The 57,671-nt window shown below is 39.6% G+C and carries 49 protein-coding genes and 1 pseudogene (2 of these 50 only partly in view); 25 read left to right on the top strand and 25 right to left on the bottom strand.

Annotated features, from left to right (window positions below; translation table 11 throughout):
* Together purH and AC504W_RS27960 are read right to left on the bottom strand one after the other, a co-directional pair.
* Positions 1 to 779: the 5' portion of a bifunctional phosphoribosylaminoimidazolecarboxamide formyltransferase/IMP cyclohydrolase gene (purH, locus tag AC504W_RS27965; RefSeq protein WP_494875531.1), read on the bottom strand. 742 nt of this gene lie to the left of the window's left edge; 779 of the gene's 1,521 nt are visible here — the first part of the coding sequence; its start codon is at positions 777 to 779; its stop codon lies beyond the left edge, outside the window.
* 112 nt (positions 780 to 891) lie between these two features.
* Positions 892 to 1,494 carry a TetR/AcrR family transcriptional regulator gene (locus tag AC504W_RS27960; RefSeq protein ID WP_494875529.1) on the bottom strand — a complete coding sequence of 201 codons (603 nt, stop codon included), beginning with the start codon at positions 1,492 to 1,494 and terminating at the stop codon, positions 892 to 894.
* A gap of 421 nt (positions 1,495 to 1,915) precedes the next feature.
* Here AC504W_RS27960 and AC504W_RS27955 point away from each other — a divergent pair, with 421 nt between their 5' ends.
* The 6 genes from AC504W_RS27955 to AC504W_RS27930 all read left to right on the top strand — a co-directional run bounded on the left by AC504W_RS27955 (position 1,916) and on the right by AC504W_RS27930 (position 8,553).
* Positions 1,916 to 3,106: an ABC exporter membrane fusion protein gene (locus AC504W_RS27955; RefSeq protein ID WP_494875528.1), complete on the top strand. Its 1,191-nt coding sequence runs from the start codon at positions 1,916 to 1,918 to the stop codon at positions 3,104 to 3,106.
* The gene (gene devC, locus AC504W_RS27950; protein ID WP_494875526.1) at positions 3,103 to 4,278 is read left to right on the top strand and encodes an ABC transporter permease DevC; all 1,176 of its coding nucleotides are present in this window, start codon (positions 3,103 to 3,105) and stop codon (positions 4,276 to 4,278) included. The genes AC504W_RS27955 and devC overlap by 4 nt, the downstream gene beginning before the upstream one ends.
* Before the next feature lie 65 nt (positions 4,279 to 4,343).
* Positions 4,344 to 5,051, top strand: coding sequence for a DevA family ABC transporter ATP-binding protein (locus tag AC504W_RS27945; protein WP_494875525.1), 708 nt, complete (start codon positions 4,344 to 4,346; stop codon positions 5,049 to 5,051).
* A gap of 183 nt (positions 5,052 to 5,234) precedes the next feature.
* Positions 5,235 to 6,626 (top strand): cytochrome P450, encoded by a 1,392-nt coding sequence (locus AC504W_RS27940; protein ID WP_494875523.1) that lies wholly within the window; start codon positions 5,235 to 5,237, stop codon positions 6,624 to 6,626.
* Positions 6,627 to 6,676: 50 nt separating this feature from the next.
* A complete protein-coding gene (locus tag AC504W_RS27935; protein WP_494875521.1) occupies positions 6,677 to 7,408 on the top strand; it encodes a 16S rRNA (uracil(1498)-N(3))-methyltransferase in 732 nt (243 codons plus the stop codon).
* 53 nt (positions 7,409 to 7,461) lie between these two features.
* Complete coding sequence (locus tag AC504W_RS27930; RefSeq protein ID WP_494875519.1) at positions 7,462 to 8,553, top strand: tetratricopeptide repeat protein; 1,092 nt, start codon at positions 7,462 to 7,464, stop codon at positions 8,551 to 8,553.
* 4 nt (positions 8,554 to 8,557) lie between these two features.
* Here the strand turns inward: AC504W_RS27930 and AC504W_RS27925 are convergent, their stop codons facing one another.
* Positions 8,558 to 9,019, bottom strand: a complete 462-nt coding sequence (locus tag AC504W_RS27925) for a hypothetical protein (RefSeq protein WP_494875518.1) — start codon at positions 9,017 to 9,019, stop codon at positions 8,558 to 8,560.
* Between the two features lie 396 nt (positions 9,020 to 9,415).
* On the opposite strand from AC504W_RS27925, the gene AC504W_RS27920 reads away from it, so the two are divergent.
* Positions 9,416 to 10,084: an esterase/lipase family protein gene (locus AC504W_RS27920; RefSeq protein WP_494875516.1), complete on the top strand. Its 669-nt coding sequence runs from the start codon at positions 9,416 to 9,418 to the stop codon at positions 10,082 to 10,084.
* A 75-nt stretch (positions 10,085 to 10,159) separates the two neighbouring features.
* Here AC504W_RS27920 and AC504W_RS27915 read toward each other — a convergent pair whose 3' ends face one another.
* Positions 10,160 to 10,591 carry a VOC family protein gene (locus AC504W_RS27915; protein ID WP_494875515.1) on the bottom strand — a complete coding sequence of 144 codons (432 nt, stop codon included), beginning with the start codon at positions 10,589 to 10,591 and terminating at the stop codon, positions 10,160 to 10,162.
* A gap of 523 nt (positions 10,592 to 11,114) precedes the next feature.
* On the opposite strand from AC504W_RS27915, the gene AC504W_RS27910 reads away from it, so the two are divergent.
* The 3 genes from AC504W_RS27910 (at position 11,115) to AC504W_RS27900 (ending at position 15,460) form a co-directional block, all read left to right on the top strand.
* Positions 11,115 to 11,912, top strand: a complete 798-nt coding sequence (locus AC504W_RS27910) for a TIGR00297 family protein (protein WP_494875514.1) — start codon at positions 11,115 to 11,117, stop codon at positions 11,910 to 11,912.
* A gap of 135 nt (positions 11,913 to 12,047) precedes the next feature.
* On the top strand, positions 12,048 to 12,806 hold the full coding sequence (locus AC504W_RS27905; protein WP_494875512.1) for a peptidylprolyl isomerase: 759 nt from the start codon (positions 12,048 to 12,050) through the stop codon (positions 12,804 to 12,806).
* On the top strand, positions 12,755 to 15,460 hold the full coding sequence (locus AC504W_RS27900; RefSeq protein ID WP_494875511.1) for a peptidase domain-containing ABC transporter: 2,706 nt from the start codon (positions 12,755 to 12,757) through the stop codon (positions 15,458 to 15,460). Before AC504W_RS27905 ends, AC504W_RS27900 begins: the two co-directional genes overlap by 52 nt.
* Before the next feature lie 35 nt (positions 15,461 to 15,495).
* Here AC504W_RS27900 and petJ read toward each other — a convergent pair whose 3' ends face one another.
* The 6 genes from petJ to AC504W_RS27870 form a co-directional block, all read right to left on the bottom strand.
* Positions 15,496 to 15,840, bottom strand: a complete 345-nt coding sequence (gene petJ / locus AC504W_RS27895) for a cytochrome c6 PetJ (RefSeq protein WP_494875510.1) — start codon at positions 15,838 to 15,840, stop codon at positions 15,496 to 15,498.
* A 262-nt stretch (positions 15,841 to 16,102) separates the two neighbouring features.
* Positions 16,103 to 16,519 (bottom strand): plastocyanin, encoded by a 417-nt coding sequence (petE, locus tag AC504W_RS27890; protein ID WP_096581916.1) that lies wholly within the window; start codon positions 16,517 to 16,519, stop codon positions 16,103 to 16,105.
* Between the two features lie 346 nt (positions 16,520 to 16,865).
* The gene (gene psbV, locus AC504W_RS27885) at positions 16,866 to 17,357 is read right to left on the bottom strand and encodes a photosystem II cytochrome c-550 (protein WP_096581914.1); all 492 of its coding nucleotides are present in this window, start codon (positions 17,355 to 17,357) and stop codon (positions 16,866 to 16,868) included.
* A 77-nt stretch (positions 17,358 to 17,434) separates the two neighbouring features.
* Entirely contained in the window at positions 17,435 to 17,689 is a 255-nt protein-coding gene (locus AC504W_RS27880) for a hypothetical protein (RefSeq protein ID WP_096581912.1), read from the bottom strand.
* A 155-nt stretch (positions 17,690 to 17,844) separates the two neighbouring features.
* Positions 17,845 to 18,681 carry a carbohydrate ABC transporter permease gene (locus AC504W_RS27875; RefSeq protein ID WP_494875508.1) on the bottom strand — a complete coding sequence of 279 codons (837 nt, stop codon included), beginning with the start codon at positions 18,679 to 18,681 and terminating at the stop codon, positions 17,845 to 17,847.
* A complete protein-coding gene (locus tag AC504W_RS27870) occupies positions 18,678 to 19,571 on the bottom strand; it encodes a carbohydrate ABC transporter permease (RefSeq protein ID WP_494875507.1) in 894 nt (297 codons plus the stop codon). The genes AC504W_RS27875 and AC504W_RS27870 overlap by 4 nt, the downstream gene beginning before the upstream one ends.
* 154 nt (positions 19,572 to 19,725) lie before the next feature.
* Here AC504W_RS27870 and AC504W_RS27865 point away from each other — a divergent pair, with 154 nt between their 5' ends.
* Entirely contained in the window at positions 19,726 to 22,158 is a 2,433-nt protein-coding gene (locus tag AC504W_RS27865; protein WP_494875505.1) for an ATP-binding protein, read from the top strand.
* A gap of 69 nt (positions 22,159 to 22,227) precedes the next feature.
* Here the strand turns inward: AC504W_RS27865 and AC504W_RS27860 are convergent, their stop codons facing one another.
* Positions 22,228 to 23,475, bottom strand: a complete 1,248-nt coding sequence (locus AC504W_RS27860) for an ABC transporter substrate-binding protein (RefSeq protein ID WP_494875503.1) — start codon at positions 23,473 to 23,475, stop codon at positions 22,228 to 22,230.
* Between the two features lie 191 nt (positions 23,476 to 23,666).
* Between AC504W_RS27860 and AC504W_RS27855 the strand changes: the two genes are divergently transcribed.
* The gene (locus tag AC504W_RS27855; protein WP_494875502.1) at positions 23,667 to 25,043 is read left to right on the top strand and encodes an MFS transporter; all 1,377 of its coding nucleotides are present in this window, start codon (positions 23,667 to 23,669) and stop codon (positions 25,041 to 25,043) included.
* A gap of 68 nt (positions 25,044 to 25,111) precedes the next feature.
* Here AC504W_RS27855 and accD read toward each other — a convergent pair whose 3' ends face one another.
* From accD to leuB, 4 genes are all read right to left on the bottom strand, one after another.
* Positions 25,112 to 26,062, bottom strand: a complete 951-nt coding sequence (gene accD, locus AC504W_RS27850) for an acetyl-CoA carboxylase, carboxyltransferase subunit beta (RefSeq protein WP_096581900.1) — start codon at positions 26,060 to 26,062, stop codon at positions 25,112 to 25,114.
* 651 nt (positions 26,063 to 26,713) lie between these two features.
* Positions 26,714 to 27,535 carry a prepilin peptidase gene (locus AC504W_RS27845; RefSeq protein WP_494875500.1) on the bottom strand — a complete coding sequence of 274 codons (822 nt, stop codon included), beginning with the start codon at positions 27,533 to 27,535 and terminating at the stop codon, positions 26,714 to 26,716.
* A gap of 82 nt (positions 27,536 to 27,617) precedes the next feature.
* Complete coding sequence (locus AC504W_RS27840; protein ID WP_096581896.1) at positions 27,618 to 27,878, bottom strand: hypothetical protein; 261 nt, start codon at positions 27,876 to 27,878, stop codon at positions 27,618 to 27,620.
* Positions 27,879 to 27,971: 93 nt separating this feature from the next.
* Positions 27,972 to 29,057, bottom strand: coding sequence for a 3-isopropylmalate dehydrogenase (gene leuB, locus AC504W_RS27835; RefSeq protein ID WP_494875499.1), 1,086 nt, complete (start codon positions 29,055 to 29,057; stop codon positions 27,972 to 27,974).
* 12 nt (positions 29,058 to 29,069) lie between these two features.
* Between leuB and AC504W_RS27830 the strand changes: the two genes are divergently transcribed.
* Complete coding sequence (locus AC504W_RS27830) at positions 29,070 to 29,240, top strand: hypothetical protein (RefSeq protein WP_494879502.1); 171 nt, start codon at positions 29,070 to 29,072, stop codon at positions 29,238 to 29,240.
* Positions 29,241 to 29,418: 178 nt separating this feature from the next.
* On the opposite strand, the gene AC504W_RS27825 is transcribed toward AC504W_RS27830, so the two are convergent.
* A complete protein-coding gene (locus AC504W_RS27825; protein WP_494875497.1) occupies positions 29,419 to 30,027 on the bottom strand; it encodes an EcsC family protein in 609 nt (202 codons plus the stop codon).
* A gap of 295 nt (positions 30,028 to 30,322) precedes the next feature.
* Here AC504W_RS27825 and AC504W_RS27820 point away from each other — a divergent pair, with 295 nt between their 5' ends.
* The 5 genes from AC504W_RS27820 (at position 30,323) to AC504W_RS27800 (ending at position 36,471) form a co-directional block, all read left to right on the top strand.
* Positions 30,323 to 30,496 (top strand): hypothetical protein, encoded by a 174-nt coding sequence (locus AC504W_RS27820; RefSeq protein WP_494875496.1) that lies wholly within the window; start codon positions 30,323 to 30,325, stop codon positions 30,494 to 30,496.
* 190 nt (positions 30,497 to 30,686) lie between these two features.
* Positions 30,687 to 31,553 carry a mechanosensitive ion channel family protein gene (locus tag AC504W_RS27815; RefSeq protein WP_494875494.1) on the top strand — a complete coding sequence of 289 codons (867 nt, stop codon included), beginning with the start codon at positions 30,687 to 30,689 and terminating at the stop codon, positions 31,551 to 31,553.
* Positions 31,554 to 31,796: 243 nt separating this feature from the next.
* A complete protein-coding gene (locus AC504W_RS27810) occupies positions 31,797 to 32,747 on the top strand; it encodes an ABC transporter ATP-binding protein (protein WP_494879500.1) in 951 nt (316 codons plus the stop codon).
* Positions 32,748 to 32,781: 34 nt separating this feature from the next.
* The gene (locus tag AC504W_RS27805) at positions 32,782 to 34,677 is read left to right on the top strand and encodes an ABC transporter permease subunit (protein WP_494875492.1); all 1,896 of its coding nucleotides are present in this window, start codon (positions 32,782 to 32,784) and stop codon (positions 34,675 to 34,677) included.
* Positions 34,678 to 34,755: 78 nt separating this feature from the next.
* On the top strand, positions 34,756 to 36,471 hold the full coding sequence (locus AC504W_RS27800) for a hypothetical protein (protein ID WP_494875491.1): 1,716 nt from the start codon (positions 34,756 to 34,758) through the stop codon (positions 36,469 to 36,471).
* A 93-nt stretch (positions 36,472 to 36,564) separates the two neighbouring features.
* Here the strand turns inward: AC504W_RS27800 and AC504W_RS27795 are convergent, their stop codons facing one another.
* Positions 36,565 to 37,509: a hypothetical protein gene (locus AC504W_RS27795; protein ID WP_494875490.1), complete on the bottom strand. Its 945-nt coding sequence runs from the start codon at positions 37,507 to 37,509 to the stop codon at positions 36,565 to 36,567.
* A 365-nt stretch (positions 37,510 to 37,874) separates the two neighbouring features.
* On the opposite strand from AC504W_RS27795, the gene AC504W_RS27790 reads away from it, so the two are divergent.
* The 4 genes and pseudogenes from AC504W_RS27790 to AC504W_RS27775 all read left to right on the top strand — a co-directional run.
* Positions 37,875 to 38,144 carry a chemotaxis protein CheB gene (locus AC504W_RS27790; protein ID WP_494879499.1) on the top strand — a complete coding sequence of 90 codons (270 nt, stop codon included), beginning with the start codon at positions 37,875 to 37,877 and terminating at the stop codon, positions 38,142 to 38,144.
* Positions 38,131 to 42,099: a CheR family methyltransferase gene (locus AC504W_RS27785; protein ID WP_494879498.1), complete on the top strand. Its 3,969-nt coding sequence runs from the start codon at positions 38,131 to 38,133 to the stop codon at positions 42,097 to 42,099. The genes AC504W_RS27790 and AC504W_RS27785 overlap by 14 nt, the downstream gene beginning before the upstream one ends.
* A gap of 1,178 nt (positions 42,100 to 43,277) precedes the next feature.
* The gene (locus AC504W_RS27780; protein ID WP_494875487.1) at positions 43,278 to 43,850 is read left to right on the top strand and encodes a RidA family protein; all 573 of its coding nucleotides are present in this window, start codon (positions 43,278 to 43,280) and stop codon (positions 43,848 to 43,850) included.
* 212 nt (positions 43,851 to 44,062) lie between these two features.
* Positions 44,063 to 45,013 (top strand): annotated as a pseudogene (locus AC504W_RS27775) (slipin family protein); the annotation flags it as partial.
* Between the two features lie 5 nt (positions 45,014 to 45,018).
* Here the strand turns inward: AC504W_RS27775 and AC504W_RS27770 are convergent.
* From AC504W_RS27770 to AC504W_RS27735, 8 genes are all read right to left on the bottom strand, one after another.
* Complete coding sequence (locus AC504W_RS27770; RefSeq protein ID WP_494875486.1) at positions 45,019 to 45,822, bottom strand: isopentenyl phosphate kinase; 804 nt, start codon at positions 45,820 to 45,822, stop codon at positions 45,019 to 45,021.
* Positions 45,823 to 45,975: 153 nt separating this feature from the next.
* Complete coding sequence (locus AC504W_RS27765; RefSeq protein WP_494875485.1) at positions 45,976 to 46,236, bottom strand: hypothetical protein; 261 nt, start codon at positions 46,234 to 46,236, stop codon at positions 45,976 to 45,978.
* Between the two features lie 468 nt (positions 46,237 to 46,704).
* A complete protein-coding gene (locus AC504W_RS27760) occupies positions 46,705 to 47,124 on the bottom strand; it encodes an endonuclease domain-containing protein (protein ID WP_494879497.1) in 420 nt (139 codons plus the stop codon).
* 145 nt (positions 47,125 to 47,269) lie between these two features.
* Positions 47,270 to 47,983 carry an MAE_28990/MAE_18760 family HEPN-like nuclease gene (locus tag AC504W_RS27755; protein ID WP_494875483.1) on the bottom strand — a complete coding sequence of 238 codons (714 nt, stop codon included), beginning with the start codon at positions 47,981 to 47,983 and terminating at the stop codon, positions 47,270 to 47,272.
* Complete coding sequence (locus tag AC504W_RS27750) at positions 47,980 to 49,074, bottom strand: DUF262 domain-containing protein (protein ID WP_494875482.1); 1,095 nt, start codon at positions 49,072 to 49,074, stop codon at positions 47,980 to 47,982. The genes AC504W_RS27755 and AC504W_RS27750 overlap by 4 nt, the downstream gene beginning before the upstream one ends.
* Positions 49,075 to 49,279: 205 nt before the next feature.
* Positions 49,280 to 51,910 carry a bifunctional aconitate hydratase 2/2-methylisocitrate dehydratase gene (gene acnB, locus AC504W_RS27745; protein ID WP_494875481.1) on the bottom strand — a complete coding sequence of 877 codons (2,631 nt, stop codon included), beginning with the start codon at positions 51,908 to 51,910 and terminating at the stop codon, positions 49,280 to 49,282.
* Between the two features lie 529 nt (positions 51,911 to 52,439).
* Positions 52,440 to 53,045 carry an exopolysaccharide biosynthesis protein gene (locus AC504W_RS27740; protein WP_187308024.1) on the bottom strand — a complete coding sequence of 202 codons (606 nt, stop codon included), beginning with the start codon at positions 53,043 to 53,045 and terminating at the stop codon, positions 52,440 to 52,442.
* A 128-nt stretch (positions 53,046 to 53,173) separates the two neighbouring features.
* Positions 53,174 to 54,094: a lipid kinase gene (locus AC504W_RS27735; protein ID WP_494875480.1), complete on the bottom strand. Its 921-nt coding sequence runs from the start codon at positions 54,092 to 54,094 to the stop codon at positions 53,174 to 53,176.
* 963 nt (positions 54,095 to 55,057) lie between these two features.
* Here AC504W_RS27735 and AC504W_RS27730 point away from each other — a divergent pair.
* The 3 genes in view from AC504W_RS27730 to AC504W_RS27720 are tightly spaced (at most 22 nt apart) and all read left to right on the top strand, a layout consistent with a single transcriptional unit that may run on beyond the window.
* Positions 55,058 to 56,125 (top strand): metal ABC transporter substrate-binding protein, encoded by a 1,068-nt coding sequence (locus AC504W_RS27730; protein ID WP_494875479.1) that lies wholly within the window; start codon positions 55,058 to 55,060, stop codon positions 56,123 to 56,125.
* An 18-nt stretch (positions 56,126 to 56,143) separates the two neighbouring features.
* Entirely contained in the window at positions 56,144 to 56,989 is an 846-nt protein-coding gene (locus AC504W_RS27725; protein WP_494875478.1) for a metal ABC transporter ATP-binding protein, read from the top strand.
* 22 nt (positions 56,990 to 57,011) lie between these two features.
* Positions 57,012 to 57,671, top strand: partial view of a metal ABC transporter permease gene (locus tag AC504W_RS27720; protein ID WP_494875477.1) — the 5' portion only. It continues 198 nt past the right edge of the window; only the first 660 of its 858 coding nucleotides appear in the window; it begins with the start codon at positions 57,012 to 57,014; its stop codon lies off the right edge, out of view.

The following is a 57,671-nucleotide window of genomic DNA, read 5'->3' as shown; positions in this document are numbered from 1 at the left end:
GTGAACTCTGCAATAATTCGCCGCGCTGCTTCTAAGTCAACTAAGTTATTGTAACTGAGTTCCTTACCTTGCAATTTCTTGGCGGCTGCCCAGCCTGTCGGTGTAGCGCCAGTTTGATACCAAGCTGCACTTTGATGGGGGTTCTCACCGTAACGCAGAGATTGTAACTCAGTACCGCTGACTGTATGTTGTTGTGTACCTGCAAGATAAGATGCGATCGCCTGATCATAACTTGCTGTATGTAAAAATCCTTTCAAAGCTGCTTGTTGGCGAAATTCTAAGGAAGCTACTCCGTTATTTTGCCGTAGCTCTTGCAGATATTCATCATACTGTGCTGGGTCACATAAAACCGTCAAATGAGCAAAATTCTTTGATGATGCCCTTAACATCGCCGGGCCACCAATATCAATTTGTTCCACAGCTTCCGCTAAAGTCACCCCTGGTTTAGCAATTGTCTCCTCAAAGGGATAAAGATTCACCACTACCAAATCAATCGGGCGAATTTGGTTATTTTCTAAATCTGTAATATCTTGAGGTACATCCCGGCGTGCCAAAATTCCACCATGAATGCGCGGATGTAGCGTTTTCACCCGTCCACCTAAAATCTCCGGTGAACCTGTGTAATCAGAAACCTTAGTCACGGGTATTCCTGCATCCTTGAGGGCTTTGGCTGTTCCCCCACTGCTGATGATATCAAAGCCAAATTCTTCTACCAAGCTACGGGCTAGGTCAATTAAACCAGTTTTATTAGATACACTCAGCAGTGCTAGACGCGCCATGTCTCAATTCCTCAGATGCGGATGCCAAAGACTCCAATTTTTGCATAACCCTTGGTTCACTTCAAGACTTGATGGCTGATTAAGAGAAAAATTTCATTAGCTGTTGTAGTGTTTATTTAATAATTAGTTTGACTAGCTGATCAACCAGGCGATCGCGTTCCATTGGGACAATATCGCCACTGTGCAGAACATCTCGCAGGATGACGAAATGAATGAGGGTTCCCATAAAGGCTCGTGCTGCAACTTCCGGATCTGGTAGTTCTAGTTCAGGGTGAGAAGCTAGATATTGTGTCATTGCTTCCAGTATCGGTTTTTCAATATTCTGCACAAATGCGCGTGCTAATTCTGGAAAACGCCCTGACTCACCAATAATAATCCGCAAAAATGTCAGAACTTGTGGATCATCGGCAACATTATTCAGCATCTTATTTGCCAATGATTTTAAGAAAGCAGTGACATCTCCTTGTGCAGATTGAAGTTGAGTTGAATTAAAAAGCTCTTTTTTGCAAGCTAATTGCTGCATGAGTCCTGTAAATAAGCTTTCTTTATCAGGAAAGCGCCGATAAATTGTCGCTTTAGAAACACCAGCCGCTACAGCAATTTTATCGATTCTGGCAGCCGCATAGCCGTGTTCTAAAAACTCTTGCATTGCTCCATCTAAAATAGCTTCCGTCTTTTCTGGTGATAAATCGCGCTCAACATTTTTGGATTTCATGACTTATGAGGGACAAACAGATTAACGAATCCCTAACAACACTCACGCAGCGAGAAAACTCTAGGGTTATACAGGGTTTCTATATGAGCAAAAATCTTACACCTTTATACCCCAATACGGTTCAGTTAAGATCCCCCCGCCTACGGCGACCCCCTTAAAAAGGGGGTAATAGAGAGTTTTTAGCCCCCTTTTTAAGGGGGTTGGGGGGATCTTCAGAAGATTAAAACGTTAACTGAACCATATTGACTTATGCCCCTACACCCAGCCTCAACAGACTGTTTTTCTGCGTCAGGTTTCCTAGTAATTCACCTAATTTCTAGTATACCCTTGACACGACGAAACAGTTTCGTTTAATTTCAAATAGACGAAACAAAACAGTTTAGTTTTACGAATTAATATCAAGAAATTAGGGGCTTGCGAAATGCTGCAAAACTTACCAGCCAAAGCTTCTTCAGCTACAGTTCGTCAATGGATAGGGTTAGGTGCGACGGCGCTGATTGTTGCGGGTGGGGTTTCTGCTTATCTACTATCCCAATCGCCATCAAAGCAACAAGTAGAGAATCAAAACGCCGCCATCAGTTCACCGCAAATCACAACAGTGACAGCCTTGGGACGGTTAGAACCCCAGGGAGAAATCATTAAACTGTCAGCACCGACCGCAAATAGCGGTAATCGAGTAGACCAATTGCTAGTGAAACAAGGCGATCGCGTCACCAAAGGACAAGTGATTGCGATTTTAGACAGCCGCGATCGCTTATTCGCTGCTTATCAGCAAGCGCAGGAAGATGTGAAAGTTGCCCAAGCCAAAATGGCAATTACCAAAGCCGGGGCAAAAACGGGCGAAATCAATGCTCAACGTGCGGAAATAGCGCGTCTGGAAGCACAGCGCTTAGGTGATATTGATGCTCAAGCTGCAACCGTCGCGCGGTTAACATCAGAACAAACAAATGCTTTGAGACAGTACAACCGTTATCAATCTTTGTATGAACAGGGTGCAATTTCAGCGTCAGATCGAGACAGCAGACAGTTAGCGTTAGATACCGCACAAAAAAGTTTGCAAGAAGCACAAGCAGTATTAGAACGAATTCAATCAACTAGTCCAGCGCAACTCAATCAAGCCAAAGCTAATTTAGAGCGAATAGCAGAAGTCCGTCCGGTGGATGTGAAACAAAACCAAGCCGAAATTGATCGGGCTGTTGCGGCGATGAAGCAAGCCAAAGCCGAACTTGATCAAGCTTATGTGCGATCGCCCATGAATGGGGAAATTTTAGAAATTCATACCCACGCAGGCGAAGTAGTTGGCAATGATGGCATTGTGGAAATTGGTCAAACTCAGCAGATGTATGCAGTTGCCGAAGTTTATCAAAGCGACATTAGTAAAGTCAAAGTCGGGCAAAAAGTGCGCGTTAGTAGCGATTCTATTCCCGGTGAACTACTCGGAAAAGTAGAACGTATTGATTCTCAAGTCAAACGGCAAAATGTTGTCAACACCGACCCCAGCACCAATATTGATGGCAGAGTAGTGGAAGTGCATATCGCTTTAGATACCGCCTCCAGTAAAAAAGCCGCTAAATTTACCAACTTGCAAATTACAGCCGAAATCGAACAATGATTGCATTTATCGAGCAATTTCAACGACGGACACCCCTGGGATGGCTGCAACTAAGCAAAGAAAAAGGACGGCTTCTCGTTGCATTATCAGGGATTGCTTTTGCTGATGTGCTGATGTTTATGCAGATGGGTTTTCAAAGTGCTTTGTATGATAGCAACACAAAACTCAGCCGCAGCTTGAATGCAGATATTGTGTTAGTCAGTCCCCAAGCCCGAAATACGCAAAATTTAGGGACATTTGCCCGCCGACGTTTGTATCAAGCCAAAGATATTCCCGGAGTCCAAATCACCCAAGCGTTTTATTCCAACACAATTACTTGGAAACATCCAGAAACGCGCAAAGATACATCCATGCAAGTGATCGGTTTTTCTCCAGAACAACCTGCATTAAACTTGCCAGAAGTGAATGAGCAATTAAATAAAGTTAAGCTCCCAGATAGAGTTTTATTCGATCGCAATTCTAGAGGAAATTATCAACAGGCGATCGCGCAAGTTGAGCAAGGAAAAACTGTCACCACGGAAATTGAGCGCCGGACAGTTACCATTAGTGGATTATTTACATTAGGCGCATCTTTTGGTGCTGATGGAATTTTAATTGGCAGTGACCAAACCTTCTTGCATTTTTTCCCTCGCAGAGAAGCCGCCAGCGTCAACTTAGGATTAATTAAGCTCAAACCTGGATATGATTCCCAGCAGGTAGCCAAGGAATTAGCGGCTTATCTTCCCAATGATGTTAAAGTTTTTACACATCAAGAATATATCACCTTTGAAGAAAGTTATTGGCAAAAAGAAAGTCCTATTGGATTTATTTTTGGCTTGGGAACAGGGATGGCATTTGTCGTAGGTGTGGTGATTGTTTATCAGGTACTTTCAACAGATGTTAACAGTCACCTGAAAGAATATGCCACCTTCAAAGCAATGGGATATCGTAATCAATATTTACTCACAGTAGTTTTTGAAGAAGCAATTATTTTGGCATTTTTAGGCTTTATCCCCGGTTTTATTTTACCCATTGGACTTTATCAATTAGCTGCCAATGCCACTGCCCTACCCATTGCCATGAACCTTTCTAGAGCAACGATGGTGTTGATTTTAACGATTATTATGTGTGGCATTTCTGGAGCGATCGCAACTCGTAAACTGCAATCTGCTGACCCGGCTGATATGTTTTAACAAAAGTACTGAGTGTCATTTTTGTCAATCTTTGTGTACCCAATTCTTGACGGCTATTTAATATTATGGTTAACGAACCTGTAATTTCTATTCAAAATCTCAACCATTACTTTGGTAAAGGCCAATTACAAAAACAAGTTTTATTTGATATTAATCTAGAGATTAATACTGGTGAAATTGTAATTATGACAGGGCCTTCTGGTTCTGGCAAAACTACCTTACTCACCTTAATTGGGGGACTGCGTTCGGCTCAAGTTGGTGGGAGTTTGAAAGTTTTAAAACAAGAACTTTGCGGCGCTAATGCAACAGAATTGAATTTAGCCCGCAGACACAACGGCTATATATTTCAAGCACACAACTTACACAATAGCTTAACTGCTGTCCAAAACGTCAGAATGGCTTTAGAATTACATCATCATTTGTCAGTAAAACAGATGCTAGAACGTTCGGCACAAATGCTGGACTTAGTTGGCTTAGGTCATCGTCTGAACTATTATCCTGATGATTTGTCTGGAGGACAAAAACAAAGAGTAGCGATCGCGCGGGCTTTAGTCAACAATCCGCAAATTGTTCTGGCTGACGAACCCACGGCGGCTTTAGATAGTAAATCTGGGCGAGATGTTGTCAATTTGATGCAGACATTAGCCAAAGAACAAGGCTGCACTATCTTACTGGTAACTCACGATAATCGAATTCTGGATATTGCCGATCGCATTGTCTATATGGAAGATGGCAAATTAACTAATAATTCTGTTGTTAGTTTGGCTTCGTGAATTAATTGTTTTATGCAGAGTCGCTCCAGGTGCAGAGAGGATCAGAAGTTTAAGATTTCCATCAATCAAATGACAAAGCTTTTATTTCTACCGACATACTTAAATCCCTCTGTATATTGAAGATTTTTATATTAATAGTGAATTACTCTTCTTGAAGAGATACAAACCTCAAGGATTTTTCCTATGTCTCAAGATGTATTTGAGTTATCAGCACCGCCAGTTAATTCTATTGTTGGTCATCTCCAGCAACTGGGGCAAGATCCGTTAGGATTTCTCAGCCGTTGTCGTGATTATGGTGATATTGTTCCCTTGCAGTTGGGGTTAACATCTGCTTGTTTAGTCACTAACCCCGACTACATAGAAGAAGTTCTCAAAAATCGCACTGATTTTATTAAAAGCCGAGGCTTACGTAGTTTAAAAACTCTCCTAGGAGAAGGTTTATTAACAGCAGAAGGCGAATCTTGGTTTTGGCAGCGTCGTCTTGCTCAACCAGTATTTCACCAAAAGCGAATTAATGTCTATAGCCAAATTATGGTGGATTACACCAACCAGATGCTGCAACGTTGGGGCGATGGTGAAACCCATGATATCCATGCAGATATGATGCGGTTGACTTTAGAAATTGTGATGAAGTGCATATTTAGCGCTGAGGTCGATGGAGGCGAAGCCAAGGTGGTGGCTCATGCACTGGATGTAGCAATGAACTGGTTTGAAAGTAAGCGCAAGCAAAATTTTCTCGTGTGGGAGTGGTTCCCTAGACCAGAAAACATCAGTTATCGTCAGGCTATTGCTCAAATGGATGAAGCTATCTACAAACTGATTCAACAACGGCGCAATAGCAAAGAAAAAACGAATGATTTGTTGACGATGTTAATGGAAGCGAAAGACGAACAAACAGGTCAGCAGATGGATGATAAATTGCTGCGGGATGAAGTCGCTACCTTAATGTTGGCGGGTCATGAAACTACTGCCAATACTTTATCTTGGACGTGGATGCTTTTATCACAAAATCCCGAAGTCCGAGAAAAATTACAATCAGAACTTTGTCAAGTCCTACAAGGAAAGTTACCAACTCTCGAAGACCTAGGAAAGTTAGTTTATACACAGCAAGTAATCAAAGAATCAATGCGCTTATATCCTCCTGTATCTCTGATGGGACGAGAAGCCGCAGTAGATACGCAAATTGGCGATTACGAAATTCCCCAAGGTACATCAATCATGATTAGCCAATGGGTAATGCACCGTCATCCCAAATATTTTGAGAACCCCGAAGTTTTTCAACCAGAACGCTGGACAGAAGAGTTAGAAAAACAACTACCAAAAGGAGTATATATTCCTTTTGGTGATGGGCCAAGAATTTGCATTGGTAAAGGTTTCGCTCAGATGGAAGCGGCTTTATTACTAGCGACGATTGCTCAAAGCTTCCAAATAGATTTAGTGCCAGAACATCCAATTGTACCGCAGCCTTCAATTACGTTACGTCCAGAAAATGGGCTGAAGGTGGAAATTAAGCGAATCCAGTTGAACGCTGCTGAAGATGGGAAAAAACCAGTATCTGGTGCAAACATTGTCTAGTACAGGCAAAAACATTTTTGCCTATTTCCTCTGGACATAAGTAATTTAGCATGGCTCAACTACAAAGAATTGCGATCGCACTTTCTCAATTTCAACAAGACCAAATTTTACTTACATCCCAACAACTACATTATCTCGGACGTGTCTTGCGTTTGCGTGAGGGCGATCGCTTTATTGCAATGGATGGTATGGGTAAATGGTGGTTGGCGCAGCTAACAGGGGAACAAGCTCAGGTTTTAGAATCACTTTCCGTAGAAACAGAACTACCTGTATCAATTACGTTGATAATAGCCTTGCCCAAAGGCAATGGCTTTGATGAAGTTGTCCGCTGCTGTACGGAAATTGGTGTAACTTGTATTGCTCCGGTGATGAGCGATCGCACTCTCCTTCATCCTAGTCCCCAAAAACTCGAACGTTGGCGACGCATCGCCGCGGAAGCCGCTGAACAATCAGAGCGAGCTTTTGTACCGACAATTTTAGAACCAGTGACTTTTATGTCAAGGGTCAATAGTCAAGGGTCAATGGTCAATAGTCAGCAGTATATCTGTGAGGCACGTGGTAATTATCCTCACTTACTTAATTGCTTACCCAAGAACGGAAAAAGGAAAAATGAGCAAGAACTAATTATTGCTACAGGCCCCGAAGGTGGGTGGACAGAAGCAGAAATTGAAAATGCGATCGCATCTGGCTTTCAAGCCGTATCCCTCGGTCGTCGTGTCCTCCGCGCTGTTACTGCACCTATTGTGGCTTTATCCATAGTTACCGCAGCGTATAAAGTATAAATGATATATCTCGCGTCAATCCAAGCAAACGCGGGGATGCAGGGAAATAAATTATGATTGAGCGTGTTGCGATCGCTTTTGACCGTAAAGATTATCACACAGCTGCAAAATTACTCCAACAACTGTTAAAAGAATCACCTGATAATCCTTGGGTGCAATTTTATCTTGGCAGACTTTACGAAGTATCTCATAAACGACAGGATGCTGAGAAAATTTATCGCCAGTTGTTGCGGAGTACCACCAATACCAAAATCGTTACCCAAGCACGTCAAGGCTTGCAACGCCTCCAAGAAGTTGAACAAGAAGAAAGACAACGCGCTATTGCTAAAGCTACAGCCGAGCCTAACAGTAGTGAACCAGGAGTACTCGTACTAGAACCCTTGAATCAGGAGCAAAAGTCTACAGTTGCGGCTAAATTTGCTCAAATTATGCAGCTAGATCCTTATACCGCCAGGCTAATTCTCCCCAGCCGGAGTTGGAAACTCTATCGCTCTGGACAAGTGGGAGCGTTGAAATTCTATGGTGAACAGCTAAAAGCAGCGGGAATTCCTTGTTTTTGGACAACAATCGCCGCAGTTCAACAAATACAAGTTTATCAAGTCGAATATTTTGCGGAATCTGCTCAACAAGCTACTGTTACTTGTCGCAACCAAACTAATCAACTTGGTTCTTTAACTTTTAATTGGTCAGAAGTACAAGCTAGAGTAGTTGGACTATTACCGATTTTTGAGGAAGTTGTCGATATTGATGCGCGTCACAAGCTAGAACGGAAAACTCAAACTCAAGACTATGCTCAGTTTTGTGACTTACACATACCTGGGCGACGCTGCATTCTGCGACTGTCTGATCATAGTTATGATTTCCAACAAGGTGTAGAAATTGCTGCCCAACCTAGTCAAAATACTATCAGAATTAACTGGAATCAAGTACTCAACTGGTTAGAGCAGCATTTACCACAAGTGAAGCTTTGGTCAGATTTCACACCTTTTGCGGAGACGATTTTAGATCAAACAGAAATATTAAACAATATCACACCCCACATACATCTGTTTCGCCGAGAACCGACAAATTGGGATGCTGCTTTTCAGTTGTACAGCGGATTAGTATTTCATAAATGCTCGGCGATCGCTCACAATGAAAATTGAATCACTAAGCTTGGTTAGGAGTTTTAACTTGACTGGCCATGTCTAAGAAAGAACTCATATTAGCGCCTGGACGGCGGCGACCATTGGTAGCAGTAGGCGTTAAATATTTGGGTGCAAATGTTGTTTCGGTTGGTTCTTTCTTCACAGCTACCGCCGCGGGAGCCTTTGCTGGTTCAGCTGGTGCAGCTTTGCCATTTTTAGATGCTTCTACTTTGGCTGCTTTTGGAGCAGCGGCGGGTTTTTTCGCTGGTTCAGGCGCTTTTGCTGTAGCTTTTGTACCATTAGAGGTTGCTGCTGGTGCAGCTTTAGGTGCTGGTGTGGCTTTAGGTGCTGGTGCTGGAGTTACTTCTGCACCACTCTCATCTAATTGTAAGTAGTAGCCCCCATTTTTTTTCTTTTTGCCACCTAATAGGCCTGTGAAGAAGCCTAAAATCCCAGCAATTAAATTTTTGATAAAACCGAACATTAGAATTTCTCCTGCCTTCTATAATTCTGTAAATCTGACCGTAATGTTAAAAATTGCAGCTTAATGCTACATTTTTTTGCGCTGTACTATTACTTTCACTAGCTTTATAGTTTAGTGTTTGAGCAACACTGGAGTAAGACTACAGAGCAAATGTCTTTGATTTTTCAGGCACTTGCCGCCCGTATATATCAAGACTCATTATTAAATTTTACTGTAACTATAAGCAAGATTATGAAAGTTGGCTTAATAAAAATTAACATTTCAGCTTGAGTAAATATATAAATAACTGTGAAGCAAATATCAGATCAAACCAGTGATGTGAGTGTCATAGCTCATTCACAGATAGCAAGATAACTCAGCTAGATTTTTGACAGACTCATGCAAGTGAATCAGCCAATGAACAAAATTAATCAAACGCACAACCCAGTCTTATTAATACACGGTATTGGGGATACAGAAGCAGTATTCCGCAAAATGCAAAATTATTTACAAGATAAGGGTTGGTCTGTGTATGCTCTAAATTTAGTACCTAATAACGGTGATGTGGGTCTGGATGTGTTGGCGCAGCAAGTAGCTGATTATATTAATGTGACCTTTGAACCAGAACAAAAACTAGATATAGTTGGTTTCAGTATGGGCGGAATTGTCAGTCGTTATTATGTCCAACGACTGCAAGGAATTGAGCGCGTACAGCGGTTTATCACCATTTCATCCCCTCATTATGGAACTGTAGTGGCTTATGGTTCTTGGCGGCCAGGTTGTGAACAAATGCGTCCTCACAGTAACTTCCTCAAGGATTTAAACTCTGACGCTGTAATGCTCAAGCAATTGAACTTTACCTCAATTTGGACACCTTATGATTTGATGATTGTGCCAGCAAAAAGTTCGCAAATGCCCATAGGTACAGAAGTAATTATCCCCGCAGCATCGCACCCTTGGATGTTAACCGACTCTAGGAGTTTAGCCGCAGTCGCCACAGCCTTAGCCGAACCAATGCGGAATATTAACCGGAATGACGCACAAAGATTGTCGATGGAGACTGGGCTTAGGGGTGAAAGAGTGTAAGGGGTTTTTGGATACTTAAACTCCTACATCCTTACCCAAAACTTGATTTTGCGTTTTTATATGTAAGTGCTAATTTTAAGAGCGATCGCCAATTTGGGTATACTCATAACTACCAAATATCGCCTCTGGATAGCGGTAATATTTAAACTCCAGCAAATTATAAAAAGGATCTTCTAAAAAGAAAGTCCGATGCTCTAAAGGAGAGCCAACAAAGCGATCCTTCGCTTCTTCCCGAAACAAAAGTTGGTGTACTTGTGCTTTATTTAACAAGTTTTCCCAGTCATTTTCCTGAGTAAAAATTAACCCAAAGTGTCTGGGATATATAGTACGTTGTCTAGTTAAAATTTCTTTGGTAGTGTGTGCTACTAGTTGGTGACCGTAAAGATTGAGAATCAGCGCGTGAGGGTTTTCCCGCCCAGGAATACAGCCCAAACCATCGACATAATAAGCTTTTGTCTGTTGGATATCACTAACCGGAAAAGCCAGATGGAATATAGGTTGACTCATAACTAATGTTTACTAGATTTGTACTATATGTATAGCCAAGGTAATTAAGAAATTAACTCTGTAAGCTGTAACCTGCTATATCTACAATTTATGCGCTAAAAACTTATTTGTGGTTAAGTGCAACACAGTTTTATATTGCTGTCACTTATATGCTGATAGCGATATTTACAGCAGCTTTTAAGGTTATGCGCTACAAAACTAAAAATTAACAACAGAAATTATGCTTCTGATACCATTTCACGAAAAAAAATGATACAAATTTATGGGTTTTTCATTCTTTCCCCCTGCCCCCTGCCCCCTGCGGTCTATTTGTATCAAACTTAAAGTGAAACGGTATGACTCCTGACTTGTTCTAGCTAAAAAATTTGTTCTTTGTCTTGCCTGTTTTTTCTCTCACCACTAGTAAAAGTAAGAGAATCTATGCACTTTTAAAATTAAAGAATGAGAGGTAACATCTAAGGTCGAAAATTGGTTATTCTGTTGATATGCTGCCAATGACAACATTACTTGTGATTCACTGCTAATGTTACCTTTAATTGACTCTGCGAATCCCTGGTTAGTGGGAGTAGGATTAAACGCCATTTTATTGGGTTTAGTTTGGATTGCTCCGAAAAAGCTGCTCACCCCAGCGGGGTTATTTCACGCCTGGATACTGGGTGTACTAGTTTGGGGAACTGTAGGTTGGCAAGGATATCTAGTAGTGGCGTTTTATTTCCTGGTGGGTTCAGGAGTGACGCGCATTGGTATGGCAGAGAAAGAAGCGCAAGGTATAGCCGAAAAACGTTCTGGTGCAAGAGGCCCGGAAAATGTTTGGGGTTCAGCATTAACCGCAGCATTATGTGCTTTGGGTGTAGGAATCATCAATTCGGGATTTATAGTAGCTAATTCCCAGTCTCTAGTTCCCCATCCTGTGTCCCTGCTATTGTTGGGCTATGTAGCGAGTTTTAGCACCAAGCTATCTGACACATCAGCCAGCGAAGTCGGGAAAGCCTATGGTAAAAGTACATTTTTAATTACCACACTGCAACCAGTACCGCGAGGTACAGAAGGCGCAGTTAGTTTAGAAGGAACATTAGCTGGTGTGGTGGCATCGATCGCGATCGCCTGCGTTGGTTGGGCAGTAGGATTGATCGACTCACTGGGGATTTTGTGGTGTATCTTAGCGGCTTTCATTGCAACCAATTTAGAAAGTGTCATTGGAGCCACACTGCAAACTAAATATACTTGGCTGACGAATGAACTAGTCAATATTTTAAATACGTTAATTGGTGCGATCACCGCCATCCTCTTTGCTTGGTTGTGGACAATTGCGATCGGCTAGTTAACTAGTGGAATTTAAACATATTTTTAGGTAACACATTAACAGTGTAGTTGCCATAATTTCCTATGCTGACTCCTGACACAGTTCAGGTAGCCGTCAATTATGAAATTTTAGCTGTTTTTCTTGAGTTAATTCATGGAATCTTTATCATTTCTGTCAATAAATGATCATCCACTCTCAATCACACAGGCAGTAAAATATCTGCAAGCTTCTGGCAAATTATCACAGTTTATTGGCGATATTCTCCGTCAGTATGTGATTGAGCAAGAAATCCAAACTAGAGATGATTTAGATATCAACCCAGCTTTAACAGAACAAGCAGTTATTGACTTTCGGTTAAAAAATCAACTAACTCAACCACAAACTTTTCAAGAATGGTTACAAACAAATGGTACAGATTATGAAACATTTCATTCATCAATTACCTTGGGTTTTAAATTAGAAAAACTCAAAACAGTAGTCACTCAAACTAGCATTCCTGAGTACTTTATTGAAAGAAAAATTTTTTTAGATCGGGTTGTTATCTCTCGCATTATTGTTGAAAGCCAAGAACTTTGTGAAGAACTCAGAACACAAATCGAAGAAGGAGGCAGTTTTGAACAACTAGCCAGAGAATATTCCCTCACAGAAGATCGCATCATGAACGGCATGATGGGAGCAATCAGCCGTGGCACAATGCCAGACACATTACGGGCGGCAATTGATGTTGCCAGTTCTGGGCAATTAGTAGGGCCAGTAGAACTAGAAGGACGTTTTGGTTTGTTTCGCGTAGAACAATTTCTGCCAGCGTCTTTAGAAGATACTCAACTACAACAAGCATTACAAAATGAGTTATTTGAAAAATGGCTAGCAGAGAAAATTCAAAAGCTAACAGTGAAATTACAAATGGGTTAACACCCCTGGATAATGAATCTTTAGAAATCAACGCTATAGCAGAAATACCGTGGAATCAAGGGCCATTATGCTGGCTAAGTAGCGAACAACAAGCAAGATTGCGTCATCAGGTAATTATCCATCGCTACCAATTAGGAGAAAAAATCTGGTCAACGCAAAAACGCGGCTACCAATATTACATAGTCTCAGGGAAAGTCAGACTGAGACAAGAACAAGATAGTCTTGCCCTAGCAGCCTTGCAAACTGGCGACTGGTTCGGTGACCTTTACACAATCGCAGTAGACTGCAAAGCCGTAGCCGCCAGTAAAGAAGTCATTGTCGCCTGTTGGGACAGCGCCCTGTGGAAAGAATTTAGCACTCCCGAAATTGCACAATTCTTCTCTGGTTCCACCGCAGAACCAGCACAAATTAATACTCAAAACCAACCCAGCCTCGAACCACAACAGCCTCTACCAGCCGCCACCGTTAGCCCTCCAGAAACTCAGCAGCCAACTCTACAAGAATTACTCAACCGTACTCCAGACACATCAAATTATCCTTTCATTGCCCACAGCAACACCGCCGCCGCCTGTCTGACAATGGTGGCGCAACAACTAGACAACCCCGTGCAACTCGAATGGGTACAACGACAACTGCGGGGACAAAACTCCAAACAAATTGTTGAAGCTGCGGAAAAACTTGGACTAGTATTGCGGCGACTCCAAATTAGTTGGGACGAATTACCCAAACTTTCATTTCCGGCACTGATGTTATGGCAAAGCGAAACTCAACCCCAACCCAGTTGGGTAGTTGTTTATGCCGTTAAAGGTTCACGCTTAATTATTGCCAACCCCCTAAATTTAGGGCAAATATGTGAGACTCTACCACAATCAATTGTCGAAGATGCCTGGGATGGGCAACTTTGGCAAGTAGAACTGATTAACAAACAAGAAAAATTTAACCTCAGTTGGTTTATTCCGGCTGTTTGGAAATATAAGGGATTATTAGGGGAAGTTCTGCTGGCATCCTTTACACTACAGCTATTCGGCTTAGGTACGCCCCTGATTACCCAGGTCGTGATCGATAAGGTGATGGTGCAGGAAAGTTTGCCTACCCTGGATGTGATGGCGATCGCTTTATTGTTAATTGCTTGCTTTGAGGCGATACTTGGCACTTTGCGCCTATTTATCTTTACCCATACTGCTCGACGCTTAGATTTAAGTTTATCGGCACAGCTATTCCGCCATCTCATGCGCTTGCCTTTAGCTTATTTTGAATCTCGGCGGGTGGGTGATACTGTCGCCCGTGTTCAAGAACTGGAACAAATCAGGCAATTTCTCACAGGTACAGCTTTAACTGTCATCCTTGACAGCATCTTTGCCGTTGTCTATCTGGCATTGATGTTTTACTACAACATCCCTTTAACTTTTGTGGCCTTGGCGGTGTTGCCTTTGTTTGCCATTTTAACGATTTTTGCCACACCAATTTTACGCAACTGGCTGAACGAAACCTTTAACCGCAGTGCCGACAGTCAATCATTTTTGGTCGAAACAATTACAGGCATTCATTCTGTAAAAGCCCATGCAGCTGAACCCGTAGCGCGGGAACGTTGGGAAGGTTTATTTGCCCGATTTATCCGCACTGGTTTCAAAGCCTCAACTACATCTAATATCAGCAGTAATATCGGTGACTTTCTCACCAATTTTTCTACCTTACTAATTCTCTGGGTGGGTGCAAAGTTAGTAATTGGTCAACAACTTACCATTGGTCAATTAGTTGCTTTTCAGATGTTATCGGGACGAGTGACAGAACCACTATTACGTTTGGTACAACTCTGGCAAAATCTGCAACAAGTATTACTATCAGTCGATAGAATTGGTGATATTCTCAACACTGCCCCAGAAGCGGAACTAGGTACAGGATTAGTCTTACCAAGATTAAAAGGGCAAGTGAATTTTGAACAGGTATTTTTCCGTTACCAAGCCCATACTGAACCTGTGTTACGAGGGATTACTTTTGATGTGCAACCAGGACAGTTTGTTGGGATAGTCGGACGTAGTGGCTCAGGTAAAAGTACACTGTCGAAGTTGTTGCAACGGTTGTATCAAATTGAATCGGGACGCATCTTAATTGATGGTTTTGATATTAAGAGTGCAGATTTAGCATCACTGCGGCAACAAATTGGGGTGGTCTTACAAGAGGACTTTTTGTTTAATGGTTCAATTTTAGAAAATATTACTTTGGGCAATCCCAATATTACGGCTGAACAGGTAGTAGAAGCCGCAAGATTGGCTGTAGCTCATGATTTTATCAGTCAATTGCCCTTCGGTTACGAGACAAATGTCGGTGAGCGAGGTACGGCTTTGTCTGGAGGACAGCGACAACGAATTGCTTTGGCACGGTTGTTTTTATCTGATGCTCCGATTTTAATTTTGGATGAGGCGACGAGTGCTTTGGATAGCGAAACTGAACAGCAGGTACTACAAAATCTGCAACGAGTTTCGGCAAATCGCACAGTATTTCTGATTGCTCACCGCTTTGCACCACTCAAGCGCGCTGATTTAATTGTAGTGATGGAGAAAGGTGTAATTGCTGAACGCGGTACTCACACTCAACTTTTACAGCAGAAAGGTTTGTATTGGTCTCTTTATCAGCGTCAACAGGCTAATGTTTAGTTTTGGAAATGAAGGCTAGAAGGATAGTGCTATAATCACCAACCTTGTTCTGCTTGTTGAAAAACATAAGCAGCGACATCCAAAATTTCTTCAGAAGTTAATTTATTTTTGAAGGGAGGCATGGCATTTTTACCATTCTGCACTTGATGAATAATTGCCTGAATGGAGTCAGTGTTATAATCTGCCAAGTATTTTGATAATGCTTCTTTGGCTAAAGTTTTTTCGGCAACCAGAATGTTACCTCCGCCTATGTGACAGGAAGAACAATTGGCGCTGAAGATTTTGGCACCGTTGGATGTTTCGGCAGCTAGTGCTGGATAAGTAAATGTTAATTTGAAGAGGGCGATCGCTAGAAATAAGATTAACAAAAATATTCTCAAGTGATTCTCCAGGCTCCAGCGACTAAATAAATATAGTTTTAATCTATACTTCGACTGCTACATTTTATCAGTTTTACATTTCCATAAAATTAGCGGTGACGAGTTAATCTCTGACATCGCTATGCGCTGTTGAGCATTCTTAGCGGAAATAAGACTCGTCACCGCCATTGTGAGATTTTTTGTATTTGCCAGACTCTGGCATTTGTCAGTTTGTGAATTGTACTGAAGAGCCTAGAAAATATCTAGGTCAACAGTGCTACTTTTACTCAACGGTGATTTTACCAACCATACCTGCACCACGGTGGGGTTCACAGTAGAAGGTGTATTCACCCGCAGGTGCATCGGCTGGGAAAGTGGTTGTGTCTTTTTGACCAGGACTCATTAACAACTGTTTATGAGACAGAGATTTAGCTAAATCTGCACTCTTAGCAGGGTTGAGAGCCGCATCAAAGACAATGTTATGGGGAGGAACTTTGTTGTTTATCCATTCAATTGTATCGCCGGGTTTGATGGACAGCTTTTTGGGTTCAAATACTAGCAACCCTTTATCGCTACCCAGCTTGATTTGGTGGGTTTCAGCAGCAGCTGAAGGTGTAAAAACAGCAAAGCTGCTCACCACTAAAAGAATTGTCAAAACAGCCAGGCTCAAGCGTCGCAGGCTTGCCGCAATCATTTTCATGACTTTCTCCTAACAGAAGGTTTTATTTTCCCTATTTCATTTTAAATAAAATCAACGCCAAAGTTTGACAATATGTCGTAGATCCAATTTTTTTTATTAATTGGGTCATAAATTAATATTCAGTAACTTAGCAATAAGCAATTATTCATCAACTATATTGCACCCAAAAATTTATGGCTCAACTCACAAGAAGGAGAACATTATATCTTGCTTGCTCAAAAATATAGGGATTAGGGACTGGGAATTTTAGATTTGAGATTTTAGATTGCAGACCAATCCAAAATTTTTTCTCAAACCTCAATTCCTAGCATCTAATCCCTCACAGTTCAGCAATTAGGACTGAAGTTTAGTAATAAATTTTGCCACCGCCCCACTTGGTACCGACAACTTTAGGTTGTAGGAGGATGTGACCAGCGATCGCTACTAAATCATCTTCGGTCAGATTACGCATTTCTGTGAAAATATCTGCACTCTTGAGGCTGGGGTGTAATTCAGAGATTTCCTCTTCCCCATCATAAGTAGTGGGATTTTTCATGTAATCTACCAAACCTTCAATGTTGTTCCGGTTGGGTGTAGCCAGTGATAGCGCTTCTGGTTCAAGTCCTACGTTTTGGTTGGTTTTGGTAACACCACCAACATGACATTGAGCGCAAGCGTACTGAAATAAGCGTTTGCCTTCTTTAACTTGTTTGAGGCTAAGAACGACTGTATCACCCTGTTTATTTAATGGCACTGTTCTGATAGCTTCGTCTAGTTCCACAGCTGTAGCATTACCGACCATCAACTGAAATGTCAGTAAAACAGTAACCACAACAACGCCAATTAATCTTCTAAACATTGTTTCCCCTTAAAAATTTTGACGCTCAACACAGCTAAATAATGCGATGCTCAATCTCCATATCGCTAACAGCGGTTCTATGTTATTAAAAATTCGCTCCAGTCCGAAATCGCCCACCAAGTGACTCTGGTATCACTCACCGAGTCGCTAGTACCTTGGTGGTAAATTTCTGACGATGTTTGCGCCATAATTGCTTTTGCATTTTCCAACGCCCAATGAGCCTTTTGGCATTTATAGGCAATTCCCAATTGCTTATACAGAGAAAACACCTTTGCTACAGTCTTACTGTAGTTTATTGCTATCTCTGCGATCGGTAGATCTGCAAAACCCATAATGTTTGTTAACAGACAAATAGAGATTAAGTCGCTGTAATACCAATATCACGTTAGGAGTGCAATTTGTTGCCCAAAATTTGGATGAGGGATCAGGGGATTAGGGGAAGTAACAAATGACAAATGACCATTGACAAATGACCATTGACTAATAACTACCCTTTCCCGCCTGTAAAGGTGGCGCTTTGGATAAAATAGCGGTTGAAGAAAGCATATATACCTAAAGCAGGCAGGGTAAAAACCATAGAAGCCGCCATGATGTAGTTCCAATAGCTAATGTATACACCTTTGAAAGTGTTCAAACCCAAGGGTAAGGTGAACATTTCGGGGTCAAATAAGATGACTACAGGTAGCAAAAAATTATTCCAACTACCCATAAAGACGAAAACGGCTTGGGCTGCTAGGGCTGGTTTTGCTAAAGGTAAGACAATATATCTAAAAATCCCAAAGGTAGTTAAGCCATCTAGTTGTCCTGCTTCTTCTAGTTCTCTAGGGAAGTTGATGAAAAACTGCCGCATCATAAAGATAAAAGTAGCGTTAACCATCCCCGGCACAATCATGCCTTGATAAGAATTTAGCCAACCGATCGCCTTTAAAATCAAAAATGTCGGAATCAAGGTAATTTGTGCTGGTACTGCCAAAACTGCCAAAATCAAAAAGAACCAGAAGTTTTTCCCTACAAACCGCAGTCTAGCCAAGGCATAACCCGCCATTGAATTAAATATTAAGTTTAATAGTGTCACACTGATGGCGATCGCTACACTGTTAAATAACCAGCGCCAAAATAGCGGTTCTTGTAAAAAGATTTGTTTGTAATTATCTAGGGTAAAATTTCGCGGGATGAAATTACTGCCGCTGTTGATAATCTCTGATAATGGTTTAAATGATGCCGACAATGCCCAGAGAAATGGTATTAAGGTAATCACGGCGTAAAACGTCAGCACCAGATATAACAATACTTTGAGCCAAGGAATGCGAGAAATTGTAGTCACATTTTTTCGCCTCCAAATAACCGCCGCTGAATTAAAGTCATAGTAATGATGACTACGGCTAAGAAAAATGCGATCGCCGCTGCATAACCCATCTGTAAATTGCGAAATACCGCTTGGTAAATCAGCAACACCAAAGTCAGCGTCGCATTATTCGGCCCGCCAGTCCCGCCAGAGAAAATATAAGATTGGTCAAATAATTGAAAAGTCCCAATTATCCCGATAGCGACGACAAAAAAAGTGACGGGCTTGAGTAAAGGAATCGTCACGTAAATCAACTGCTGCCAAGTATTTGCCCCATCTAGTTCCGCCGCCTCGTACAATTTTTGGGGGATATCTTGCAACGCCGCTAGATAAATCACCATATAAAACGGCGCAGTTGACCAAATATTCATGATCATGATGCCTTTGAGTGCCACAGATGGATCACCCAACCAGTTATAAGTAGGTAAACCCACCAAAGCTAAACCACCGTTCAGTAGCCCATCCGTGTTATAAATCCACATAAAAATCAGCGTCAGCACCGCCGAAGAAGTTACTGTGGGTAAAAAATAAAGGATGCGCCACCAATTTTTCCCCCGAATCCCAGAATTGAGCGTTACCGCCAAAACTAAAGCCAAAATAGTTTGGCAAGGTACGACAATGGCAACGTATTCCGCCGTATTTTTTAAAGCAATCCAGACGCGTTCATCTTCAACTAAGCGGCTGAAATTGCGAAAGCCGATAAACTCATACTTAATCCCGCCGAGAAGCTGTACTTTGTGTAACGACAGAAAAACGGCGTAGAGAATAGGTAATACAACAAAAGTTCCCAAAATCAGAATCGTGGGTGCGAGAAACAGATATCCAGCCAAATTTTCTGTCAGATTTTGCCGCCTGCTAATTTGGAACATAACTTAACCTCCGCCTAATTCTGCACAACTTAGTTGAAGCGATAGGTAGTGCATGATTATTTATGTTACATCGGAAATTGTGGCGATCGCTTATGTAAGTTAACTGCATATCTCAGTTTGGGAATAATAGATTTGGTTATTGTCAGGAGACAAAATGTCATATACAGCCTACTTAAGCTCTATCAAAAATGAACTGCAAAGAACAGGTAAAGCCAAAAAAATCTTGCGAGTTAAAACCATCATGGAACAGTTTAGTTATCAACGCAGAAGCCAAGCATTCATAGATGATTTTAATACCATTCTTGATAACTTAGGGCTATGTGCTAATCCAGCTTTTGATTTATATGTTCCCTTAGACACCAAAATAGCTATTTCTCTCAAAGGTGTAGAAATTTCTGAAGAATTTTTATCATCTGAAGTAATTTCTCAAAAGCTTAAAGAAACAATTCAAGTCAAACATGATTTCTTTTACTATTTATTTGACTTTGGGTCTGATCAAGAGTACGAACGCTTCCAATCTTGTTTAGATTCAAATCAACCTATGGGGATTTTTCTCATTCCCCAAGATGTAGATTTCTTTTCAGATATTGTCGTCAAAATCTTTAATTACGAGTTGATTAGGAAATTTCAATATCAAGGGTTAACTGAAGTGGCAAGTTCTTCTGTCCGCCAATTTGCCACTAATATCATTGACTCTGATGATGATTGCGAAAATGATAAAGAAAGTTCTATTAAAGGTGCTAATATATTTCATTTCTATCGTTCCACTATGACAAGTGTCATACTTGGAGGTACGGGCTTAGAATTACTAGATTCAGAAAAATTTGATGAGCAATTTGAACATATATCTTTGTCTTTAAACAAATATAACTCTACACAATCTTTCCTTTTGTTTCATTGTCCATCATTATTAGAAATTCAAGCCCAACAAAAAGAAGATAGTTTAGGACATTTAGTCGATACAGTTGCCAGTAAAATCCCTTTTACTTTTACACTGAGATGTAAATATTCTCAGGAAGCTGCTATTGAACAAAAAGAAGAAATCTTAGCTCATTTCCGGCTATTATTAGAACTTCCTTATTACCAAACAGATGAAGATGATGTCTCTCTACTCAATTATTTTTTAGAACTTCAAAAAGCTCAAATCCAAGCTGAATCACAACTACTACTGAAAATCAAACCTGAACATCTATATCATCTGAAGTGGCAGCAAGAAAGCACTGAATACATATATCTGAAATATTTTGCGATCAAAACTTTAGAAAGTTTAGGATATGAATTATCTCATATCGGTTGTGAGGTAGAGTTAACTTCTCAAGAAGAAGATAATACAGATGAGGATGAATATGAAGAATATCAAACTGAAAAAGTAGAAGTATATGTCAAAAATAAAATTGTTGTGGAAATAGAAACTCTCAAATATCAAGAGTTTGCGGATAATAATCTATTTTTTGATATGATTAAGAGAATTTTGCGAAAATCTCAGGTATGGCCAAATAATTTAGAAAGTGTTTGGTTAGTAGTACCAGGATTTGAAATTGCTCGCAATTACTATCAACTGAAAAAGACTAAAGAAATTTTAGAATATAAACTAGCAGAATATTATGGTGCTAACTTTAAAATTATAGTTATGACACCAGATTATGAAAAACATCAACTAGTACCTGTGTCATTTGAAAAAATTCAATATCCGACTTTTGAATTTAGGGTTAAAAGAAATGTCACCAGACAACTCACACCAGTTGTCAAACAAGTAAAACTGGACTTTAGCCAAGTCAAAGGTTTAAATGAGGAAAAAGAAAAATTAAATAAACTGCTCAAATTACAATCTAAAGGACATAAAGGTGCAATTAGTGGCATTCTGTTTTATGGATTACCTGGATGTGGTAAAACATTACTAGCTAATGCTTTTGCCAATGAATCAGGGCGATATTTCTTTAAGTTTTCTCCGGCTGATATTATCAGTGTATGGATAGGTCAAAGCCAAAAAAATATTCGAGATATTTTTGTCCAAGCTAAGAAAAAAGCCCCTTCTGTATTATTTATCGATGAGTTAGATAGCATTGGGTTTAACCGTAATGATGAAAACTCTCATACTGACCAAAGAGCCACAATTAATCAATTATTGATTGAACTGAATAACATCAAAAATAGTGATGTAATAGTTATTGCTGCTACTAATTATTTAAGTGGTATTGATAGTGCCTTAAAACGTTCTGGCAGATTAGATTGGAAAGTTCCTATTTTTCCGCCAAACCAAGCAGAAAGAGTCGATATATTTAAGCATTATTTATCACAATTGAATGTGGAACAATCAGTTAATTTTGAGATGTTAGCAGAGAAAAGTAGCAGATTTACTTCATCTGATATTGAGTTAGTGTGTCGAGAAGTCAACAATGCTATTTTGCTGGAAGAAATAAATTCATATCTCACAACTTCAGATGTGATTACTTATATTCATAATCTCCAAGATGGCGGCTTAAGTTTGACCCAAGAACAGGTGAAAGAATTTTTGGAAGAATGTAAGCAACTGAGTGTCAAAAATCCTAAGTTGGAAACATTAAAATTAGAGTGGGAACTTGATTAGAAATAAACTTATTGATAAATTATGTTATTTAGATCCCCGACTTCTTTAAGAAGTCGGGGATCTTATAGACTATTCCATCAGTTTAATTTGCTGATTCGCTGCATTTTGCGCCCGTAACATTGCTTGCTGTAATGTTTGTTGTCCTAATAAAGCACTGACAAACTGATTATCAAAATTATTCATAATTGCTGCGGGATATTGACCAACTTGCCACGGTGTTGCATAATTCACCCCTGCAACCAATGGTTTTCTGAGAGGATCTTTGTCATAGCCTAATTGCTGTGCTACAGATTTTCTGGTTGGTAGTGCAAATCCTGTGGCTGTCCATTTTTGCATTCCCGCTTTACCAGTCAGGTAAGAAATCAACTCCCAAGCGGCGGCTTTATGCTGAGATTGCTTATTCATTACATAGGCAACAGTGAACACCATTGTGCCTTTTTGATGATTAATTGTGGGTAATTCTGCGGTAGCAAATTCGAGTTGAGGAAAGGTTTCTTGTAGGTAAGGAATCGCCCAGCTTCCTTCAATCACCATCGCTACTTTACCCTGTCCAAACATTTCGCTACCTGAGTTTGTGCCGACATCAGATTTTTGAGCAGAGGATTTATCTTGTTGATACTGGTCGATAACTAATTGCAATCCTTGTAAACTAGTTTTACTAGCAAAGGTAGCATAACCTTTCTCATCAATAATTTGTCCATCGAATGCTTGAATTTTATATACCTGACGTGCTAATTCAGGCAATTCACCAAAACCATATTTGTTGAGCTTGCTTGTTAATTTTTGGGAATAAGAACGCAGTTCTGACCAATTACTTGGCGGAGTATTTAAGCCTGCCGCAGCGAAAGATTTTGTGTTATAAAACAGAGCTAATGTAGAATAGTCTTTCGGTAGCCCATAAATATGGTTTTGGTATTTAAAACTATCTAAAAGGGTAACTTCAAAGTCTTCTATCTCAAATTCTGGCTGAATGTAATTATCTAAGGGTTCCAAAACATTTTGACTCATCAAAAAAGGCGCTTCCAACGCATCAAGATAGAATACATCAGGTGCTGCATCTCCCACCAAACGAGTTTTAATTACGTCCATATATTGGTCGGAAATAACTTCGTATTTAACTTTGATGTTGGGATGCTGGGCTTCAAAGTCTTGCAGAACTTGTCTTAATAGCTTTTGCTCAACCTGGGAACCAGCCCAGCCACTAAGTTTGACGGTGACGGCGTTGGCTGTTGGTTGTTGTAGGCTGTGACAGCCAATAATAGCGATCGCGATCGCTATGACTACACCCAAAAATCTCCACAAGCTAATTCTTTTCACGGATGGATGACAGTAGCTTTCACTTCACTTATATCGTCTGTAGCTGAGGACAGATGTTTAACAAATCTGAATTTTTGTTGAGATTAAGCAAGATAAAATAACGAAAAATTATAACCAAAGCTGATGAGGAAATTTCGATTCCTCAATATTTCACTCAAACTGCGCCCAGGTGCGTTACTTCAAACATAACTATGGATTCTGTTCAGGTCGAAACAGCGGCTTCTCTGACTCTGGAAATATCCCAGATTGTTACACCAACAACTACACTTGTTCCTAGCAAAAAACCTGTCTTCCGTATTTCTAAGGATACCATTCGTACTAGTTTACGAGCCTCTACGGTGGATGCTGTTTTAGCAACGGTATTTGGTATCACTACTGGCGGTATTTTACTCAGTAATTTCCTCGTGGAATTAGATGCTAGTCCAGTGGTATTTGGAATGTTATCTTCTATACCCATGCTGGTGAATCTCATTCAGCCTTTGGGTGCTTATTTATCAGAACGCACTACTAGCCGTTTTCGGTACGCGCTGAGGATATATGGAACTGCTCGATTATTGTGGCTAATTTTAGCGATCGCTATTGCTATCTTTAGTTGGGGTGGTATCAGTTCACAACAGTTAGTTTTGATGACGCTGTTGATTGTTTTAGCCACTCATCTTTTAGGAGGTTTGGGTTGTGCATCGTGGATGAGTTGGTTAGCGATGATCGTTCCCCGACGTTTGCGCGGTCGGTATTTCGGGATTCGCAACAGTGCGATTAGCTTAACTAATTTGATTTGTCTGCCTTTAGCTGGTTTAGTAGTATCTCATTGGTATGGCGGGAATATCCAAGGTTATGGGGTCGTGCTGCTAATTGGGGTGATGTTTGGCATTATTAGCATTGGTTGCCAATATTTCAAGGTAGATATTAATCCCCAATTGCAAAATTCTGTGGGTTCTACTTCTATCAACAACACAGATGAATTAGTTGCTTTACCTAATACGAGTATTTGGAAAAATTATAACTTTTTAATATTACTCACTTATATCAGTTTATGGATGTTTGCTGTTCATTTAAGCGCACCTTTTTTTAACCTGTATATGTTAGATACTCTGGGTATAGATGTGAGTTGGGTGACGCTTTACGGCAGTTTGCAAGCTGGAGCTAACTTGTTGATGATGATTTGGTGGGGCAAATTAGCAGATAGAGTTGGGAATCTGCCTATTTTAATTTTTGTGGGAATTATGGTAGGACTGACACCAATTTTGTGGTTGGGAATTAGTGCCAGTCAAATGGATATTTGCCTATGGTTGCCACTTTTACATATTTTGGCTGGTGTGACTTGGGCAGCTATTGACTTGTGTAATAACAATTTGCAATTAGCGATCGCACCAATTAAAAATCAGTCAATTTATTTTGCGATCGCGGCGGCTGTGGCTGGTGCTAGTGGCGCTTTAGGCACCACCATCGGCAGTTTCATCGCCCAATTTGCTATTTGGGATGGCTTACTGGGATTATTCGCTATTTCTGGCTTGTTGCGCCTAGCCGCACTTGTACCACTGTTTTTTGTGCAAGAACCAGGAAGGTGAGGAAGAAGAAACGGGGCGGGGAGAAAATACCTCACCTTTTCTCCCTGCTCCCTGCTCCCTTGCTTCTTTTACTCAACTGCTGTAGAACTCAATGTCATTGACTCCCACAACATCATTGAAGGGGCGGTTGCAACTGGTTGGTGTAAAGCAATTAGCTGGGACAAAGTATTCTTTAACTGAGTCCGGGGAACGATATCGTCTACAAAGCCATGCTTGAGTAAATCTTCAGCAGTCTGAAAATCATCTGGCAGTTTTTCCCGGAGGGTTTGCTCAATCACGCGCCGACCAGCGAAACCAATAGTTGATTTAGGTTCTGCCAAAATGATATCGCCTAACATGGCAAAACTCGCAGTTACACCACCAGTGGTGGGGTTAGTCAACACAGGAATATATAATAATCGGGCATCACGATGGCGGTCTAAAGCTGCGGAGATTTTCGCCATCTGCATCAGGGAAAGCATACCTTCCTGCATTCTTGCACCACCAGAGGTGCAGACAATAACTACAGGGTAACGTCGCCCAGTGGCTTGTTCAATTAAGCGGGTGATTTTTTCGCCAACAACGGAACCCATACTACCACCCATAAAGCGGAAGTCCATCACGCCCAAGGCTACGGGCATTCCGTTGATTTGTCCTAAACCGGTTTTCACCGCGTCTATGAGGCCGATTTTGCTTTCCGTTTCCCGGAGGCGATCACTATAAAGTTTGCGATCGCGAAATTGTAAGGGATCAGTCGGACGCAAATGCTCATCTATCGGTTGCCAAGTATTGTTATCTATCAATTGGCGGATGCGTTCATCACTGTCTACCCGATTATGATGTCCACATTCAACGCAGACCATTTGATTAGCTCTCAAATCTTTTGTATAGGTTAAAACACCACACTTAGAACACTTGTGCCATAACCCATCAGCAATTTCCCGTTCTTGCCGTTCCAGGTTGGTAGAGCCTGATTTTCTTCGATTTGCAAACCAATCAAACAGAGACTTTAAACCGCGTGATTCTTCGTTGTTTGCCATTTTTATCTTATTCAAGTGGGTATGGGTCGAAAACAGTCTTTTGTCATTAGGAACCAGTGCTTTGGGGAAACAATGCTTTACGGAGGTTTCCTCCGTTGTCGCAACTGTCGTCGGTTCTGCCGACTTGGCGCAACTGGTGTTCATTTGTGATTAATCAAAACAAATGCCTGATGACTACATAGCCAAAATTACGCTTATAAGCAATTCAGACCTTATTTTGTATCTTTGGTTGCCAGCTTAACGAAAATGCTTATACCAATACAAGTCTCTCGCGGATATCATTTTGTAAATGTATTAGCCAAGTCATCTCCATTGGCATACCAACTCCCCAAAAAGATGCTGTTACCCAACCCTAGCGGCAAGCGGCTGTCCCCACATTTTGTAAATTATCGTGCTAGTTTCTGAGCAGTTAGCATCTGTGGCTTTAGTTTTGCCAACGGGTCTCTTTCGTTAAGAGGGTAATACAAGTCACAGGCTGATATTATCAAAAGGTGAAGCGGCGATGGCGTAATGACTGTTACAGTCGTTAGGAATTGTAAGTGCTTTCTTAAGCTATAAACAGAAAGCCGATAAACAATATTATTATAGTAGATCACGCGATCGCCTGGCCTAATTTGTCGGGTGTGTAAAGTTTACCTACTTTAAATTTAGTTAATTGGACGGCAAGACAAATTGCAAATAAGCCGATAAGATTGCCTGTCCAGTAAATACAGTGATGATTGCGCCTAGTGCTAAAAAAGGGCCAAAGGGAATTTTTACTCCGGTTTTTTGAGGCGATCGCAACAGTACTAATCCACCTATTAATACTCCTACGGCACAGGCAATCAAACTAGCCAAAAGCAAATAACGCCAACCCAGCCAAGCGCCCATCATGGCGGCTAATTTGGCATCTCCCGCCCCCATTGCCGTTTTACCTAAAACAATTGAACCACCAAGGGCGATTCCTTCAAATAGCCATAAACCAATAACCGCACCGACTATTCCCATCATCAGGTGTCTGATTATTCCTACCCCGCTGGCTTCTGGGACAAAACCGCTAATTATTTGAAATCCCAAACCTACGACTAACCCCGATTGAGTGAGGGCGTTGGGGAGAGTCATGGTATCTAAGTCAATTAAGGCTAAGGCTAATAACCAACTACAAAAAGTCCAATATCCTAATGTAGCGATCGAAACTTGAAATACTAAAAAAACAATCACAAAAATTACACCCGTTATTGCTTCTACCACCGGGTAACGAACAGCAATTTTGCTTTTACAATAACGGCATTTTCCTCGTAACCACAACCATCCCAGCACGGGTACATTGTCATAAGCTTTTAGCTGGTTTAAGCAATGGGGGCAACGGGAAGGTGGCCAAAGAATCGATAACCCCGCAGGGATTCGATAAACGACAACGTTGATGAAGCTACCTATAGATGCACCCAAGGCGAAAACAACAATAATCGCCGGAACAGCCATTAAAAAGTCCATATAGTCATTTGTCAAATGTTCTGTGTCATTTGTGCTTTGTCATTTGTTATTTGTCAAATGACCACTGACCATTGACTATTAACTAATACATGTGGGACTCAATTTGATTTAAAGGCACAAAACATTCTTGTGGTAATAGAACTGGTTGGTGAGTAAAAATCACCTTACCTCGATGAGTAACACGATTAATTGCTACCCCGGAAGGCTGCCCAGCGATTTCAGGATGTACTTCACAATATGTGTAGTAAATCTGACCAGCCGCCCTGATGATTGCGGGATCAACCAGAGGTGGCTGGATTCTAGAGGCGGTGAAATTAGATGTATCTTGTCGTAAAGCGTACACTATGTTACTGCTATCTACTTACTAGATTTTGTCTATAGTGTACCCGAAACTTCTTGTAAAGATTGCCAATTTGGCGAGTTTCTCTTCAAAGAATTATTTCTCTAATGCTTGAATGAGCGACTTACCCATTGCTTGGCAACCCAAAAGATTCATTCCTGGTGACATGATATCGCCTGTGCGATCGCCTTGTGCTAAAACTTGCAATACAGCTTTTTCTATGCTATCTGCTGCTTGTGGCTGATTTAAGCCGTAGCGTAGCATCATTGCCGCACTCAAAACCTGTGCGAGAGGATTGGCTTTATCTTGTCCTGCAATATCGGGTGCAGAACCGTGGACTGGTTCATATACGCCAGGGCTAGAAGCACCCAAACTAGCAGAAGGTAGCATCCCAATACTGCCAGTCAGCATCGCCGCCGCATCGGAGAGAATATCGCCAAACAAGTTACCTGTGACAATCGTATCGAATTGCTTGGGTGCGCGGACTAATTGCATAGCTGCGTTATCGACATAGAGGTGAGATAGTTCCACATCGGGATATTCAGCAGATAGTTTCGTGATGCGATCGCGCCACAACTGCGATACTTCTAATACGTTGGCTTTATCCACCGAACAGAGTTTACCGCTTCTTTTTCTGGCAGTTTCAAAGGCAACTCTACCGATGCGTTCAATTTCTGATTCGCTGTAAACCATTGTATTTACACCGCGTTTCTCACCAGTCTCGGTTTCAAAAATTCCTTTGGGTTTACCAAAGTAAATTCCCCCAGTGAGTTCCCGCACCACCATGATATCTACGCCTTCGACAACTTCCCGTTTCAAAGTCGAAGCGTCTATTAACTGGGGCAGAATTTGGGCTGGGCGTAAATTGGCAAATAATCCCAAACCCGCGCGTAGTCCCAATAAACCAGCTTCCGGGCGTTGGTGAGATGGTAGAGTATCCCACTTATAACCCCCAATAGCGGCGAGTAATACAGCATCACTGTTACGGCAAGTATCTAAGGTTGCAGTAGGCAAAGGTTCACCTGTCGCATCAATGGCTGCACCACCAATCAAAGCTTCTTGAAAGGCAAACTCAAGATCAAATTTTTTCCCTACGACTTTTAGCACATCTACCGCCACTGCCATAATTTCAGGGCCAATGCCATCGCCGGGAAGTAAGGTAATGCGGTAGTTTTGAGTCATAGCTAGTTTCTATTGGGTAAACGCTTGCAGATTAAATATCATACCGAGCAAGATGTACATCTGGAAGATTTAATTTATTTAGATGTGTGTTGTCTTCGACCTTTTGATGACCAGACACAGGAAAGAATTTTTTTAGAAGCCGAGGCAGTGCGAATTTTTCTAGTTTGTGTAGTCAACAACTAAGCCAACTGTTAAATGTGCCATATTGCATCTAAAAAAGGTTAAAAACTGTTCATCTGTGTTTTTGGCTCAGTTTGTTGTATATTTTTGAGCAAATTAGCCAAAAATAAAAAAATTTATAAACCTTAGACCAATAAATGAGTATAAGTAAGGCAGATCATGCCTTACTTTCTTTAATAAACTATGACTTTTGCCATACCTTAATAAAAGTAATTACTGAATGTCCACAAGCATTCATCATGACTCCATTAACCGTACCGCCAACCGCAGAGCCAATTAAAGGCATAATTTTTGCTATGTTAACTAAAGTTTTCTCACCAGCTTTGGAAATTAACTTAATTCCCAAAGCTTTATTTATTTCAGCAAAAGTTTTACCAGGAATAGACATCAATGCTTTCTGAATAGCTTGGGATGCTGCCTTTGTGCCTAATTGATTAGCTAATTCACCTATACTGACTCCAGCCGCAGCAGCCAAGACCAAAGGCTGTGCTGACTCGTTTTTTGTATCGATGCCATATATAGTAAAAAGAGCAGATGCAAGTTTAACTTGAGAATAAAGTGAACTGGTAACATCTAACGGGATTCCAGCTATTCCTATAAACCCACTACCAATTCCCTCACCTACTGACCAGAGCGTGGATTGATATATCACGTTATTTGCCATTTTATCTTTATCACTGCACCAGCTTGAATCATTTAAATACTGTTGACCCCACTCTCTTCCTCCTTCAATTGCATGAGTGATTGTTTGCCCAATAACGGGCAGGTTCATAATCGAGTTAATATCCATTGTCTTTTAACCTCAGTCACGGAGAAGACACTACAAAAAGATTTCTATTTTTAGTATTCCCCGTACTAATAGCTAAATAAATGTATTATTTAGGGAGATGTTAAAGCTCGTGCTAAAGAACTTGCTAATCTTGGATTTAAGGCTTTTGATGCCTCTCATATAGCTTGTGCAGAACTAGGAAATGCTGACATTCTATTAACAACCGATGACAGGATGTTACGTTTAGCAGCAAGATATAGCACCATGCTACAAGTGAGAACAGAAAACCCTTTGCAGTGGGTATTGGAGGTAATAAATGCTAGACGTGACTAAGCTAACTCAAGCTGAGATTAGAAGACTAGGAATAGAAGCTTTAACAAAAGCTCTTGGCCCTGCCGGAATGGCAAGATTTATGCAGCAGTTTGAAAGAGGTAGTGGAGATTACACACGAAATAGAGATCAAAATTTTAGAAAATCCAACAATCGATGACATCTTTGGCAGAATTGGAGAGCATCGAAAAACCCAGGAGGAGGGCGAATAATAAACTAATTTTGACTGACTTTAATAAAGTGAGAGTTTTTAGTATTTACCCAAAGATTAAAAAAAAACTGTTCATCAAGATTTTTTACTCAGTTTCTTGTAATGTTTTTGATAAAAGTAGCAAGAAATAAAAAAGGCTATGAATTTTAATCAAATTGGCCAAGTTGCCGTTGCACTTTTAACAGGTTTTGGCTTGAAAATCCTAGGTGCGATCGCTCTGTGGATTGTCGCACAGAAATTGATTGATTTTGCACTTAAGTTAGTTAGACGTGGTTTCCGCAGTCAACACGTTGATCCAACTCTAGTTAACTACCTGCTGAACATCATTGCCGTAACTTTAAGAATTGTTTTAGTTGTGGCAATTCTCGGCTTTTTCGGTATAGAGACCACTTCTTTTGCCGCATTGTTAGCCGCCGCAGGTATAGCCATTGGTGCAGCTTGGGGTGGATTGTTGGCGAATTTTGCTGCTGGGGCTTTTTTAATTGTCTTTAATCCATTTAAAGTTGGTGACTTTATTACAGCCGCAGGTGTCACAGGTACAGTTACAGAAATTGGACTGTTTACCACTAATATCACCACACCGGATAATGTTTTAACAATTGTCGCCAATAATAAGATTTTTTCTGATAATATCCAAAATTTTTCCGCTAATCCCTACCGTCGGGTCGATTTGCTGGCTCAACTGCATCACGATGTGAATCATAATGATGCGATCGCTCGTTTAAAAGCCAAAATCAGCGAAATTCCTAACGTGATTAACAACCCTGCACCAGATGTGGAAATTATCACCTTTAATTTAGCCGGGCCAGTCTTAGCAGTACGCCCCTACTGCAATAATGAACACTACTGGCAAGTTTATTTTGACACTAATAAAGCCATCCGAGAAGCCTTTGGTGAAGCTGGTTATCCCATACCCGAACAACGTTATGCCTTTAGCAGTCAATCTGCAAATGGTACACCAAATGATGGAGACTCTGGAATTTCATCTGCATCTATGATGAGTTAAGTGTGCCTTATCCACATCAAATTTAATTTGTCAAACTCTTTCAAAAAATAGAATATTTGTGAACAAGTAGGTAAGTTATATGCTTTACCTACTTTTTTAAAAGCCTAAAATGTTATTAGCTGTATATTTAAACACTGAAAATTAATTTGATATTAACTCAGTTTCAATTTTGGAAACGAGCCTGACAACAGCGCTAGACAGAGGCTAGGTTAGTGTGTAATTAACCGCCTTACGCTAGCAGCTATGGTAAAAGAATTAGCAATTCGCACCTGTGGACTTACTAAGCAATTTGAACGGTATATAGCCGTCAATGATGTTGATTTAGAAATCCAAGCGGGTGAAGTATACGGACTGATAGGGCCGAATGGCGCGGGTAAAACAACTCTCATCCGGATGTTAGCAACGGCTGAAGAGCCAACAACGGGTGAGATTTATATTAATGGCGATCGCATGGTACGTGACAAGAGTAACCCCACTATCAAGCGTCGTCTTGGCTACTTACCCGATGACTATCCGCTGTATGAAGATTTAACAGTCTGGGATTACCTCGATTACTTTGCGCGATTGTATCGTTTACGCGAACCACGGCGCACTCAACGTCTCCATGAAGTTTTAGAACTTATCCAATTAGGTAATAAACGCAACAGTTTAATTTCTACACTGTCGCGGGGAATGAAGCAGCGGCTAAGTTTAGCACGCACTATTATTCATGAACCAATTTTATTACTCCTAGATGAACCCGTATCTGGGCTTGATCCCATCGCCAGGATGCAGTTCCGCGAAATTATCAAAGCCTTGCAAGAAGCAGGGATGACAATATTAATTTCTTCCCATGTTCTCAGCGACTTAGCGGAACTGTGTACTTCGGTAGGAATTATGGAACTAGGTTTTTTAGTAGAAAGCTCTTCACTCAAACAACTTTATCAGCGCCTTTCACGCCAACAGATTATGTTGTCAACTTTGGGAAAAATAGACGCTGTAATTAGTGAATTGAAAAATCATCCTTTGGTAGAAGAGTGGGAATGTTTACCGGGAAATCACAACATTAGAGTAAATTTTTCTGGTGATCAAACAGCTTGTGCAGAATTACTGCGATCGCTGATTCAAGCTGGTATTCCCATTACTGATTTTCATTGCACTCAAGAAGACTTAGAAACCATTTTTCTCAAGCTTGGTCATAAACAAGCATCCTGACATATTATTCCTCAAAATTATCATCACTTCTACTATGTATCTGAATCTACTAGATAAAATCGGCAACTGGAATCCTCAGCTTCTCAGGGAAATTAAAGGCCGTCTCAAACCTTTTAACTTGATATTTGCCTTCGCTATCTCCCTAATTGGTCAAATAGGACTACTTATTTATCATTTTGGTCAATATCCTAATAATAAGTATCCTATGAATGGATCGTATTGTAATCTGAGTAAGGTTTATCAAAAGCAATCTGAATCATTTTATAAACTCATAGATCAAGCTCAAAAACAAATCAACTTTTATAATAGTAAGAAAAACTACGACTTTACAAAAGTTCAGGAGTTCAAAGAGCAATTAAAATCTTTAGAAGTACAAAAAAAACAAGTAGAATATAATTTATATCAGCAACCATGCCCTATTTCAGAAATTAACTTTCAAGGGTGGTGGCGTGACCACTGGGAATTCATATTTCTTACACTCTGTGTCGTCTTTATTTATACACTTTTAGTTGCAGGCACATATTTAATAGTCAATAATTTAGCACAAGAAGAACGCCGTGGTACGCTGAATTTCCTCCGCCTCAGTCCCCAGTCAGAAACTAGTATTTTAACTGGCAAAATGCTAGGAGTACCAATTGTCATTTACTTGATGATTTTAGTTGCAATTCCCTTACACATCTGGTCAGGAATTTCTGCCAAAATTGCCACAAGTTATATTTTCAGCTTTTATATAGTGTTAGCTGCTAGTTGCTTCTTCTTCTACAGTGCCACATTATTATTTGGCTTGATGAGTAATCGATTTAGTAGTTTTCAACCTTGGTTAGCTAGTGGTGCAGTAATCATGTTTTTGCTAACTACAATGCAATTTGCATTTAATACCGAAAACCTGCACAATACAGCAGCATGGCTGAAGTTATTAAGTCCTTTTGATATGACAAAATATCTGTTTCCAAATCTATTTAATAGAGGTAATTCATCGCTTTTATCAAAAACTCAATTTTTCTATATACCGCTAGGAAAGAATGTTGTTACATTTATAGGATTACATCTATTTAACTATGGTGTAAGCTGCTATTGGATTTGGCAAGCACTCGGACGGCGGTTTCGCAATCCTAATGCTACCTTGCTAAGTAAAGGACAAAGTTACTTACTAGTAGCTTGCGCTCAAGTAATTTTTTGGGGTTTTACTCTGCAATATACCAAGAATTACTGTCCCTCTTACCGAGAATATAAACCAGTGAACTGTTACTACGATTTGAATTATCAAATCGGTCAAAATTTCTTCTGGATTGTATTATTTAACTTAGTTTTACTAACTTGTTTGTTAGTAATCTTGTCTCCTCATAGACACCAAATACAAGATTGGGCAAGATATCGTCATCAACAAACAATGAGCCACAATACTATATGGCAAGATTTAGTTTGGCATGATAAAAGTCCTGCAATAGTTTCAATTGGGTTGAGTTTGATGATAATTACTATCCCATTACTAGTGTGGATTGTACTTGCACCAGCTTTGAATACTCACCATAACAATGCCATTGACTGGGTGAACAAAATTGGCAGAATGAAAGCTATCTTAGGAATAGCTATGTTTATTACTCTAGCTATGGTTTATGCAACCATAGCGCAGAGAATGTTATTAATCAAAACTCCACGGCGAACTTTATTTGCGATCGCAACTACAGGTACAGTGATGTTTGTGCCACCAATAATTTTTGGGCTGTTGAACATTACACCTGAAGCAAATTCTGTCTTTTGGTTATTTTCTAATTTTCCTTGGGTAGGACTAGAACACTCAGCAACAGTCACTGTTTTTATGTCACTTCTAGCTGAATTTACTGTTTTAACGTTGTTAAATTTCCATTTGACAAATCAGGTGAAATTAGCTGGAGAATCTGCAACAAAAGCATTGTTAGCAGGACGCTAATTTATCAAAAAGAAGAACTAGATATTTCACTAGTTCTTTTTTAGCTATTTATTCAGTAGAGCTTAGGAGAATATATTAATGATAGAAGTTTTAATAAATCGCTTAGGAAATTGGAATCCGCAGTTGTTTCGGGAAATTAAAGGGCGACTGAAACCACGTAATATTGTATTAGCATCTGTCATATCTTTTTTGGGTCAGTGTATATTATTCATGTCATTTCAAGCCCAGTTACCTACGCGCCTGAGTGTATTACAAGGTAGTCCCAATAAATATTGTACAGGTATCACAAAATACGACTATGCAGAATGCCTAACTGATGGTTTAGGTCAAGTTATAATTAATTGGCAATTATGGTCGTTTGATATTTTCACTTGGCTGAGTATTATTGTTAGTTTTGGATTATTAGCAGCAGGAAGCTATCTCCTGATTAATGATTTAGCTACAGAAGAAAGACGTGATACGCTCAATTTTATTCGCCTTAGTCCCCAATCACCAAAAAGTATTTTATGGGGGAAAATCTTAGGTGTTCCAGCCTTACTTTATGTTTTTGTAGTGTTAGCCTTACCTTTACATTTATGGTCAGGGTTGAATGCGAAAATTCCTTTAATAGAAATTATCAGTTTTTATGCAGTAGTCATAGCTGCTAGTTTTATCTACTACAGCGCTGCATTATTATTTGGCTTAGTTGGTTCTTGGTTAGGCAGTTTTCAAGCTTGGTTAGGTAGTGGGGCATTATTAGGTTATCTCATATTTAGCAAGCAAACCATAGCATCTAATTTTTCTGCTAATAATCCAGTGAGCTTTTTTGGGCTAATTAACCCATGTTTCTTAATTCCATATCCTGAGATTAATTCTGAATTAATCAAAAATATTCCCCAATTTGCCGACTTTCATTGGTTTGTTCTGCCTATAGGAGAAAGTTTTATTATTACAGCTTGCTTTGCTATAGCAGTTTATTTTGTAGGTGCGTACTTCATTTGGCAATCTTTACAGCGTTGCTTTCGTGATCCTAATGCAACTATGTTGACCAAAAAGCAGAGTTATTTGCTCACAGTTTGCTTTACAGTCATCATTTTAGGATGTGCTGATTGGCAAGATTTAATATTTAATAGCTCATCTAGAAGTTATGCACTTCAAGAAAATGTTGGACTTTTAATGGTCTTAAATTTAGGGCTGTTTTTATATTTAATTGCAGCCATCAGTCCTGGTCGTCTCACACTGCAAGATTGGGCAAGATATAAACATGTTTCTCATGCCAAAGGTTTAGAAAAAAATAGTTTAATTAATGATTTAATCTGGGGTGAAAAAAGTCCGGGAATTTTAGCGATCGCTATTAATGCAATAATTTCTATTACTGGCTTAAGTTGCTTTGTTTTAATCTCGCAAGCAAATATCGAAAATAAAACTAATGCTTGCCTAGCGCTACTTTTTGCTGGCAGTTTAGCTATCATTTATGCAGCTTTAACCCAATTGATTCTATTCATGAAAAATGAACAGCGTCAATTGTGGGCAACAGGGGTGTTAATGTCTGTAATTATACTCCCACCCATTTTCTTAGGAATATTTTTCTCTAAACCTGATAACTATGCTGTAGTTTGGTTATTTTCCATTGCTGCGCCAGTTATTGCTTTATCTCCGCCAACAAGTGACGGATTAACATTTTCTTATTTTCTGGCAATTTTAGGACATTTTGCGCTCACAGGACTTTTAGTATCTCAACTAACGCGTAAGTTGAAGAAAGCAGGAGAGTCTGCAACTAAGGCATTATTGCTAGGAACTGAGTCTGCTATTTAATTAGCTGTTATGAGTTGTCAAAATTACTAGTTTTAGCTCCCCGACTTCTTGGAGAAGTCGGGTATCTGTTTGTTTACGAATGATTTAGAAATACTATGTCGATTCTGGTAACTGTATTCTTTTTTGTCGAGTACCATATAGTTCTATGAATCGTTTAAAAAGTAACATGGTTTCTTGTTTAGAAGCTAAATTCATATTAAATAAACGTTCAACATTTTTTTCTGCTAAAGCTTGTAAATATGGCAAATCTTCAAACAATGTCAAACAAGCAGCACAATGCAAAACAAATTGCAATATTGGCTTAGGCCAATCTAAATCACTATATATATCTATAAATAATTGATGTTCCCGTTCGCTTAAAGGAAAAGCATGAAATATCACAACTATTCGTTTGTCATTATATGCCGGAATACTCAGTTCAATAGTATAGGGAGTATGTAAAATTAAATCGACCTCTACAATTGGTTGCCGCCAAAATCTTAACAGATTAATATTTGGTTGCAACATAGTAGTAAATTTGATCACTCCACCAATATTAGTTGGATGGAATTGACTGATACTCAAAATTTTTAAACTGTTGAGGCTAAATTTATGCACTGTTTCTAAGTGTTTTAAGTTTAGCAAGTGATAAATTTGGCAATAATAAGGAAAAGGCAAAATATAATCTTGGCTAATCATGTGCCGCTTTTTCAGTCTGAACTTGTGAGCTTGAGAGCGACTGAGATATTCTTCATATTCATTAGGTTCTACATCATTGCTGTTTAAACTTTCCTCTGGTTTTAAATAAAGCCAACTGACAAAAAATAAGCAAGTCATCAGTAGCTGTAATATGTCTACTGGTGATAACTCTCCATCATACAAAATAGCAAAGCTTCTATCAGTTATGGCAAATAACCATGAGGGAATTCCAATTAGCCAAACACAATTTTTAATTTGATCTAATACCAGAGCAACTTCTACTTTTATTGATTGTTGACTATGGTGATCTGCGTCAGAATCATTATTCTTATTTAGCTGTGTCAAGCAGTTAACAGGCATAACATTTAAAATACAGATTTAAGTAGATGGATTAATATTAGTAACTACTTTGATGCTAAATATTGAAAATCCGAATGAACTCTATCATTAGCTGTAGATATCAGTTAAATCTCTCTGGATTTAGCCAAAAATAATATTTATACTTAGTGAAAATTCTGTTTTCTTCTAACTAAAGTCTTATAGTGGTGTCAACGTTTTACCATTTTTTTTCCTAAGTTAATATTTCGGACAAGTCTAATGCACAAAAGTTAATAGAGCTAAAACTATTGCGGATGTAAGTTAGGAGAAAAACTTTGTTACACTAGCGATACAACTATTGAATACACTAGAAATTTAAATTTTCTAGTATTGTATTCCCTAATACAATGAACTCTCATCAATCTTCTGAGTCATCACCATCTGAACCCATTGCTTTTGAACCATTGACACAGAAGCAGCAAAATAAAAGCAATAAATTATTTCCTATAGTCGGAATTGCCGCATCTGCGGGAGGATTAGAAGCATTTACGCAGCTACTGAATAGTTTGCCTATCGACACTGGAATGGCATTTATACTGATTCAGCACTTAGACCCAAATCAGAAGAGCCTGCTAAGTGAGATTCTGGCGAAGGAGATCCCAGATGCCCGTCCGTGAAGTGCAGAATGGGATGTTTGTCGAACCGAACCAGGTATATGTCATTCCACCAAACACGAAGATGACGCTGGCTCAAGGGGTGCTGCAACTCATGGCCCGTGAGAAAATTCATGGGAAGTATATGCCTGCTGATGCTTTTTTTGCTTCCTTGGCGGCAGAAAGAGGAATCAAAGCCATCAGTGTTGTCTTATCTGGAAGTGATGGAGACGGCGCAAAAGGATCAGAAGCAATTAAGGCGGCTGGCGGCATCACCTTTGCTCAGTGTGAAGAATCGGCACAATTTAGTGATATGCCGAATACTGCTATTGCTACTGGTGATGTGGACTTTATTCTACCACCGCAAAAAATTGCTGAAGAACTAGCAAAGATTGCTCGCCATCCCAACGTTACCAGTTCGATTTCTTCACAGACAGTTGAGCCACTCTCTAAAAGTGAGACTGCTTTGCCTGCAATCTTTGCAATGCTGTTCACCGCCACTGGTGTTGACTTTACGCATTATAAGCAAACGACATTAAAGCGACGAATTGCTCGGCGGATGGTGCTGTATAACCTGGAAAGTCTAGAAGATTACGTGCAGTATCTGCAAGATAATCCAGATGAAGTGCAAGCACTGTACTACGAAATCTTAATCAGTGTCACCAGTTTTTTCCGTGATCCGGAAGCTTATCAAGCTCTCAAAGAGCAAGTCTTTCCGGCAATATCTAAGGGGAAGTCAGTTAATGAGCCGATTCGGATCTGGGTACCAGGCTGTGCAACCGGGGAGGAGGTTTATTCAATTGCTATTTCTTTAATGGAATTTTTGGAGAATGTGCTTCCCAAACCGGCTATTCAAATTTTTGCTACAGACATTAATGAGACAGCAATTGAAAAAGCCCGCTTAGGTATCTACAAACCAAGCCAAATAGTTGATGTCTCACCAGAACGCATAAGACGCTTCTTTAATCCAGTAGAGAGCGGCTATCAAATCAGCAAACCGATTCGGGAACTTTGTGTTTTTGCTAAACAAAACCTCATCAGCGAACCGCCATTTTCCAATCTGGATCTTATTAGTTGTCGTAATGTGCTGATTTACTTTGAATCTGTTTTGCAAAAGCAGGTGATGCCAATTTTTCATTACAGCCTCAAGCCGACTGGATTTTTGATGTTAGGTATCGCCGAAAGTGCAGGAGAATTTTCCAACTTATTTACTTTAGTAGACAGAAAAAACAATATTTATACCAAAAAATTAATACCTACTCCACTTAACTTTAACTTTGCCACCAGCAACTATCCTGTAGCGAAAATAGCTGCTGATAAATCCATGAGTCATAAGACTTGGGATATTACTGACTTAAATAAACAGGCTGACCAGATTCTTTTGAATCGTTATGTCCCAGTTGGCGTGATGATTAACGACAATATGGACATTCTGCAATTTCGAGGGGAAACCAGTCCCTATCTGAGACCAGCCCCTGGAGATCCCAGTTTTAATTTGTTCAAAATGGCACGAAAAAGATTGCTTGAAGAGTTGCGTACTGCGATTCATCAGGCAAAAAGGGAGAATGTTCCTGTGAGGAAGGAACAGATACAGATGGTAGGGAGCGAGCCGTCTAAGGAAGTCAGCATTGAGGTGATTCCGTTTCAGCCTGATTTAGTAGAAACTCGCTGCTTTCTTGTTTTATTTGAAGATGTACCTGCTCCAACAAATCCACAAGTGACCATCACACTTGAAAATGTAGAACAAGTAGGTAGCGAGGAAATACTCCGACTCCAACAAGAACTAGCAGTTACCAAGCAAGAGCTTGCTGCTACTCAAGAATATTTGCAATTGATTAGCCAAGAGCATGAGTCCACCACTCAACACCTGAAAGTGGCAAATGAAGAAATCCTCTCCAGTAATGAGGAACTACAAAGCACTAATGAAGAGTTACAAACAGCCAAAGAAGAGGTACAAGCAACAAACGAAGAATTACATACAACTAATCAAGAACTGCAAAGTCGCAATCTCGAATTACACAACGTTAATAATGACCTGTTGAATTTACTCAGTAGTGTCAATATTCCCATTCTCATACTGACTAACGATTTACGGATTCGGCGTTTCACACCAACAGCACAGCGTTTACTTAATTTGATTCCCACAGATGTGGGACGACCACTGAGTGATATCCGCTCCACTATTGACGTTCCTAATTTAGAGTCATTGTTAATTGAGGTGATTGACACTTTAACTGTCAAAGAAATGGAGGTGCAAGACCAAGAAGGGCGTTGGTATAATCTGCGAATTCGACCTTACAGAACTACAGAAAATCACATTGATGGCGTGGTAATGGTGTTGATGGATATAGATGCCCTCAAACGCAGTACAAAGCAGTTGCAAGCAGCCCTTGATTATGCTGAAGCTGTGGTGGAAACTGTGCCAGAGCCTTTAGTCGTTCTCAATGCTGACTTACGAGTTATCAAAAGCAATCGGGCTTTTTATCGAATGTTTCAGGTAACGCCCGCCCAGACAGAACAGCAACTGATTTTTGAGTTAGGAAACGGTCATTGGAATCTTCCCCAACTGCGATCGCTCCTAGAAGATATTCTCACCCAGAATATTCAGATTGAAGGTTTTGAAGTACAACAGGTCTTTGAGAAAGTTGGACAAAAAACTATCTTGCTTAATGGTTATAAAATCTTACAAGCAGGGAATGGGCAGATGATTCTGCTGGCACTTCATGACATTACACAGCAGAAGTTGTTTGAGGAAGAACGCACCCAGCTATTGGCTAAAGAGCAGTCAGCGCGCCTGGAAGCGGAGAAATCTAACCGAATTAAGGATGAGTTTTTATCTACTTTATCCCACGAACTTCGCAACCCCCTCCACAGTATTTTGGGATGGTCTGATTTACTCCAGGAACAAAACCTTGATACCGCTCAAATGAATCGTGCAATTGACATGATTGGGCGTAGTGCTAAAGCGCAAATCCAATTGATTGAAGATCTTCTAGATATCTCGCGCATTACTACTGGTCAACTCCGTCTGAATATTTGTCCAATTGATCTTTGCTCTGTGATTGAGGCAACTCTTGAGATAGTCAGATTATCGGCAGAAGTGAAAAATATTCAAATTGAATGCCACCTGCAACCCGTGATGGGAAAGGTACTGGGGGATGGGTTGCGATTGCAGCAGGTAGTCTGGAACTTGCTTTCTAATGCCATCAAATTTACTCCTTCTGGGGGAAGTATAGTTGTCACAATGGAGCAAGTTAATTCCCAAGCCCAGATTCGAGTTAGTGACACAGGTATTGGTATACCTAATGATTTTCTCCCTTATGTCTTTGATCGGTTTCGCCAGGCTGACAGTAGCAAAACTCGTGCTAATCAAGGACTGGGCATAGGGCTGTCCCTTGTCCGTTATCTAGTCGAACTTCATGGCGGCACGGTTCAGGCAGAAAGTCCAGGTGTAAGCTTAGGGACAACTATGACCGTTGAGCTACCACTGAACACCAATCTTGAGGGGGATTTTAGCTCTTGTGATCCAGCGGTGAGATATATTGCCGGTGACACGGAAATATCCGTTGATAACATTCCTTCCCTGGAAGGTTTGCACATACTTGTTGTAGATGACGATGCCGATATACTTGAGTTAACAAAGATGATCTTACAAAGTCACGGGGCTGAAGTAACTGCTGTCGCATCTGCTGATGAAGCATTCTCAATACTCACAAGCCAACCAGGGTTGTATGATGTGCTATTGTCTGACGTTGGGATGTCGAACGAAGATGGCTATGCCTTGATGCGGCGAGTCCGCTCTCTTAGTGCTGAGGCTGGGGGACAAATTCCCGCAGCAGCAATGACAGGGTATACCAGTAGTAGTGATATCCAAGAATCTAGGAATGCAGGTTATCAAATGCACATTCCTAAACCCGTCGAGCTAACCCAATTGGTATTTATGGTTGCCAACTTAGCTAGACGAACTAAAAATACTTAAAGATACTAACTATTATTAATATTGAAAATTAGATAAATCCTGAGATAGCCACGGCTGTGCAATACGCCTGCGAGACAATGCCTCTCAATCACCTTGCTATGCAAGGATTGTGCCAACCCTTGTTAAGAAATTAATTACTAGAATTTGTTTTGTTCTCTGTGAATATCTCTCGATATAATCAAAAACCATAACTATTTCAGAAAAATGGTAAACACCCAATTCAACGTTTTACCATCTTTCTTTTCCTAAGTTAATATTTCGGACAAGTCTATTGATTAGAAATACATTGTGCAAAGCTCTAGTTTGAGTTCTGTATGCTCAACTGGTACGTCAACCCTTGGATTGAACGTATACCGCTGCCCGATATGTAACTAGTCATGAGAAAGTTATCTCACTAAGTGAGCGATCGGTGTATCGCCGATTGGTAACAGGTAAAAATCCAGGATTTTCTCACATAACACCTCGCCTTAGATAAAGGCACCTTGTTAGGGACAAGGCTATTTCGCACTCACAGAATCAGAAAAACCAAGAAAGAAAACATCTATTTTGGTTAGTAAACTCTGCGGTGTTAGTGTTCTACTAGCATTGATTACTCGTAATCTTTGTTAGTAACAGCAAAGAAGCCAGTGCAATTGTTTCCTTCTTAATTTTGAGTATGTTCCTTTGTTTGTCATATCCAGTTTTCTGGAACTGACAAACTGAACGGCATATTTGATAGTTGCTGTCTTTTTTGAGATTATCTTTGGGTAGTTTCGATAAAGTAGCAACAATCTTAATCCAGTTTTGGAGATACATTTGCCCGCAACTGAACTGTAACCACTTACATTTGCAGAGTTTAAAATTAGATATGTGGTATTTTTCTATTTTCTAATAGCTGAAAATATAACATGATTATCAAATTATTCATAACAAATTACAGCAATTCTATTTGATGCTGAAATGATTTGTGTAACTAGGAAACTGAAAACAGCAAAAATTTTGTAAAATTAGCTATTTTTTCAAGAAACTCTAAATTTTTTAGAACAATTATTTAAATATTAAAGATATTTTAAAGTTATTATATTCGTTACGTAATTACACCCAATTAGTGGGATTTGTGGTAATTTTTAAGAACTATTAAATACATAATAGAATTTGAGCCTAGTCAAAAATTGAGAACTCATATCTACGGAGCTTCAATGAATCAACGTATTACCAGTGCAGTCAATTCAATAGTGACAAAATTCTCACGGCGAAATGCTCTTTTGTGGCTAGGAGGTAGCGGATTAGGTACCGCTTTAGTTGCAGGAACACAAAAGGAAGTAATTGCTCAGGGTAATGCAAATACAGATGTAACTTTGCTGAATCCGCCAACTTTATATAATGCCCCTCAAAATGGCTATAGTCATATAGCGATTACACCTCCAAGAACAAGAACTGTATATATTTCTGGTCAATTTGGGTCAGATTTACAAGGTAATCTTGTTTCCAATGACTATGAAGCGCAGTTAGTACGGGCTTTTCAGAATCTGCGGTTTGCCTTAAATGCAGCCGGTGCAAGACCTAAAGATGTAGTTAAAACAACTGTTCTGATAGTAAATCACACCCAAGAGAAATTGATTCCGTTAGGGCGCGAAATTGGTAATTTGTGGGGTAACACACCACCCACAAACACACTTATTCCTGTTCCGAGATTGGCTTTGGATGGTATGTTGTTTGAAATTGATGCCTATGCGGTGATTCCAGAATCATCCAATAATGGCTGGTATTAATCTCCAGATAGTTTTTATTAGCTACACCTGATCTAAGGTATGAGGGCGTAGATTCATGGTGTGTTAGAGCTTAAAGCCTAACACACCTTAATTTTTGTGTTTCATTTCTTGGCTGGACTTCTGGTAATGCTGTAGAGCGATCGCTAACTCTCTTTATAGTACAGATGAGTAGTAAATAAATTTCAACATTTGCAGAGTTTAAAATTACGTTTCAGAAATATCTTGTAGTAGTCAGAACTGGATTCAATCAAGCTGCTTTAGTCCGCTGGGGTCAAAATTGGGTTAGCGTTCCCCCAAATCAACTCCGGGCTTTTTGGCGTGGTTTTATTGAAGTAGAAACTCATCTGTTTAACTTGAATGAAAGCTTGGTATTACCTGCTGAGTTTGTGCAACAATTACGGGGAATCGCCTTGAGTGGAATCAAGAAATTCCAAATTTCCGAGTATGAGATTGGTTTGCTGTATGTGCAGAATAACTTTTTACAGCCGCTAGAATCTGGTGAGTATGCTTTTTGGGCTATTGATAGAGATGTGACAGTGCGGACTCTCATCTGAATTGTGCCGAATCCTGATTTTCCCTTAGAAGAGGTGTTAATTGAGCGACATCCTGAGTTTGTTGCGGCTTATTGTGAGATAGTGCAATTACAAAATCAGCAAGTAGCGAGCGATCGCTATCAAGGTAAAGTAATTGCTATCCTCAAACCATGTAGTCGCAAACTATTTTGGCAAGGTGTAGAAGTAGAAGTCATTGACATCAACACCGAGGCTACATTACCACCACGTTTAATTGCTGAGTTAGTTTCAGGTTTACCAGAAACTCTTGCTTTGAGCCGTAATTGTTTGCATATCTGCGAAGTTCCAGCACAGTACCTTGGCCTACTCTACATCAATCAAGAGTTTCAAACACAACTGCAACCAGGAATGCACGTCTGGTGGGTGTTCGGGCGTTCTGTGCAAACACAAGTCTTTGACCTACGTCAGCAAACGTTAGAAGTATCTGGCCAAGATATCCTGTCTAATGCCAGAGTTATGGAAGATAATCCTGTCGCATTGCGCTTAAAAGAACTGGAAATACTAGAACGAATTGCTGAGAAGATTGAAAAAATTCAAGTTAATGGTAGTTTAGATAGTATTTTGACAGAGTTAATTCGGATTAATCGGTAATAAAATTACCATGCACGAATTACCGTCCCCAAAGCCGGCTGTCCCAAAACAGCCTTGACTAAATTTCCCGAAATATTACCGTCAATTATCCAACAATCAATTCCTAAACTAGAAATAGCTAAAAACTCTTCTACTTTCTGGGTCATACCACCAGTAACATCTACCGATGCGCTCTTACCAATAAAAGCTTTTATTTGGGAATAATTGGCTGGCGTAATATGAGGTATTACTTGCCTATCTTGGTCGTACACACCAGGATAATTACCTGCATTGATGAGTCGTACTTGGTAGTTACCTTGACTATGAAAGTATTTGGCTAATTCTGCTAACAAGGTATCAGTAGAAAGAATAGTCCCACCAATGGCTTTGTCTAAAACCACATCACCAAAAACTAAAGGCATTAAGCCAGATTGTAAACAATTTTCAATCACAGAAAAGTCAGCTTTAAGTAGTTTTTTATTGTGAGTGATGGCCATAGTTAGAGGTGGTAAGCTAACTACTGGTAAAGCTGCTTGTAAAAAATACTTAGCTAGTAATACATTTAAATCTAAAACATCTTGGTGGACTAGACAAAATCCTAGTTTTTCAGCATCACAGACAACACCATTGATAGTATTGTATTTATGCGCTGACTGATGACCAAAGGAACCAGCCCCATTGCCAATAATCATTTTTAAACTAGGATTTTGCTGGCGTACTAGACTAATTTCCTCAACCAGTTTTTGCATAGTTTCTAGTCGAGCAGTGTATGGTTGGTTCTTATCAGTAATTAAGGAACCTCCCAGCTTGATTAATACTAGCTCTAGCATTGAAATATCAAGATATTGTGATAACTAGCAAAAAGCTTACCACAAGGCATTTAAAATGAATCAGCGATTATTTGCCTGCTCTTATTCAAGAACATACCCGATTTCTGAGAGAATTCGGGTATGTGAACCTATCGATTTTTAGCAAATTACTTATCAATCATAGAAAGTATCTACTCTGATATCTCTGAGGATTTCTGAAACCTGCCATCCTGAATTAGCAATCGATAAAACTACTGGATTATCTCGCAATGGAATATAGTCATCCTCTCTATTTTCTAATATATTGATTGCTTGTTTTTCCTCAACTGTAGCTTCTTGGCTCTCAAAATCATCTATTGAAAGATTTTCTTCTTCTATCTGTTTTATTTTTTTCAGGATTAATTTTTCGGATTTTTTGATGAGTCGTATATCCATGATGATTTGTTAAGCCTTAAAGTGTGACAAAGTAATAAGCAACAAAAGGTAGATTCTTAGAGAGTTCAAGAACTTCTTCAAGAACCTTGGGCGAAATCCGTAAAAAAGTTTTATGAACTTGGGTGTTGAAAAAATTACCTAAGAAAATCTAGGATACATCAAAATCGATTTAAAATTTCCAGATTAAATTAGAAAGTTTATGGAATTGCAGATGCAGAATTAAGATCAGCCCAACTACCCGCAATCAAGCACAATACGGTTTATGCAATCAACTCGATAGCTTTTTTCTATATTTGTAGGAAAGTATATACTTACCAATCTGTGCTTATCTAGGAGAATGCGAAAGGACACACACAAGGCCAAGTTTGCAGATTTTATCAATAATTGAGTGCGATCGCCCGAATCTTCCACATAGAAAAAACAGCAAGATTGTCCCCCCTTCCCTTGTAGGGAAGGGGGCTAGGGGGGTTAGATTTCTTCAAAACAAGCTTGACAAATCAGCATTAAAACCCGATCAAGTTCCTGTGTCACTTCCTCATTTTTAATCCTTAATAAACGCAGCCCTCTTGCTAACAAAACTTTGTCGCGTTCTGCATCATATTCAGCTTGTTGTTCATGAATTTTTCCATCTACTTCTATCACTAATCTAGCTGCGTGACAGTAAAAATCTGCAATAAAACCATCAATAATTTGTTGACGGCGAAAATGTAACCCATTGAGGCGATTACCACGAAGTTGTTGCCAAAGAATTTTTTCTTCTGGTGTCATTTGGCGACGAAATTCTTTAGCAAGCTGAATCTTAGCTGGGGTTATTTTTTGCCCGATGACTATGTTATGAGTTCTATCTTTTTTATGTGGTGATTTGTGTGGCGGTGTTGGATTATTCATGTATGAAAGGTAGAGGCTGGTGTTGATTCATACATTATGGCTGACCTCTCCCCCAACCCCTCTCCGACGCGGAGAGGGGAGCTAGATTTGTCATGGTTATCTCGTCGTAGAAGAAGAACCATTTTTGTTTACCTATAAATTACTTTTAAAGGTTGTTTTTTAAATATTCTTCGTTAGATAAATACAATTCTATATTCTCTAATATTTCTCTTAAATAACATATAACTCTTCTTTGAATTTTCAATAACTCATCAGCAGTAGCATTTCTACCAACTTCCTCAAATGACTTAAAGCCATGAGCTAAATCATTTCTATTAGTTTTAATTGTTAGTAAATCACTTCCATCTCTAGTTTTAATATGATTAGTCTGGCATGAAAAGCCATAAGTTTTTGCTGTATTTCTTATTTCTCGTGCATCCACATTACCTGAAAATAGCCTTTTCTTATTCTCTTTCGTGACAAGAGCATCAAAGGTAACTGATATGATATCAACTGAAATATTTTGGAGACCTAGTAAAAGAGCCTCTGTAGATTGGATATCTTTATCTCTAACATGATTAATAATAATTTTTCTTATTTCTTCTCTCACTTCATCAAAAGAAACTCTTTTAGTTTTTAATTCATCAAAAATTGTTTCAATTGCATTACGCATTGTAGCTTCAACTAGGTTGTAGAGTAACAAATATCCTGTTGCTTTAAGAGTTTTTTCTAAATCATTATTTATTGGTTTAGTTCTAATGTTGTTAGCATTGCCCATACTTAATTGAATTGAACCTTGTTCTAGGTTTTTCAAGAGAAGAAAGTATCTACTAACTTCTTGAGCGCGTTCATCAAAATTTTGAAATAATGTACTTCTCATGAATTACCTAAAAGCTGGTCACGAACATACTCAATACGACGAATAACTTTATTTTGAGAACTACTAGCATCAGATTTTGTTAATTTTTTAAATTCTTCAGAACATAAAAAATTAATAGATTTTGGTATTAATGTCTGATTTTGTCTTAATGCTAGAGCAGATCCTACTGTAATAGATTCAAACTTAATTCTAGTTGTAGGTTCGTATCCATCCTTACTTTTTATATAGATATGTAAAGCATTTGGAAAATATTTATTAACAAATTCTAACATTAGGTAAAACTCATCTTTTGCCGCATTAATGTCTAATATTTCAGATTTATTTTCTTGTTTTAAATAATCATCTAAAAATTTATGTATGTTACTTTTACCAGGGTAGTTTTCATAATTATTTAAAAATGCAAAAAACCGTAAAACGAACTCTTGTGGATCTCTCTTATTTATTTGAGTTTGAGTAAAAGAACATAAATCACGGAATTGTTGCTCTTTTGACAATTCCTCAATTAGATCAAGAAATTTTCCAGGTTGAGATCCCCTTCGTTTCTCCATTTCATTCAATTCAACACTACCACTATTAATTCTCTCAAAAAGATCCCTTCTAATCTCTTCATCTGCTGCTTCTGTTAATTGAATCATTCTTATCGTAGTCCGGTTAAAACGTCTTTGGCGTGGTGGCATTAAATCTTGAAAGGTAAATCCATTAAGAGTTGTTAATTTTTCAAGATTTTTTAATTTAAGTTCGTTCTTAATAAACCTAGTTAAAGTACGAATACGTTGTGTACCATCTATAACTTCTAAGCGTGCTAAATCTTCTGATTCTGATGTATCAGCTACAAAAATGTAAGGTATTGGTAAATCTAGCATTACAGATTCAATAAATTTTGATTGCCTATCTTCATCCCATACCATTTCTCGTTGATAATCTGGAATAAACAATTCATTTTCATCTTCTTCTATTCCTTCTAAATATTTTTGAACAATTACTTCTATAGGGTATTCTAAAGTATTGTAGTCAACCCGCTTTCTCTTATCACGAATTTCTGCTTCAGCGTTTTCTTTACGTTTATCTGTAATTTCTAATTGAGAAGCCATATTTGACAATTTATTTGTGTTAATGTTTACAGTTAGAGATTTTTGTATTACACGGAGTAATATAAATACTTTTCACGCTTGGATTAAGTTAAAGCGGTTGAAGGTATAAATTATATAAGCTAAAGTTCATAACTCATTTGAAATGTCATAAATAAAATGTAACTTATACAGTGAAGGTGAGCCATTAAGACTCACCCTCATCAAACTATACCAACAAAGCCTGCTCCTCTTTAGAAATTATGCGCCCTTCATCCTCAAAACCAGCAATTTGATCAAAGTTCAAATACCGATACAAATTATCAGCAAAAGGATGAATCTTATTCGCCACAATATCAAGATATTCTTGGACTGTGGGAATACGCCCTAATAACGCACAAACTGCTGCTAATTCTGCTGAACCTAGATAGACTCTTGCATCTTTACCCATGCGGTTATTGAAGTTGCGGGTAGAGGTAGAAAATACAGTTGTGCCATCAGCAACTCGCGCCTGATTTCCCATACATAAACTGCATCCTGGCATTTCTGTTCTTGCACCAGCCGCACCAAAAATTCCGTATACACCTTCTTCTTTTAATTGGTGTTCATCCATGCGGGTTGGTGGTGCTATCCACAGGCGAGTTTTGACTGAACCTGCACCTTCTAAAACTTTCGCAGTTGCTCGATAATGACCAATATTTGTCATACAAGAACCAACGAATACTTCTTGTACTGGATCGTTAGCAACTTCCGATAATAATTTAACATTATCGGGGTCGTTGGGAGCAGCAACAATTGGTTCTTTGATTTCGTTCAAATCAATTTCAATTATTTCTGCATACTCGGCATCTGCGTCGGCTTCTAGTAATAAGGGGTTGGCTAACCATTCTTCCATTTTAGCGACGCGGCGCATGATGGTACGCTCATCGTGATAGCCTCTGGCTACCATGTTCTTTAACAGGGCAATATTAGAACGCAGATATTCGGAAACTGTCTCGACACTTAGCTTAATTGTGCAACCTGCACAAGAACGTTCGGCGGAAGCATCGGTGAGTTCAAAGGCTTGTTCTACTTTTAAGTCTGGCAAGCCTTCCATTTCTAAAATTTTGCCAGAGAAGATGTTTTTCTTGTTCTGCTTCTCTGCTGTCAGCAAGCCTTTTTGCATGGCGACGTACGGAATGGCGTTGACGATATCTCGTAAGGTGATACCGGGTTGCAATTCACCTTTGAAGCGTACCAATACTGACTCTGGCATATCTAAAGGCATAACACCCAACGCACCCGCAAAGGCTACTAACCCAGAACCAGCAGGGAAGGAAATACCCAAGGGGAAGCGGGTGTGAGAGTCGCCGCCTGTACCTACGGTGTCGGGTAACAGCATCCGGTTTAGCCAAGAGTGGATGATACCATCGCCAGGACGTAGTGCAACGCCGCCACGTTGGGCGAAAAAGTCAGGTAAGTCGTGGTGAGTTTTGATGTCAACGGGTTTGGGATAGGCGGCGGTGTGACAGAAACTCTGCATTACTAAGTCTGCACTGAAACCGAGACAAGCAAGTTCTTTTAACTCGTCGCGGGTCATGGGGCCTGTGGTATCTTGAGAACCAACGGTTGTCATGATGGGTTCGCAAGATGTACCAGGACGAACACCGGGTAAACCGCAGGCTTTCCCTACCATTTTTTGGGCGAGGGTGTAGCCTTTACCTGTATCGGTTGGTTGTTGGGGACGGATAAATAAGGTGCTTGGTTCTAAACCTAGTGCTTGGCGGGTTTTGTCGGTGAGGGTACGCCCAATTAATAGGGGGATGCGTCCACCGGCGCGAACTTCATCGAGGATGGTGTCGGGTTTGAGGGTAAAGGTGGAAATTACTTCACCTGCTTCGTTGGTAATTGTACCTTTGTAAGGATAAATGGTAATTACCATACCAGTTTCTAGCTTGGTGACATCGCATTGTATGGGCAAAGCACCAGCATCTTCGGCTGTATTAAAGAAGATAGGCGCGATCGCACCACCTAAAATGTATCCCCCAGCACGTTTGTTCGGCACAAAGGGTATATCTTGTCCTGTATGCCACAACACGGAGTTAATGGCAGACTTCCGGGAAGAACCTGTACCAACGACATCGCCAACATAAGCCACGGGATGTCCGATTTTTTTCAACTCCGCAATAGTTTCTAAGCTACCCGGTTGGCGCGTTTCTAGCATCGCTAAAGCGTGTAAGGGAATATCCGGACGGGTGGTGGCGTGGGTGGCGGGAGATAAGTCGTCGGTGTTAGTTTCACCAGGGACTTTAAATACTGTGACAGTGATAAATTCTGGCAGTTTTGGACGCGCAGTAAACCATTCAGCCTCAACCCAAGAGTTAATTACTTGCTTGGCATAAGGGTTAGTTTTAGCTAACTCCAAAACATCATGAAAGGCATCATACACCAGCAAGGTTTTGCTGAGGGCAGCGGCGGCATAACCCGCGATTGGTTCTTTACCTTCTCCTCCCATCACCAAAGGTGTTTCGGAAGAGTCGGAGACAGATGTGGTAGCAAATTGCAGCAACTCAATTAAAGATTGTACGTTGTAGCCGCCAATCATTGTTCCCAACAATTCCACAGCTTCAATAGGGGAAATTATCGGACTTTTAACTTCCTTTTTAGCAATAGCAGTGAGAAACCCAGCTTTCACATAAGCCGCGGGGTCAACTCCAGGGGGTACGCGATCGCGCAATAAATGTAATAATGTTTGTTCTTCACCCTTGGGCGGATTCTTCAGTAATTCACATAGTTCTGAGGTTTGCTTCGCATCCAACGGTAAGGGGGGAATTCCTAATGCTGCTCTTTCTGCAACGTGTTGACGATATGACTCTAGCATTTTTGTATTCTCCGTTGGGATGTTCTCCCCTTAATTATGAAATATTTTTAGATAAGACTTGGCTATAAAAGTTTACTTTATTTTATGGCTGAAAGCCTTACTGGTAATTGCTTATCAGTATTTTTGTTTTATACTTAAAGTATAGTTTTTACTACCAATTCCAACTGAAGATATTTTAATTGCTGCGATCGCTATTATTTTGAGATTAATTATTTTCCCACAGCCTCTTATGTAAATTCAATCGCCAATAAAAATGCTTTTTCAGTAAAAAAAATGCTAAATTAAGTAGCTAAACCCAATTTAATCAGCCTCTGGCTCCGCAGTTTTCCCAGCAGATTCCTACAGTTATATTTAACTATAAATATTGGCAATAGTTTTTATAATTTATATAAATCCTCATTACTGCTTATAATTCTTCCGGATATAGTCAGTTTTATATGTAAACACAAATAGTAGTAGATGCACCCTTATTAAGTGATAGCCTTCAGCGAATGACTGAGGGCTTTTTTCTCGATAATTCAGCAACTCATTATTTAAAAATAGCTGGTAGTAACCCAGGCGCTAACCATACGGCATAGCCTATAAAGGCAAAGAATGAAGTAATGACAGCAGTGATAATATAACCAATACAAATCAGCAATCCATCTGCTTCAATTGTGGCAACTGCTAATAATAAAATCCCCACAGTGGGAATCGGATTGGTGAAAGGAATTGGTAACATTAATAATATTGTTAACCAGGAGATACATAGCCCATTGAGCCGCCAAGTTATAGGGTTTTTTGCTATTTTTTTTAAGCGAGGGCGAGTAATTTTTTCGACTATTTTGGTGAGATGTTGCAGATTTTTTAAGAGAAGTTGGGCAAACGGGCGCGGAAATTTATACCTAGCGATTTGTTTAGGTAGCCAAGGCGATCGCCTGCCAAAAATCATCTGTACAGAAACCAGTAAACAGGCAGCACCAAAAGGCCCAGCCAATCCAGGAGGCATAGGAAACAAAAAAGGCAAAACTAATAAAGCTATTACTAGGCTGAAACCTCGTTCCGCAGTCTCTGTCAAAATATCACCTAAAGTTAAGTGATGATTAGATAAGCGTTGCAGCAAGGATTTAATTTCTTGAGAAAATCTCAGATCCATTTGGCGTGAGTTAGAGTGAATTGCCACAAGACCCAGCTTTATTCAGTATATCAAGGTGAATATGGAGACTAATGCACCCAAATGAAAATTAGGGCATTAGAGAACTCAGAAATGCTATTCCCAATTTTCTAAATTGGCGGGACTAAAACAGTTATGGCCTTGGGTATAACTTGAAATGTTGCCGGAGTGTAAGTCGTGATTTCCCCATCAGTATTAATTGGGCGTGGTTTACGGGTGGAAATTTCAAATTTTTGTCCTTGAAGCGCTCGGACACTACGCCAACGAATATGTCTGCCTTGACGCATGGCGGGTAGTAAAGGTATGATTTGCCACCAGTGTTCTATCTCCAAACTGTAGAGATCCAATCTTTGATCATCAATAGTGGCATCGTGAACCACTGCCATCCCACCACCATAATAACGACCATTACCTACAGCAATTTGCACAGTTTTGACACGAAATGATTGATCCTTCATTTTAATTTCGGCGCTAAAAGGGCGAGACTCCCAAATTACTTGTAATGCAGTCGCAATATAAGCAAATATTCCCCAACGACGTTTCATTTCTTTAGTAAGTTTTTGAGTAATTTTGACACTCAATCCCATACTAGCAACATTAAAAAAGTGCTTACCGTTTACCCAGCCTAAATCAACGCGACGTAATTCCCCGTAGGCAATAATTTGGCAAGCTTCTGCTAAGGAATTAGGAATTGCTAAAGTTCTGGCTAAATCATTTGCCGTTCCTAAAGGTAAAATTCCTAAAGGTAATTGAGTTTCAACTAAGCCATCTACTGCTGCGTTCAAAGTCCCATCACCACCACCAACAATTACTAAATCAACTTTATATTGGTAACTGCGAATAATGTCTGAAAGATGTTTGGGATTTTCTGTAGATTCTTCTGTTAATTTAAATCCAAGTTTCTCCAGATAATAAGTTGCTTCTATTAATCGCTTCTCCCCTTGGCGGGCATGACGATTAACTAACAGCAATGCGCGGGAATTTACTGGTAGTGACCTTTGCTGTGTTTGTGTCCAATTATCTTCTTCCATATAATTTGGTTAATTTGGCTAAGAAAAATTGTGTTAGCTTTGATAAGTTTTACTTGATGAGTTTATTGTTATATTTGTAACTTTTGAATTGATTTTGTCTAACTCGACCTTTATTGTATATTAAATATATTGATGACAATGTAATAAAATGAATATTAATGGCAATATTTTGGGCTGATAGGAATCATAGTTGATGTTTTCAACAGTCAGTATATTGCTACCTGAATTCTTTACTTTTGCCTGTTTCCTTCCTACACAAATAATTTAAGTAATCCAAACAGATTTTTCAGCAATAATTATGTTCTGGATTTTAGTGTAGATGTTTATGGAAACATTTCATTAACTCACAATAAATTTTAGTTATATTTACGCAGTTTTAATACTTTCGTATTTATATTTTCTAACATACTAATGCTACTAGTACTAAGGTTGTCACAAAAATTACGATGATCTCCGTATAAACTTTTGATGTATTGCTTTTGCAAATATATGAAATTGACAAAGAAAGTAATATTTATTTTAAAGTCAAATTGAATAAATACCAAATAGTATTGAAAATTAAGAATAATACTTACTAATTGTTAAAAAATAATAATTTTATTAAGAGGAATATTTAATCTAAATATTAATTAATTTTAAAACTAAATCTATTGGGTTATATTAAATAGTCGGATGTACCGATATTGGATTTTTTATTGATTAGTAAAATTAGTTTGATATTACTGGCAAAAAATAATTATTACCTGAGATTTATCCCACAAAGGGTATATTCCTATCGAGAAACATCTATCTTTAGCATGAATTAGCGAGGGTTTTTAAGAAATAATTAATACTCATTCCAGTAATATGTTAAAAAAACCTAAAAGTTAGAGAAAAATCCTCTAAGAGGGGATTGTATTAGCTAGAAGCAAAAATATTTACTAGTGAATAAATAACACCCAAAAAATTACTACTATCGAAGTAATGAAAACATCTGCATTGTTATTAATACTTGGTTTATTCCTCACAGCTTGTAATGCGCCTCAAAATGCAGCAGTAGCTCCTAGCCCCACGGAAAATGATGCGACTGCACAACCTGTACAGAACCAAACCAAAAGCAAACTAATAGTTGTGACAACAGTTGCACCCATAACCAATATTGTGAGTAACATTGCAGGCGATCGCACTGAAGTTAAAGGCGTTATTCCCGAAGGTACAGATTCTCATACCTTTGAACCGCGTCCTAGTGATGCCGATTTACTCTCTAAGGCTAACTTAATTATCGTTAATGGACTCCGGTTAGAAGCCCCAACCGAAAAACTGGCAAAAACTTCTAAACCTAAAGAGGCAAATATCTATGAGTTAGGTAACAATACTATTAACGAAGCTCAGTGGATTTTTGACTTTAGCTTTCCCAAAGAAAAAGGAGACCCTAATCCCCATTTATGGGTAAACCCCAAGTACGCAGAAGCTTACGCCAAATTAGCCGCTAAACAGTTAACACAGTTAGATCCCGACGGGAAAGCATACTACGAAAAAAACTTAAATAACTACTTGCAACGCCTGGACGCATTAGACAAAGTTAGCCGTGAAGTCGTAGCGAGTATTCCGGCTAAAAATCGCAAACTTTTAACATACCATGACTCTTGGGCTTACTGGGCAAGAGAATATGGCTTTGAGGTCATTGGCGCAATCCAACCCTCAGATTTTAAAGAACCGTCAGCGCAAGATGTAGCCAAACTCATCGACCAGATTCGCAAAACTGGTGTACCCGCGATTTTTGGTTCGGAAGTCTACCCTAGCAAAGTCGAAGAACAAATTGCCAGAGAAGCGAAAGTCAAAATAGCAAACACTGCTGATGATGAATTACCGGGAACAGGATCAGCCAATGCCATAGAAAATACCGATCCTCAACATACTTATATTGGCATGATGGCAAACAATTTGCGGATCATTGCCGAAAATCTGGGGGGAAATTCTCAGTTGGTTGACAAGCTAAACACTACCAATGTCGTTGGCCCAACTGCAACAGCCACTACAACGACTCAATAACAATTACCAAACTAGTGCATGGAAACAATATTAGAAATTAGAAACCTTACCTGTGGTTTCCAAACCCAACCAGTATTGACGAACGTCAATTTGTCTTTATATCCTGGACAACTGTCTGGTTTAGTGGGGCCTTCCGGTAGTGGGAAAACAACCCTAATCAAAGCAATATTAGGGTTGGTTCCGCCTTGGACTGGGGAAATTTGGTTCCGAGGAAAACGCTTAAAACCGGGAACTGCACCACCAAAAGTTGGCTATGTACCGCAGGTAGAAACGGTAGATTGGAATTTTCCTGTGACTGCACTAGAAGTAGTAATGATGGGGCGTTACCGCAAACAGCAATTTTTACCTTGGTCATCGCGACGCGATCGCATCATGGCCAAGGCACTTTTAGAACGGGTGGGAATAGCCCATGTCGCCCATCGACCCATCGGTGAATTATCTGGCGGACAACAGCAACGAGTGTTTATCGCTAGGGCGCTAGTAGGCGAACCAGAAATTGTCCTTTTAGATGAACCAACAAGTAGTTCAGATTTGCGCGTGCAGCATGAACTGTTACATCTGTTAGCAGAACTTAATCAACAAGGTTTGACAATTTTGCTTTCTACCCATGACCTCAACTCTGTGGCGACTCATTTACCTTGGGTAGTCTGTTTTAACCACAGCATTATTGCCCAAGGAGAACCTAGTGATGTGTTTACACCTGCCATTTTAAAGCAGACCTTTGGTGCAGAAATGGTGGTCTTTCATCAAAGCGATCGCATTCTCATTGCTAATGCAGGCACTTCTTTACGCCATCAAATGCAAGATAATTTGCCGGATATTTTGCGAACAGTGCAATCAAACCACAACGGACACAAGTCTTAATCCTCAATTTAAAATTAAACACATGGAGTTTCTGCTTAAACCTTTTGCTTATGAATTTTTTAGCCGCGCCGTTATTGTTGGGATGATGGCGGGGCTATTGTGTGGTGTGATGGGTGTATATATCATTACTCGCCGGATGAGTTACATTGCTCATGGTCTTTCTCATGCTATTTTGGGCGGAGCCGTGTTGAGCTATGTTTTAGGGCTAAATTTTTATATTGGTTCGGGAATTTGGGGTTTTGCCGCAGCGTTGCTCATACAATATCTTACAGGGCGTAAGGTATATTCTGATGCAGCCATTGGGATTGTGACAACTGCGAGTTTTGCTCTAGGTGTAGCTGTGATTAGCACCTATCGCAAATTTAGCCAAAACTTTGAAGCAGCTTTATTTGGTAATGTATTGGGCGTTTCCCCTACGGATTTGTGGTGTGTAATTGGGGTAACGTTTGTGATTTTGAGCTTAGTATTTTTGTTTTATCGCCCTTTACTGTTTTGGTGTTTTGACAGAGAAGTAGCACAGGTGCATGGTGTACCTGTAGTAGCTATGGATACATTATTTGCTCTCATGTTGGCAACCTTGCTAGTAGCGACACTTAACGTTTTAGGAGTGACGTTAATTATCTCTGCGGTCGTAATTCCTGCGTCTATTGCCCGACTTTTGAGCGATCGCTTTGGTTATATT

Source organism: Nostoc sp. C96 (assembly GCF_059384975.1).
This window is presented reverse-complemented; position numbering and strand designations above follow the sequence as displayed.

What these genes read in the sequence shown, in the direction of transcription:
- AC504W_RS27960 (WP_494875529.1), bottom strand. Translation starts at nt 1,494, where the DNA reads ATGAAATCCAAAAATGTTGAGCGCGATTTATCACCAGAAAAGACGGAA.
- AC504W_RS27955 (WP_494875528.1), top strand. Translation starts at nt 1,916, where the DNA reads ATGCTGCAAAACTTACCAGCCAAAGCTTCTTCAGCTACAGTTCGTCAA.
- devC (WP_494875526.1), top strand. Translation starts at nt 3,103, where the DNA reads ATGATTGCATTTATCGAGCAATTTCAACGACGGACACCCCTGGGATGG.
- AC504W_RS27945 (WP_494875525.1), top strand. Translation starts at nt 4,344, where the DNA reads ATGGTTAACGAACCTGTAATTTCTATTCAAAATCTCAACCATTACTTT.
- AC504W_RS27940 (WP_494875523.1), top strand. Translation starts at nt 5,235, where the DNA reads ATGTCTCAAGATGTATTTGAGTTATCAGCACCGCCAGTTAATTCTATT.
- AC504W_RS27935 (WP_494875521.1), top strand. Translation starts at nt 6,677, where the DNA reads ATGGCTCAACTACAAAGAATTGCGATCGCACTTTCTCAATTTCAACAA.
- AC504W_RS27930 (WP_494875519.1), top strand. Translation starts at nt 7,462, where the DNA reads ATGATTGAGCGTGTTGCGATCGCTTTTGACCGTAAAGATTATCACACA.
- AC504W_RS27925 (WP_494875518.1), bottom strand. Translation starts at nt 9,019, where the DNA reads ATGTTCGGTTTTATCAAAAATTTAATTGCTGGGATTTTAGGCTTCTTC.
- AC504W_RS27920 (WP_494875516.1), top strand. Translation starts at nt 9,416, where the DNA reads ATGAACAAAATTAATCAAACGCACAACCCAGTCTTATTAATACACGGT.
- AC504W_RS27915 (WP_494875515.1), bottom strand. Translation starts at nt 10,591, where the DNA reads ATGAGTCAACCTATATTCCATCTGGCTTTTCCGGTTAGTGATATCCAA.
- AC504W_RS27910 (WP_494875514.1), top strand. Translation starts at nt 11,115, where the DNA reads ATGTTACCTTTAATTGACTCTGCGAATCCCTGGTTAGTGGGAGTAGGA.
- AC504W_RS27905 (WP_494875512.1), top strand. Translation starts at nt 12,048, where the DNA reads ATGGAATCTTTATCATTTCTGTCAATAAATGATCATCCACTCTCAATC.
- AC504W_RS27900 (WP_494875511.1), top strand. Translation starts at nt 12,755, where the DNA reads ATGGCTAGCAGAGAAAATTCAAAAGCTAACAGTGAAATTACAAATGGG.
- petE (WP_096581916.1), bottom strand. Translation starts at nt 16,519, where the DNA reads ATGAAAATGATTGCGGCAAGCCTGCGACGCTTGAGCCTGGCTGTTTTG.
- psbV (WP_096581914.1), bottom strand. Translation starts at nt 17,357, where the DNA reads ATGTTTAGAAGATTAATTGGCGTTGTTGTGGTTACTGTTTTACTGACA.
- AC504W_RS27880 (WP_096581912.1), bottom strand. Translation starts at nt 17,689, where the DNA reads ATGGGTTTTGCAGATCTACCGATCGCAGAGATAGCAATAAACTACAGT.
- AC504W_RS27870 (WP_494875507.1), bottom strand. Translation starts at nt 19,571, where the DNA reads ATGTTCCAAATTAGCAGGCGGCAAAATCTGACAGAAAATTTGGCTGGA.
- AC504W_RS27865 (WP_494875505.1), top strand. Translation starts at nt 19,726, where the DNA reads ATGTCATATACAGCCTACTTAAGCTCTATCAAAAATGAACTGCAAAGA.
- AC504W_RS27855 (WP_494875502.1), top strand. Translation starts at nt 23,667, where the DNA reads ATGGATTCTGTTCAGGTCGAAACAGCGGCTTCTCTGACTCTGGAAATA.
- accD (WP_096581900.1), bottom strand. Translation starts at nt 26,062, where the DNA reads ATGGCAAACAACGAAGAATCACGCGGTTTAAAGTCTCTGTTTGATTGG.
- AC504W_RS27845 (WP_494875500.1), bottom strand. Translation starts at nt 27,535, where the DNA reads ATGGACTTTTTAATGGCTGTTCCGGCGATTATTGTTGTTTTCGCCTTG.
- leuB (WP_494875499.1), bottom strand. Translation starts at nt 29,057, where the DNA reads ATGACTCAAAACTACCGCATTACCTTACTTCCCGGCGATGGCATTGGC.
- AC504W_RS27825 (WP_494875497.1), bottom strand. Translation starts at nt 30,027, where the DNA reads ATGGATATTAACTCGATTATGAACCTGCCCGTTATTGGGCAAACAATC.
- AC504W_RS27820 (WP_494875496.1), top strand. Translation starts at nt 30,323, where the DNA reads ATGCTAGACGTGACTAAGCTAACTCAAGCTGAGATTAGAAGACTAGGA.
- AC504W_RS27815 (WP_494875494.1), top strand. Translation starts at nt 30,687, where the DNA reads ATGAATTTTAATCAAATTGGCCAAGTTGCCGTTGCACTTTTAACAGGT.
- AC504W_RS27810 (WP_494879500.1), top strand. Translation starts at nt 31,797, where the DNA reads ATGGTAAAAGAATTAGCAATTCGCACCTGTGGACTTACTAAGCAATTT.
- AC504W_RS27805 (WP_494875492.1), top strand. Translation starts at nt 32,782, where the DNA reads ATGTATCTGAATCTACTAGATAAAATCGGCAACTGGAATCCTCAGCTT.
- AC504W_RS27800 (WP_494875491.1), top strand. Translation starts at nt 34,756, where the DNA reads ATGATAGAAGTTTTAATAAATCGCTTAGGAAATTGGAATCCGCAGTTG.
- AC504W_RS27795 (WP_494875490.1), bottom strand. Translation starts at nt 37,509, where the DNA reads ATGCCTGTTAACTGCTTGACACAGCTAAATAAGAATAATGATTCTGAC.
- AC504W_RS27790 (WP_494879499.1), top strand. Translation starts at nt 37,875, where the DNA reads ATGAACTCTCATCAATCTTCTGAGTCATCACCATCTGAACCCATTGCT.
- AC504W_RS27785 (WP_494879498.1), top strand. Translation starts at nt 38,131, where the DNA reads ATGCCCGTCCGTGAAGTGCAGAATGGGATGTTTGTCGAACCGAACCAG.
- AC504W_RS27780 (WP_494875487.1), top strand. Translation starts at nt 43,278, where the DNA reads ATGAATCAACGTATTACCAGTGCAGTCAATTCAATAGTGACAAAATTC.
- AC504W_RS27770 (WP_494875486.1), bottom strand. Translation starts at nt 45,822, where the DNA reads ATGCTAGAGCTAGTATTAATCAAGCTGGGAGGTTCCTTAATTACTGAT.
- AC504W_RS27765 (WP_494875485.1), bottom strand. Translation starts at nt 46,236, where the DNA reads ATGGATATACGACTCATCAAAAAATCCGAAAAATTAATCCTGAAAAAA.
- AC504W_RS27760 (WP_494879497.1), bottom strand. Translation starts at nt 47,124, where the DNA reads ATGAATAATCCAACACCGCCACACAAATCACCACATAAAAAAGATAGA.
- AC504W_RS27755 (WP_494875483.1), bottom strand. Translation starts at nt 47,983, where the DNA reads ATGAGAAGTACATTATTTCAAAATTTTGATGAACGCGCTCAAGAAGTT.
- AC504W_RS27750 (WP_494875482.1), bottom strand. Translation starts at nt 49,074, where the DNA reads ATGGCTTCTCAATTAGAAATTACAGATAAACGTAAAGAAAACGCTGAA.
- acnB (WP_494875481.1), bottom strand. Translation starts at nt 51,910, where the DNA reads ATGCTAGAGTCATATCGTCAACACGTTGCAGAAAGAGCAGCATTAGGA.
- AC504W_RS27740 (WP_187308024.1), bottom strand. Translation starts at nt 53,045, where the DNA reads ATGGATCTGAGATTTTCTCAAGAAATTAAATCCTTGCTGCAACGCTTA.
- AC504W_RS27735 (WP_494875480.1), bottom strand. Translation starts at nt 54,094, where the DNA reads ATGGAAGAAGATAATTGGACACAAACACAGCAAAGGTCACTACCAGTA.
- AC504W_RS27730 (WP_494875479.1), top strand. Translation starts at nt 55,058, where the DNA reads ATGAAAACATCTGCATTGTTATTAATACTTGGTTTATTCCTCACAGCT.
- AC504W_RS27725 (WP_494875478.1), top strand. Translation starts at nt 56,144, where the DNA reads ATGGAAACAATATTAGAAATTAGAAACCTTACCTGTGGTTTCCAAACC.